General features: G+C 69.4%; 48 protein-coding genes, 1 tRNA gene and 1 pseudogene (2 of these 50 running past the window's edge). 23 read left to right on the forward strand and 27 right to left on the reverse strand.

Annotated features, from left to right (window positions below; translation table 11 throughout):
* Positions 1 to 191, forward strand: partial view of a 4-hydroxythreonine-4-phosphate dehydrogenase PdxA gene (gene pdxA / locus ACOFKS_RS05440; RefSeq protein ID WP_419808228.1) — the 3' end only. The gene continues 796 nt to the left of window position 1, outside the view; the window shows 191 of its 987 coding nt (coding positions 797–987); the start codon falls outside the window, past its left edge; its stop codon occupies positions 189 to 191.
* Positions 163 to 1,020 (forward strand): 16S rRNA (adenine(1518)-N(6)/adenine(1519)-N(6))-dimethyltransferase RsmA, encoded by an 858-nt coding sequence (gene rsmA / locus ACOFKS_RS05445; RefSeq protein ID WP_419808229.1) that lies wholly within the window; start codon positions 163 to 165, stop codon positions 1,018 to 1,020. Before pdxA ends, rsmA begins: the two co-directional genes overlap by 29 nt.
* A 3-nt stretch (positions 1,021 to 1,023) precedes the next feature.
* Here the strand turns inward: rsmA and ACOFKS_RS05450 are convergent, their stop codons facing one another.
* The 6 genes from ACOFKS_RS05450 to ACOFKS_RS05475 form a co-directional block, all read right to left on the reverse strand.
* Complete coding sequence (locus tag ACOFKS_RS05450) at positions 1,024 to 1,527, reverse strand: tetratricopeptide repeat protein (RefSeq protein ID WP_419808230.1); 504 nt, start codon at positions 1,525 to 1,527, stop codon at positions 1,024 to 1,026.
* Between the two features lie 37 nt (positions 1,528 to 1,564).
* The gene (locus tag ACOFKS_RS05455) at positions 1,565 to 2,728 is read right to left on the reverse strand and encodes an RsmB/NOP family class I SAM-dependent RNA methyltransferase (RefSeq protein WP_419808231.1); all 1,164 of its coding nucleotides are present in this window, start codon (positions 2,726 to 2,728) and stop codon (positions 1,565 to 1,567) included.
* A gap of 333 nt (positions 2,729 to 3,061) precedes the next feature.
* Entirely contained in the window at positions 3,062 to 4,501 is a 1,440-nt protein-coding gene (locus tag ACOFKS_RS05460; protein WP_419808232.1) for a hypothetical protein, read from the reverse strand.
* Positions 4,501 to 5,631, reverse strand: a complete 1,131-nt coding sequence (locus tag ACOFKS_RS05465) for an ATP-binding domain-containing protein (RefSeq protein WP_419808233.1) — start codon at positions 5,629 to 5,631, stop codon at positions 4,501 to 4,503. Before ACOFKS_RS05465 ends, ACOFKS_RS05460 begins: the two co-directional genes overlap by 1 nt.
* A complete protein-coding gene (locus ACOFKS_RS05470) occupies positions 5,628 to 6,911 on the reverse strand; it encodes a protein kinase domain-containing protein (RefSeq protein ID WP_419808234.1) in 1,284 nt (427 codons plus the stop codon). Before ACOFKS_RS05470 ends, ACOFKS_RS05465 begins: the two co-directional genes overlap by 4 nt.
* 76 nt (positions 6,912 to 6,987) lie before the next feature.
* A tRNA-Tyr gene (locus ACOFKS_RS05475) sits at positions 6,988 to 7,073 on the reverse strand.
* Between the two features lie 133 nt (positions 7,074 to 7,206).
* On the opposite strand from ACOFKS_RS05475, the gene ACOFKS_RS05480 reads away from it, so the two are divergent.
* The 5 genes and pseudogenes from ACOFKS_RS05480 (at position 7,207) to ACOFKS_RS05500 (ending at position 12,245) form a co-directional block, all read left to right on the forward strand.
* Positions 7,207 to 8,835, forward strand: a complete 1,629-nt coding sequence (locus ACOFKS_RS05480) for a M20/M25/M40 family metallo-hydrolase (RefSeq protein WP_419808235.1) — start codon at positions 7,207 to 7,209, stop codon at positions 8,833 to 8,835.
* 36 nt (positions 8,836 to 8,871) lie between these two features.
* Entirely contained in the window at positions 8,872 to 9,618 is a 747-nt protein-coding gene (gene rlmB, locus ACOFKS_RS05485; protein ID WP_419808236.1) for a 23S rRNA (guanosine(2251)-2'-O)-methyltransferase RlmB, read from the forward strand.
* 7 nt (positions 9,619 to 9,625) lie between these two features.
* Positions 9,626 to 10,990, forward strand: coding sequence for an alpha/beta fold hydrolase (locus tag ACOFKS_RS05490; RefSeq protein ID WP_419808237.1), 1,365 nt, complete (start codon positions 9,626 to 9,628; stop codon positions 10,988 to 10,990).
* Positions 10,991 to 11,968: 978 nt separating this feature from the next.
* Positions 11,969 to 12,070 (forward strand): annotated as a pseudogene (locus ACOFKS_RS05495) (PEPxxWA-CTERM sorting domain-containing protein); the annotation flags it as partial.
* A gap of 10 nt (positions 12,071 to 12,080) precedes the next feature.
* Positions 12,081 to 12,245: a hypothetical protein gene (locus ACOFKS_RS05500; RefSeq protein ID WP_419808238.1), complete on the forward strand. Its 165-nt coding sequence runs from the start codon at positions 12,081 to 12,083 to the stop codon at positions 12,243 to 12,245.
* Between the two features lie 185 nt (positions 12,246 to 12,430).
* Here the strand turns inward: ACOFKS_RS05500 and ACOFKS_RS05505 are convergent, their stop codons facing one another.
* Together ACOFKS_RS05505 and ACOFKS_RS05510 are read right to left on the reverse strand one after the other, a co-directional pair.
* Positions 12,431 to 12,931 carry a DUF1993 domain-containing protein gene (locus ACOFKS_RS05505; RefSeq protein ID WP_419808239.1) on the reverse strand — a complete coding sequence of 167 codons (501 nt, stop codon included), beginning with the start codon at positions 12,929 to 12,931 and terminating at the stop codon, positions 12,431 to 12,433.
* Positions 12,932 to 12,981: 50 nt separating this feature from the next.
* Positions 12,982 to 13,299, reverse strand: coding sequence for a 2Fe-2S iron-sulfur cluster-binding protein (locus ACOFKS_RS05510; protein ID WP_419808240.1), 318 nt, complete (start codon positions 13,297 to 13,299; stop codon positions 12,982 to 12,984).
* Positions 13,300 to 13,383: 84 nt separating this feature from the next.
* Here ACOFKS_RS05510 and ACOFKS_RS05515 point away from each other — a divergent pair, with 84 nt between their 5' ends.
* On the forward strand, positions 13,384 to 13,974 hold the full coding sequence (locus tag ACOFKS_RS05515) for a DNA-3-methyladenine glycosylase family protein (protein WP_419808714.1): 591 nt from the start codon (positions 13,384 to 13,386) through the stop codon (positions 13,972 to 13,974).
* A gap of 40 nt (positions 13,975 to 14,014) precedes the next feature.
* Entirely contained in the window at positions 14,015 to 15,307 is a 1,293-nt protein-coding gene (locus tag ACOFKS_RS05520; protein WP_419808241.1) for an Nramp family divalent metal transporter, read from the forward strand.
* 103 nt (positions 15,308 to 15,410) lie between these two features.
* On the opposite strand, the gene ACOFKS_RS05525 is transcribed toward ACOFKS_RS05520, so the two are convergent.
* Positions 15,411 to 16,958 (reverse strand): acyl-CoA synthetase, encoded by a 1,548-nt coding sequence (locus ACOFKS_RS05525; protein ID WP_419808242.1) that lies wholly within the window; start codon positions 16,956 to 16,958, stop codon positions 15,411 to 15,413.
* 64 nt (positions 16,959 to 17,022) lie between these two features.
* On the opposite strand from ACOFKS_RS05525, the gene ACOFKS_RS05530 reads away from it, so the two are divergent.
* The 4 genes from ACOFKS_RS05530 to ACOFKS_RS05545 all read left to right on the forward strand — a co-directional run bounded on the left by ACOFKS_RS05530 (position 17,023) and on the right by ACOFKS_RS05545 (position 23,492).
* On the forward strand, positions 17,023 to 17,583 hold the full coding sequence (locus tag ACOFKS_RS05530; protein ID WP_419808243.1) for a TetR/AcrR family transcriptional regulator: 561 nt from the start codon (positions 17,023 to 17,025) through the stop codon (positions 17,581 to 17,583).
* Positions 17,580 to 18,542: an NADPH:quinone oxidoreductase family protein gene (locus tag ACOFKS_RS05535; protein ID WP_419808244.1), complete on the forward strand. Its 963-nt coding sequence runs from the start codon at positions 17,580 to 17,582 to the stop codon at positions 18,540 to 18,542. Before ACOFKS_RS05530 ends, ACOFKS_RS05535 begins: the two co-directional genes overlap by 4 nt.
* 12 nt (positions 18,543 to 18,554) lie before the next feature.
* A complete protein-coding gene (locus ACOFKS_RS05540; protein ID WP_419808245.1) occupies positions 18,555 to 20,174 on the forward strand; it encodes a choline dehydrogenase in 1,620 nt (539 codons plus the stop codon).
* 234 nt (positions 20,175 to 20,408) lie between these two features.
* The gene (locus tag ACOFKS_RS05545; protein ID WP_419808246.1) at positions 20,409 to 23,492 is read left to right on the forward strand and encodes a TonB-dependent receptor domain-containing protein; all 3,084 of its coding nucleotides are present in this window, start codon (positions 20,409 to 20,411) and stop codon (positions 23,490 to 23,492) included.
* A gap of 186 nt (positions 23,493 to 23,678) precedes the next feature.
* Here ACOFKS_RS05545 and cyoD read toward each other — a convergent pair whose 3' ends face one another.
* From cyoD to cyoA, 4 genes are read right to left on the reverse strand one after another with little or no spacing between them, the layout of a single operon-like run.
* Positions 23,679 to 24,059 carry a cytochrome o ubiquinol oxidase subunit IV gene (gene cyoD / locus ACOFKS_RS05550; RefSeq protein ID WP_419808247.1) on the reverse strand — a complete coding sequence of 127 codons (381 nt, stop codon included), beginning with the start codon at positions 24,057 to 24,059 and terminating at the stop codon, positions 23,679 to 23,681.
* Positions 24,056 to 24,688, reverse strand: a complete 633-nt coding sequence (locus tag ACOFKS_RS05555) for a cytochrome (ubi)quinol oxidase subunit III (protein ID WP_419808248.1) — start codon at positions 24,686 to 24,688, stop codon at positions 24,056 to 24,058. The genes cyoD and ACOFKS_RS05555 overlap by 4 nt, the downstream gene beginning before the upstream one ends.
* Positions 24,685 to 26,682, reverse strand: coding sequence for a cytochrome o ubiquinol oxidase subunit I (cyoB, locus tag ACOFKS_RS05560; RefSeq protein WP_419808249.1), 1,998 nt, complete (start codon positions 26,680 to 26,682; stop codon positions 24,685 to 24,687). Before cyoB ends, ACOFKS_RS05555 begins: the two co-directional genes overlap by 4 nt.
* 1 nt (position 26,683) lies before the next feature.
* Positions 26,684 to 27,547, reverse strand: coding sequence for a ubiquinol oxidase subunit II (cyoA, locus tag ACOFKS_RS05565; protein WP_419808250.1), 864 nt, complete (start codon positions 27,545 to 27,547; stop codon positions 26,684 to 26,686).
* 117 nt (positions 27,548 to 27,664) lie between these two features.
* Between cyoA and ACOFKS_RS05570 the strand changes: the two genes are divergently transcribed.
* A complete protein-coding gene (locus ACOFKS_RS05570; protein WP_419808251.1) occupies positions 27,665 to 28,498 on the forward strand; it encodes an HpcH/HpaI aldolase/citrate lyase family protein in 834 nt (277 codons plus the stop codon).
* 42 nt (positions 28,499 to 28,540) lie between these two features.
* On the opposite strand, the gene ACOFKS_RS05575 is transcribed toward ACOFKS_RS05570, so the two are convergent.
* The 3 genes from ACOFKS_RS05575 to ACOFKS_RS05585 form a co-directional block, all read right to left on the reverse strand.
* Complete coding sequence (locus ACOFKS_RS05575; protein WP_419808252.1) at positions 28,541 to 29,323, reverse strand: SDR family NAD(P)-dependent oxidoreductase; 783 nt, start codon at positions 29,321 to 29,323, stop codon at positions 28,541 to 28,543.
* Positions 29,324 to 29,436: 113 nt separating this feature from the next.
* Complete coding sequence (locus tag ACOFKS_RS05580; RefSeq protein WP_419808253.1) at positions 29,437 to 30,624, reverse strand: zinc-dependent alcohol dehydrogenase; 1,188 nt, start codon at positions 30,622 to 30,624, stop codon at positions 29,437 to 29,439.
* Entirely contained in the window at positions 30,621 to 31,202 is a 582-nt protein-coding gene (locus tag ACOFKS_RS05585; protein ID WP_419808254.1) for an SRPBCC family protein, read from the reverse strand. The genes ACOFKS_RS05580 and ACOFKS_RS05585 overlap by 4 nt, the downstream gene beginning before the upstream one ends.
* Positions 31,203 to 31,347: 145 nt before the next feature.
* Between ACOFKS_RS05585 and ACOFKS_RS05590 the strand changes: the two genes are divergently transcribed.
* Positions 31,348 to 32,199 (forward strand): glucose 1-dehydrogenase, encoded by an 852-nt coding sequence (locus ACOFKS_RS05590; protein WP_419808255.1) that lies wholly within the window; start codon positions 31,348 to 31,350, stop codon positions 32,197 to 32,199.
* Positions 32,200 to 32,209: 10 nt separating this feature from the next.
* Entirely contained in the window at positions 32,210 to 32,365 is a 156-nt protein-coding gene (locus tag ACOFKS_RS05595; protein WP_419808256.1) for a hypothetical protein, read from the forward strand.
* 69 nt (positions 32,366 to 32,434) lie between these two features.
* Here ACOFKS_RS05595 and ACOFKS_RS05600 read toward each other — a convergent pair whose 3' ends face one another.
* The 10 genes from ACOFKS_RS05600 to ACOFKS_RS05645 form a co-directional block, all read right to left on the reverse strand.
* Positions 32,435 to 32,845, reverse strand: coding sequence for a glycine zipper 2TM domain-containing protein (locus tag ACOFKS_RS05600; protein WP_419808257.1), 411 nt, complete (start codon positions 32,843 to 32,845; stop codon positions 32,435 to 32,437).
* Between the two features lie 703 nt (positions 32,846 to 33,548).
* Positions 33,549 to 35,129, reverse strand: coding sequence for an alpha-amylase family glycosyl hydrolase (locus ACOFKS_RS05605; protein WP_419808258.1), 1,581 nt, complete (start codon positions 35,127 to 35,129; stop codon positions 33,549 to 33,551).
* A complete protein-coding gene (locus ACOFKS_RS05610; RefSeq protein WP_419808259.1) occupies positions 35,126 to 38,299 on the reverse strand; it encodes a PAS domain S-box protein in 3,174 nt (1,057 codons plus the stop codon). Before ACOFKS_RS05610 ends, ACOFKS_RS05605 begins: the two co-directional genes overlap by 4 nt.
* Before the next feature lie 43 nt (positions 38,300 to 38,342).
* Entirely contained in the window at positions 38,343 to 39,314 is a 972-nt protein-coding gene (locus ACOFKS_RS05615) for an SDR family oxidoreductase (RefSeq protein ID WP_419808260.1), read from the reverse strand.
* A 10-nt stretch (positions 39,315 to 39,324) separates the two neighbouring features.
* Positions 39,325 to 39,741, reverse strand: a complete 417-nt coding sequence (locus ACOFKS_RS05620; protein WP_419808261.1) for a cupin domain-containing protein — start codon at positions 39,739 to 39,741, stop codon at positions 39,325 to 39,327.
* A 131-nt stretch (positions 39,742 to 39,872) separates the two neighbouring features.
* Positions 39,873 to 41,402, reverse strand: coding sequence for a sulfate adenylyltransferase subunit 1 (locus ACOFKS_RS05625; protein ID WP_419808262.1), 1,530 nt, complete (start codon positions 41,400 to 41,402; stop codon positions 39,873 to 39,875).
* Positions 41,402 to 42,295 carry a sulfate adenylyltransferase subunit CysD gene (cysD, locus tag ACOFKS_RS05630; RefSeq protein WP_419808263.1) on the reverse strand — a complete coding sequence of 298 codons (894 nt, stop codon included), beginning with the start codon at positions 42,293 to 42,295 and terminating at the stop codon, positions 41,402 to 41,404. The genes ACOFKS_RS05625 and cysD overlap by 1 nt, the downstream gene beginning before the upstream one ends.
* Positions 42,292 to 42,951, reverse strand: a complete 660-nt coding sequence (locus ACOFKS_RS05635; protein ID WP_419808264.1) for a phosphoadenylyl-sulfate reductase — start codon at positions 42,949 to 42,951, stop codon at positions 42,292 to 42,294. Before ACOFKS_RS05635 ends, cysD begins: the two co-directional genes overlap by 4 nt.
* An 81-nt stretch (positions 42,952 to 43,032) precedes the next feature.
* The gene (locus ACOFKS_RS05640) at positions 43,033 to 45,444 is read right to left on the reverse strand and encodes a TonB-dependent receptor (protein WP_419808265.1); all 2,412 of its coding nucleotides are present in this window, start codon (positions 45,442 to 45,444) and stop codon (positions 43,033 to 43,035) included.
* A 221-nt stretch (positions 45,445 to 45,665) separates the two neighbouring features.
* Positions 45,666 to 46,793: a zinc-binding dehydrogenase gene (locus ACOFKS_RS05645; protein ID WP_419808266.1), complete on the reverse strand. Its 1,128-nt coding sequence runs from the start codon at positions 46,791 to 46,793 to the stop codon at positions 45,666 to 45,668.
* A gap of 116 nt (positions 46,794 to 46,909) precedes the next feature.
* Between ACOFKS_RS05645 and ACOFKS_RS05650 the strand changes: the two genes are divergently transcribed.
* Positions 46,910 to 48,253, forward strand: coding sequence for a dipeptidase (locus ACOFKS_RS05650; protein WP_419808267.1), 1,344 nt, complete (start codon positions 46,910 to 46,912; stop codon positions 48,251 to 48,253).
* 125 nt (positions 48,254 to 48,378) lie between these two features.
* Here ACOFKS_RS05650 and ACOFKS_RS05655 read toward each other — a convergent pair whose 3' ends face one another.
* Entirely contained in the window at positions 48,379 to 49,047 is a 669-nt protein-coding gene (locus ACOFKS_RS05655) for a helix-turn-helix domain-containing protein (protein WP_419808268.1), read from the reverse strand.
* 86 nt (positions 49,048 to 49,133) lie between these two features.
* Here ACOFKS_RS05655 and ACOFKS_RS05660 point away from each other — a divergent pair, with 86 nt between their 5' ends.
* From ACOFKS_RS05660 to ACOFKS_RS05685, 6 genes are all read left to right on the forward strand, one after another.
* Positions 49,134 to 51,185: a serine hydrolase domain-containing protein gene (locus ACOFKS_RS05660; RefSeq protein WP_419808269.1), complete on the forward strand. Its 2,052-nt coding sequence runs from the start codon at positions 49,134 to 49,136 to the stop codon at positions 51,183 to 51,185.
* Positions 51,185 to 52,195 (forward strand): dipeptide epimerase, encoded by a 1,011-nt coding sequence (locus ACOFKS_RS05665; protein ID WP_419808270.1) that lies wholly within the window; start codon positions 51,185 to 51,187, stop codon positions 52,193 to 52,195. Before ACOFKS_RS05660 ends, ACOFKS_RS05665 begins: the two co-directional genes overlap by 1 nt.
* Positions 52,192 to 53,487: a peptide MFS transporter gene (locus ACOFKS_RS05670; RefSeq protein WP_419808271.1), complete on the forward strand. Its 1,296-nt coding sequence runs from the start codon at positions 52,192 to 52,194 to the stop codon at positions 53,485 to 53,487. The genes ACOFKS_RS05665 and ACOFKS_RS05670 overlap by 4 nt, the downstream gene beginning before the upstream one ends.
* 84 nt (positions 53,488 to 53,571) lie before the next feature.
* Positions 53,572 to 55,920, forward strand: a complete 2,349-nt coding sequence (locus ACOFKS_RS05675; protein WP_419808272.1) for a TonB-dependent receptor — start codon at positions 53,572 to 53,574, stop codon at positions 55,918 to 55,920.
* Entirely contained in the window at positions 55,920 to 56,972 is a 1,053-nt protein-coding gene (locus tag ACOFKS_RS05680; RefSeq protein WP_419808273.1) for a DUF1611 domain-containing protein, read from the forward strand. The genes ACOFKS_RS05675 and ACOFKS_RS05680 overlap by 1 nt, the downstream gene beginning before the upstream one ends.
* Positions 56,969 to 57,124, forward strand: the start of a protein-coding gene (locus tag ACOFKS_RS05685) for a hypothetical protein (protein ID WP_419808274.1). It continues 978 nt past the right edge of the window; the window shows 156 of its 1,134 coding nt (coding positions 1–156); the start codon lies at positions 56,969 to 56,971; the stop codon falls past the right edge of the window. The genes ACOFKS_RS05680 and ACOFKS_RS05685 overlap by 4 nt, the downstream gene beginning before the upstream one ends.

Below are 57,124 nucleotides of genomic sequence, written 5' to 3' on the forward strand. Positions count from 1 at the left end.
AGGCGCTGATCCCGCTCAAGACGATCCATTTCGACGAGGGGGTCAACATCACGCTCGGGCTGCCGATCGTCAGGACGTCGCCGGATCACGGCACGGCGTTCGGCATCGCGGGACAGAACGCGGCCGATCCGGGTGCGATGATCGCGGCGATCCGGATGTCGGATGAGGCGGCGGCGCGGCGTGCCGCCTGAGCTGCCGCCGTTACGCGACGTAGTGGCGCGGCACGGCTTGTCGGCGTCGAAGGCGCTGGGGCAGAACTTCCTGTTCGACCAGCAGCTGCTGGCGCGGATCGCGGCGATCCCCGGCGATCTGGCCGATGCCGAGGTGCTGGAAGTCGGGCCGGGTCCGGGCGGGCTGACACGGGCGCTGCTCGCGGCGGGCGCGAGGGTGACGGCGGTCGAGCGAGACCGGCGGTGCGGGCCGGCGCTGGCGGAGCTGGCCGAGGCGTATCCGGGCAGGTTGACGGTGATCGAGGGGGATGCGCTGGCGGTCGATCTGCCGTCACTCTTTACGGGTCGGCCGCATATCGTTTCCAACCTGCCCTATAACGTCGGGACCGCGTTGCTGGTCGGATGGCTGACGACGGCGTGGGCGTCATGGTGGGCGTCGGCGACGCTGATGTTCCAGCGCGAGGTGGCGGAGCGGATCGTCGCGGCGGCGGGGAGCGATCACTTCGGCCGGCTGGCGGTACTGGCGCAATGGCGGTCGGCGGCGCGAATCGCGATGCCGGTCCATCGTTCCGCCTTTACGCCGCCACCCAAGGTGATGTCGGCGGTGGTCCACATCGTGCCGGGCGAGGCGCCGGCCGGGGTGGATGTCCGCGATCTGGAGCGGCTGACCGGGGCGGCATTCGGACAACGGCGCAAGATGCTGCGGCAGAGCCTGAAGGGAGTGCCCGGCGCGGTTGCGGCGGCGGAGTCGGTCGGGGTGGAGCTTAGCCGGCGGGCGGAAACGGTGACGGTATCGGAATGGGTCGCGATGGCGCGGGTGATCGGCACCCCGACGGCGGCCGAGGCCTGAAGGCTACTCCCTCGCCGGGGCGGGCGGCACCACCGTCTGGGCGGCGGCGACGGGCGGTGGCCCTTTGACGATGGCGGCGGCGAGTGCGGTGGCTTCGGGGCAGCCTTGCTTGCAGAGCGTGCGGAGGCGCGTGAGGTTGGCGCGGGCCTGCGTCACGGCGCCGCGCGATACGAGCGCCTCACCCTGGCCGGCCAGCGCGACGAGGTCGTTGGGTTCGAGCTGGAGCGCCTCGCGGTACATGCGGATCGCCTTGCCGGGCAGCGCGCGGCCCTCGGCGATCTGGGCGAGCTGGATATAGGCGGCGCGATTGCGCGGGTCGACGGCGACGGCGGACTCCAGCGCATCGGTGGCGCCGTCGAGGTTGCCGGCCGCACGGGCCGCCCTCCCCTCCGCCAGCAACTGCAACGAGCGCTGGTCGATCGGCGCGGCGGGCTTTTGCCCGGCGAGCGAGGTCGACACCGACAACAGCGCGAGCGCGCCGGCGAGCGCGAGGGGCAAGGAACGCATCAACAACTCCGGGGAAAGCCGCACGCGGGACGGACTATCATGGTGCCCGGAACCGCGCGACAAAAAAGCCGTCGGTGCCGTCGCGCGCCGGATCGAGCCGCCAGCCCGGTCCACGCGCACGGCCGGCGGGGAGGTCGAGCGGTTCCGCGATCCATCCGGAGTGACGCGCGGTAAAGGCGGCGGCCTGATCCGCACCCTCCTCGTCCAGCAGCGAGCAGACGACATGGATCACCGCACCGCCGGGACGGACCAGCGCGGCGGCGATATCGAGCAGCCGCGCCTGCGTCGCGACGAGGCGGTCGAGCCGGTCGGGGGTGAGCCGCCAGCGCGCCTCCGGGTTGCGACGCCAGGTGCCGGTGCCCGAGCAGGGCGCGTCGACGAGGACGGCGTCCGCCCTGCCCCGCCAGTCCGCCAGCGCCTCCAGCTCTCGCGACGGGTCGAGCAGCAGCGGTTCGGCGATCGTCACGCCCGACTTCGCCGCGCGGGGCGCCAGCCGCGACAGGCGCCCGCGATCGGTGTCGCAGGCAAGGATGCGGCCCTCGTTCGCCATCGCGGCGGCAAGCGCCAGCGTCTTGCCGCCGGCCCCGGCGCAGAGGTCGACGACCTGTGCGCCGGGCGTCGCCTGGACCGCCAGCGTAACGATCTGGCTGCCCGCGTCCTGCACCTCGACGCGGCCGGCGAGCGGGGTGACGTCGGTGCCGGCGGGCAGGCGGAGCGCGTCGGGCAGGCCGGGGATCGCCTCCCCCGCCAGCGCCAGCGCGTCGTCGCCGGCAGTCAGCGTGTTGACGCGGACGTCGAGCGGCGCGCGGTCGATCAGCGCGTCGAGGCTCCCGCCCTCCAGTCCCGAGGCGCGCAGCCGATCGAGCAGCCAGACCGGTGCGAGGCCGGGCACGGCAGCGGTCTCGTCGACGGACAGCGCGGCCGGACCATGCGGCGAGCCGTCGAAGGTCGCGGCGAGGTCCTCCTGCGTGCAGGCGAGCGCCACCAGCGCGGCGCGCCCGTCGGCAGGGCGCTCGCCGAGCGCGCGGATCGCCGCGTACACCAACTCCCGCACGGCGCGACGGTCCTTCGATCCGGCATAGCGGCGGGTCGCGAAATAGCGGCCGATCAGCGTATCGGCGGCCGGGCCGTTGTCACGCGCGGCGGCGACGACGGCGTCGAGCAGCTCGATCGCGGCCTGGGTTCTGGCGGCGGGGGTCATCGGAAGTCCACGATCCTCTCGGTACGTTGGCGCGGAAATCGTCGGGCACGACCTCGCCACGGGCGATCTTCGCCAAGCACGCCTCGTATACCGCGTTCTCCGCCTTTCGCAGCATCTGCTCGCAGGCACGCTTCGCGTCGCCTTCGACCTCCGCCCTTTGGGGTCGTTCAAGAACCTGACCGCTGCACCGGCGCGCTCGGCTTCCGTAGCAGCTCACCCTGGCCGCGGATCGCATGCCGGGCGAGATCGCCGATCGTGTCGTGTAAATGACAGTGCGGACCTTTCGACGACGCGGCTTGTCGCGGCGCTACCCTCTCGCCAATCGTCGAGACTTCAGGTCTTCGGCTTCCTCACCCGCGATCGCGTCGCGCCGGCCTTGCTCTCCCCAGCTTGTTCCAACACCTTGATCCGCTGCGCCAGCGCATCGACCAGCGCCGCGAGTTCGACGGCGCTCGGCGCGACGGGCCGTGTCGCCTCCGCGCCCTCCAGTTCGAGGGCGCGCTGACGTCCCGCGTTGACGGCCGGACTACCGCTCGTCTCGGTACGCACCGGATCGCTGCGCAGCTGAAACGGCGCGGTCACCCCCGGCGCCAGTTCGACCTCGACCACGCGCGGGTTCATGCCGCGCAGCAGGGGCATACGATCCCCTCGCCCCGCCGGCAGCCAGCGCACCAGCTCGTCGAAACCGATGTCCGCCGCCGGCCGGGCGAACAGGTCGCTCTCTCGCAGCAGCGCCTTGGCGATCAGCCGGCCGAGGCCGCCATGCTCCGACATCACGCGCACCGGCGCCCACAGTCCCGCGAACGCGCCCGCCCACACCTGCGCCGTCGGCATCGCCGTCTCGAACCGGCGCAACAGCTCCGGCATCACCGCCGCGCCGGGCTCGACCAGGCTGGCGCCGAACCCCAGGATCGCGTCGATCGCGGCGGACTTCGGGCCGACGCGCAGGCGTTCGCCGAGGCGATCGAGCCCTTCGACGCGCTCGCGTTGCGGCCCCGACGCACATGCCAGCAGGTCCGGCAGATCGAATGCATCGGTAACCCGCTGCACCGCCGCCGCCGCGCGGTCGCTGGCCGAAATCTCTTCCGACCAGCCGAGCTCGAACACCTCCCGGAAAACGCCCAGCGTTCGCGCCTCCGCCGGTTCGCGCCCGGCCCAGCCCTCTCCGGCGAGGACGTGCCACAGGCTGGCGAGCCGCGCCGCCGGGATCGGTCGCTGGCGCGCGCGCAGACGATCGGACAAGGCGTCGTGCCGCTTTGCAAGGTCACCGAAATCGTGGAAGTTGCCCCACACCGCCCTGGCCCGCGCGGCGGCGAAGCTGGCGCTGCTCGCCGCCGAGGCGCCGCTCAGCATCTTGAGGTTGAGCTGCATCCGCGCCTGCGCCACGCATTCCGCCATGATCGCGCCGACCCAAGGTCCGGTGCGACCGTCGAGCGCGGGCCGCGCCGGCGCGTTCATCAGTTCGCCGAATTGCGCGGCGCTCCAGACGCGGCACCACTGCGTGATCGGGGCCAGCCCGCTCAGATAGGCGGAGAGCCACGCATAGGTATCGGGGACGTCCTCGTCGCGGATGACCAGGAATTCCGGGAACGGATCGTCATTGTCGCTGCCCCAGTACCCGACGAGCACCTGCTGCGGCTTGAGCGGCACCTCGGTCACGGCGAACAGCGATCGCCCCGTCGCGCCCCGCGCCGTGCGCCTGCCGATCAGCGCGTCCGCCAGGCTGTCGCGATCGACGGTCGTGACGAACGGTCTGCGCGCCGGATCTTCCATCAAAAGAGGTTCTCGATCGGCGGCAGCCGGTTGGCCGGCACCTCCAGATGCCCCGGCAACAGCGCGCTGTGGTATAGCTTCACTTCCGTCTTCGCCCGCGTCGCGGCGGTAAAGGCCAGCTCGCGCTTGTCGCGCAGCGACTCCGCGTCGAGGATGTGCACCGCGCGCGCTTCCGATCCCTTGGCGGAGTGGATGGTCATGACGCGGATCATGGTCTCGGGCCCGAACGGTTGATAATTCTCCTGATGCTGCACCATCGCGCGTTCGACAAGATCGCTCTCGCCCTCCAGCGCCGCCCAGAACCCGTCGCGCACCGCGCGCGTCCACGTCATCACCATGATCGGTTCGTCGACGATGTAACGTAGCTGGGCGCGAATGTTGTCGATGCAGCGGCGATACTGGTCGTCCAGGTCGACGCACGCCACCGTCTCGACGGAGGACTGTCGCGTCGTTTCGTCGTAGTTGCAGCCCTGGATCATCGGCTGATCGCCCTGCTGCGGCGGCAGGATGCGGTCGGCATAATCGCAGATGGCGCGGCCGATCCGATAGTGCCTGGAAAGCCGGACCGTTTCGGATGCGATTCCCTCCATCGTCCGCAGTCCCTCGCTGTGGTTGAAGATGGTTTGGCGCGCATCCCCGGCGGCGTTCATGTGCTCGGTCAGCCCGCGCAGCAGCTGGAGTTCATCTGTCCGGAAATCCTGCACCTCGTCGACGATTACCGCGTCATAGATACGGCCGATCCGATCGCGCTGGATCAGCGCCTGCACCGCTGCGATGTGCGCCAGCCGCGTCTCCTCGAAATCGTCGGACTGGGCGGGCAGGGTCGCACCCCGTTCGCTCAGAAAGCGCTTCGCCCAGCCCATGAAGGTCTGGATCTCGTCGCCCTTGATCTGGTCGGCGCGGCCGATGTTCGGGCTCGACTTCAGGAACTCGGTCAACGCGCGGGTAAAAGTCAGGAACAACAGGCGCGGTCCCAGCGAGCGCACATAGTTGGCACGCAACATCAGGATGTTCGTCTTGCCGGAACCGGGTGGCCCGACGATCAGCAGGTCGCGCTCGGACCGCGCCTGCGTCACCTGCCGCTGATCGGAGTCCAACTGGCTCGGATCGACCCACCACGTCCCGCTCATGCAACCTCTCCGTTCGAATTGCCCGGCGCGATCTCGTCGAGCGCGAGCATGATCTGGTCCTGTAATTGCGCGACGATCAGGGATGGCGGCACCGTCGGTCCGCGCTCGGTGATGTCGAGCGCCACGCGCGCCGCCGGCGGATCGCCCAGCACCACGCGCAGCACGCCCGCCGCGTCGTCCGCCACCAGCCGCACGGGCAGCGCCACCGGTATCGCGGCGAAGCGCAGCTCCCACCCGGCCGCGTCGGGCATCTCCGGCAGTTCGAACGCGCCGAACGTTCCCCGTTCCGCGAGCGCGGCGTCCGCGAGCCAGTCCCGGATGGTGGTGCGCCATTGCATCGTCGACGGCGCGGCGCGTCGTTCCTCCGCCGCCCTGAGCGCCGCCAGCCGCCGGCGCACCTGCCCGACATCGTCCTCCCCACGCGCGAAATCGGCGACGGACACCGCCGCCAGGCGTGCCTCGGGGTTCTTGGTCAGTGCCGCGCGGCACAGCGAGTTCAGGCGCGCGGGGACCCCCGCCCCGAACACCTCCGGCTCCTTGTTCAGCACCGCCCGGTACAGGCGCGCCTTGTTGAGCGAGTCCGCTTCGTCCGCGAACAGCGGCCGCTTCACGATCATGTCGTGGAGCACGGCGCCGATCTGATAGACGTTGAGCGCCTCGAACCCGACCGCGCCCGGCGGCTCTTCGCGCGCCAGATATTCGGGCGGGCTGTATTGCGCCGTGGCGACGAAGCGCGCCTTGCCGTCCTGATCCGTCCCGGCGCCCTCGCCCAGCCCGATCGCACGCAATACGCCGAGGTCCAGCAGCTTCAGCTCGCTAAAGTTGCGCGAGACGCCGATGTTGGCGGGCTTGATGTCGCGATGGACCAGCCCGAGCGCGTCCAGGAACGTGACCGCGTCGGCGAGCTGCGCGATCAGCGGCGCGACCCGCGCGTCGGGCACCTCGGCGATGACCTCGCTGAGATCGGGCCACGGCAGGAAATCCATCAACAGATACCAGGTGCCGTGATCGGGCACCGGTGCGGTCTCGATCGTGCGGATCAGATGGGGGTGATCCCTGCCCTCCAGCGTCCGCTGGAGTTTCAGCCGCTCCTCCTCGATCAGCGCGTTGTCGCCCGCGAAGAAGCGCGGGTCGTAAATCTTGAGCGCCACCTGCCCATGCGTCGGATGCTGCAGCTCGAACACCGCGCCCGATGCGCCGGCGTTGACATAGCGTGGCGCGGGCCACCCCATGTCGGCGGCGAGCGCGGTGGCGATCTTCTGTAGCGGTCCGACGTCCATCGCGCAGCGCTAGCGGCCGCGCTATGATCCGGCATCCGGGGTTGCCGCCGTTTCGGATGAAGCATCGCGTGAGCGGTGGTGGACAGGGCTGGATTCGAACCAGCGTACGCTTGCACGGGCAGATTTACAGTCTGCTGCCTTTAACCACTCGGCCACCTGTCCAGATCGCCAGTCGCACCCGCCTTGCCGGAGCGAAGCGGCCCCATGCCGTGGCGGTTCCGGCGTGTCAACGAAGGAGGTTGCCCGCTCGCCCGCGCCCGCATAGCAAGCGCGGCATACCGACAAAGGAATTCCGATGCGTCGCCTGCTGCTCGCCGCCACCGCCGTCATGGCCCTCGCCACCGTGGCGGAAGCACAGGGAGGCCGCGCGCAGAACGGAAGCGCGCAGGACCGGGGCGCGCTCAACCGTATCATCGACGAGGGCGCGAACCACAGCCAGGTGATGGTCACCGCGCAGTACATGGCCGACGTGATCGGCCCGCGCCTCACCAATTCGCCGCAGATGCGGACGGCGGAGGCATGGACGCAGGCGAAGTTCCGCGAATGGGGGCTGACCAACGTCCACAAGGAGGCGTTCGCCTTCGGACGCGGCTGGTCGATCGAACGCTCGTCGGTGCGGATGGTCAGCCCGCGCCCGATCCAGCTCACCGCCATCCCGATCGCCTGGACACCAAGCACCAACGGCACGATCAGCGCGCCCGTGATCGTCGCGCCGATGACGCGCGAGCGCGACTTCGCGAAGTGGCGCGGACAGCTGGCGGGCAAGATCGTGATGGTCACGCTGCCCGGCACCGGCGACGAGCCTGCCAAACCTGCCTTCCGTCGCCTGTCGGGCGAGGAGCTGGCGGCGCTCGACCAGTATCAGCAGCCGCGCAACGACCCCGCCGCCGCCGACCGTCGGCTGGCGCGGCTCGACTTCGCCAAGAAGCTGGACGCCTTCCTCAAGGCGGAGGGCGCGGTCGCCTATGCCAGCATGTCGGGCCGCGACGGCAAGCTGGTGTCGGGCGAGGGCTATCTGTTCGGCGCGGGCGACACCCCGGCGCTGCCCGGCGTCCAGATCGCGGCGGAGGACTATCGCCGCCTTGCGCGGCTGGCGAAGGTCGGCCCTGCCCCGACGCTGGAGATCGCCAGCGACGTCCGCTTCCACGACGCGGACCAGAACGCCTACAACGTCTTCGCCGAAATCCGCGGCAGCGATCCGTCCGCGGGCTACGTCATGGCTGGCGCGCATCTGGACAGCTGGGTCGCGGGCGACGGCGCCGCCGACAACGGTGCCGGCTCGGCGATGATCATGGAGGCCGCGCGCATCCTGGCGGCCACCGGCCAGCGCCCGCGCCGCACCATCCGCTTCGCGCTGTGGGCGGGCGAGGAACAGGGGCTGCTCGGATCGCTCGCGTTCGTCGAGAGCCACCTCGCCACGCGCGGCGGCGACGCGAGCGCCACGGGGATGAAGCGCTTCTACGGCTGGGCGAACCGCTGGCCGATCACGCTCAAGCCCGAGCATGCGCAGCTCGCCGCCTATTTCAACATCGACAACGGTTCCGGCAAGCTGCGTGGCCTGTACGCGGAGAACAACCCGGCGGTGGTGCCGATCTTCCGCGACTGGCTGGCCCCGCTGGCCTCGATGGGCGCGACGGCGGTGGTGATCCGCCCGACCGGCGGCACCGACCACGTCTTCATGCAGGCGATCGGCGTCCCCGGCTTCCAGTTCGTCCAGGACCCGCTGGATTACGACAGCCGCATCCATCACAGCTCGATCGACACCTTCGATCACCTCAAGGCGGACGACATGCGCCAGGGCTCGATCGTGCTCGCGAGCGTGCTGCTCCAGGCCGCCAACGCCGCGCAGGCGCTGCCGCGCCCGCCGGTGCCGACCAAGCCGGTGGTGACCGACCCCTATGCGTATGCCAACGATGACGATTGAGGCGGCGGACACGATGACCGTACGGGACCTATGCCGATGAAGCGCCGCGGCCATCGCCCGTCGCTGGGCACCAAGGACCGCCCCCGCTTCTGGGGCCGTCACGCCGTCACCGCCGCGCTCGCCAATCCGGAGCGGACGGTGCGCAAGCTGTGGGGCACACGCGAGGCGCTGGTCGGGCTGGACCTGCCGAGCACGCTGCCCGTCACCTTCGCCGACGCCGCCGATCTCGGCCGCCTCGTCCCCGCCGACGCGCCGCATCAGGGCATAGTCGCGGAGGTCGAGCCGCTGGAGGAGATCTGGCTCGGCGACCTGATCGAACAGGGCCGCGACGATGCGCGCCCGCTGATCGTGCTCGACCAGGTCACCGACCCGCACAATGTCGGCGCGATCCTGCGCTCCGCCGCCGCGTTCGACGCGCTCGGCATCGTCACGCAGGACCGCCACGCGCCGCCGGAGTCGGGCACCGTGGCCCGCGCCGCGTCGGGGGCGCTGGAGAGCGTGCCCTGGGTCCGCGTCGTCAACCTCGCCCGCGCGCTGGAGGAGATCGCCGAGGCCGGCTTCTGGCGCGTCGGCCTGACCGGCGAAGCGCCGCGGACGCTGGCGGAGACGATCGGCCGGCAGCGGATCGCGCTGGTGCTCGGCGCCGAGGGCGAGGGCATGCGTCAGAATACCGAGGCGCATTGCGACGAGTTGGCGAAGCTGCCGATCTCCGATCGTATCGAGAGCCTCAACGTCTCCAACGCCGCCGCCATCGCGCTCTACGCGCTCGCTGCCCGCCCGTGATCGCGGCGTGGGCGTGATCGCCCCGCCGGTCGCGCTCGCCCATGCGGGCGTCGACCGGCTGACCCTCCTCGCCCACGCCTATGCGCTCACCCCGCGGCAGGCGACGTTGACGCGGGGACTGACGACCACCGGGTCGCTACGCAGCGCGGTGCGGGCGACCGGGCTGTCGTATCACGCTGCGCGCAACGCGCTGGCGGAGCTGAAGGCGAAGTTCGGCATCGCCGGCACGCCGATGCTGATCGGGCACCTCTGCGCGGTGCTGGCCGGACCGGACCCGGCGCACCGTCCGCACCATGACCTGTTCGACCTGACCGAGCGCCAGTATCGCATCGCCGCCGCGCTGGGCGTCGCCAAGGACCGGGCGGAGATCGCCCGCGGGTTGGGCATTTCGCCGGCGGTGATCGACGCCGAGCTGAAGCAGATCTACCTCGTGCTCGGCGTCAACGAGGCGGGTGAGGTGGTCCGGCTGGTGTCGGCGGCGACCGGCGACGAAGAGGTCGACGTCGCGCATGCGCTGCCCGACGCGCGGCTGGACCTGCCCGAAGGGCGTACGGTCAGCTATTCCGACTACGGGCCGCCCGGTGGTCGCCCGGTGCTCATCCTCCACAGCACGATCTGCGCCCGCGCGCCGCCGACCCGGCTGGTGGAGGCGTTGCAGGCGCGCGGCTTTCGCCCGCTCGCGATCGACCGGCCCGGTTTCGACCGCACCAGTCCGGCCGAAGCGGGGTCCGGCTACGTCCAGGCGGCGTCGGATGCGCTGGCGGTCGCGTCGGCGCTGGGAATCGTGCGGCTGGACGTGATCGCGCGCGGCTCGGGCCATGCCGCCGTGGTGCTCGCGCTGGCGCAGCCGGCGCTGGTCGGCCGCATGGTGCTGGTCAATCCGACTCCCCACATTGCCTGCACCCAGGTCGACAACGGGCCGCTCGGCGCGGTCAAGCGCCGCTTTTCGCGCCAGCCGCAGATGGTGGAGGCGATGATCCGCGCACTCGCCGGATTCGCCACCCCCACGCGGATGCGCGACGGCATGATCCGCTCCTTTCGCCACAGCCCGCCCGACCGCGCGCTGATCGAACGCGACCCGCGCTGCGTCGCCGATTACCTGCGCGCCACCCGCGGTTTCGCACGCGGCCGGATCGCGGGCTATGTCGCGGAGCAGGTCGCCTGGGCGTCGGGCTTCGATGTCGGTGCGATGCCCGGTAGAAGCGACTGGCGCATCGTCCAGGGCCGCCATTACCTCCTCCATGAGCCCGACGCCGCGATCGAGTATTGGCGCGAACGCCTGCCCGACACGCCGGTGCGCTGGGTCGAGGATGCGGGGCAGCTGCTCGCCTATTCCCATGCCGGGACGGTGGTCGACGCGCTGATCGACTGACCACCATACAATCCGGGATGGTCGCCCGGCAGCTCCCCACGGATAGCGGCACCGGGATCGCGTCGCGACGGATGCGCGGCAAGCGGGGGAACGACATTGAAACGGACATTGACCGGCCTGGCGCTCGCTACCGCCTTTACCGCCACGACGGCCGCAGCGCAGTCCACCAGCGAGAGCGATCACGGCTCCGCGATCTATCAGAGCAAGCGCAACTGCCCGGCCGTCGCCACCACGGTATGCGACGGCCGCACCGCCGATCAGCGCACCGTGCAATCGGCGGAGACGGGCGGCAGCGGCCAGTCGGCGACCAGCATCTTCACCGCCACCGGCACCGGCGTCGGCTCGTCATCCTACGCCGCCGTCCGCTTCGGCGACTTCGGCTTTCCGGAGATCAAGGCGAGCGTCACTTCGGTCGGCAACGTCCGCCTCGGCAACAACATCTATGCCTATCAGAGCTATACCTACACCGGCGCCGACGAGTTCGACCTGCTGCTCGCCGCCAATTTCCACATCGTCGACTCGTCGACCGATAACAGCACCGGCAACTATCCCGGCGGCACGAGCGCGAGCGCGGGCTTCGCGATCTGGGATGCCGACGACTTCTATTCCTACAGCAGCCCGGACTACGCGGGCGACGACGGGTTCGCCGCGCCGGTCGGCCTGTGGGGCCAGCAATATCTGTTCGGCGCCGCCGCCTGCGGCAGTTTCGGCGGCGATCCCGCGCCGCGTGCGACCAGCAGCAACGGCCATGCCCTGTCGGGCGGCAGCGCGAACATCGCCATCGGCCAGACCAACTGCGGCGAGGAAACGCTGACGCTTTATCGCGGCGACCGGTTCGTCATCGCCAGCTACGCGCAGCTGATCGCCAACCGCGATGCGTTCGCCGACGCCACCGGCACCTTCCGCATCGGACTGGACCCGGCCGGCGGCGCCGCCAACATCGCCGCGTTTCGCGATGGCGTGGTGCTGGGCGCGCCGGGGGTGCCGGAGCCGGCGACCTGGGCACTGATGATCGTCGGTTTCGGGCTGGTCGGATCGGCCGCGCGACGGCGACCGCGCAACGTCGCCGCGCTGACCTGAGCGCAGGGACGTGCGGACGGCGATCATGCTGTCGCTCGGCACGGCGGGCGCCGTCGCGGCGATGATCGCAGGGTCTTCAGGTCCGGTCGTCTGGGGGGTGGCGATCGTCGGTTTCGGTCTGATCGGCGGCGTCCTGCGCCGGGCGCGAGTGGGGGAACCTCGCACCGGCGCCTGAGCGCCGCCGGCCGGGCCGGGAGGGAGGGCCGTCGGTTCCGCACCGGCGGCCTTCTCCGTCACGATCATGCTCGAAACGGCCGATGGTCGTTGGGTCGTTTCCCGATCCCGTCATCGCCCGCGCCGGTCACCGCACGGGGTGATCTTCCGCGAGGACGTACCGAGAGGATCGCGAAGTTCCGCGGGTCAGAGCCCGCCGCCGAACAGGTCGACCTTGCCGATCGGCACGCCCTTGGCGCGCATGATCGCATAGGCGATCGACAGGTGGAAATAGACGTTGGTGGTCGCGAACCCCGTCAGCCACCGGGCGGCGGGCAAGGTCGGCGCCGTGCCGTTGCCGAGCGGGATGGTCAGCGGCTCCTCTTCGCGCCCGTCGAATTGCTCCGAGGTCAGCGCGGCGAGATAGGCGCGCGACTCCGCGATCGCGGTCCGGAATCCGGCGAGATCGAGCGTGTCGTCGATCTCGACCGGCGGCTCCAGCCCGGCGACCCGCGCGGGCCAGGTCCGGGTGAAGTTGGCGATCACACGCAGCTGGTATCGCAGCGGCGCCATGTCCTCGATCAGCCGCCAGTCGAGCATCGCCTCCGCCTCGCCGCCGGCATGCGCCGCGCCCCGGTCGAGCAGATGCGCGGCGGTGGCGAGTTGCCGGTCGTACATGCCGATGAAAGTGAACAGATCGACGCTCATGCCATGATTCTCCCCCGCAGCCCCTGCGCCGTCCGGCAGGGGCACGCTCCTCAATCCTCGGCTGCGATCGTGACCTTCAACCCGTCCAGCTCCGGCCCGAACAGGATTTGGCACGACAGCCGCGACGTCGCGTCGCGGTCGCTGGTCGAATCGAGCAGGTCGTTCTCGTCCTCGCTCATCGGCTTCAGCCGCGCGTAATCGTCGGGATCGACATGGACGTGGCAGGTCGCACAGCTGCAACAACCGCCGCACAGCGCCAGCAGTTCGTCGATTCCGGCGTCGCGGATGTTTTCCATCACCGACAGGCCGCTCTCGCCGTCCAGTTCGCGTTCTTCCCCCTCGCGCGTGGCGACGATAAGCTTGGGCATGACATTCTCCGCAAATACCGCGTCCGCCCATGCCGCGCGCCCATCGGCCGATCAAGCGTGAACGCCGATCAGATCAGGGCCGGGATGGATGCGCTCGCCGCGATCGAGCCGGCGTTCGCGACGGCGCTGGTGCGCGTCGGCTATCCCGGACCCCGGCTGCGCGAGCGCGGCTTCGCGACCTTGCTCCGCACCATCCTCGGCCAGCAGGTCAGCGTCGCGTCGGCCGATGCCGTGTGGCGCCGGCTTGATGCGGAGCTTGGCGACGCCAGCGATCCGGTGCGCGTCGCCGCCGCCACCGACGAACAACTCCGCGCCGCCGGCCTGTCGCGGCAGAAGGCCGGCTACGCGCGCAGCCTCGCCGACGAGGTGACCAGCGGCCGCCTGCCGCTCGCCGAGTTGCCGGAGGACGACGAGGAAGCGATCGCCGCACTGGTCCGGGTCAAGGGCATCGGCCGCTGGTCGGCGGAGGTCTATCTGCTGTTCGCGGAGGGCCGTTCCGACATCTGGCCCGCGGGCGACCTGGCGGTGCAGATCGAGGTCGGCCGCCTGCTCGGCCACGACACCCGCCCGACCGAGCAGCACGTCCGCGACCTGGCGGAGGCCTGGCGCCCGCATCGCGGCGCAGCGGCGATCTTCGCGTGGCACCATTACAACAGCGACATGAGCGTGATCTGAGTTGCTTGTGAGCGACACAGCAATCGGCCAAGGCGCCGACATGCCACCCGCCACGCCCATGGGCCGTTCGCTGTCCGACAGCTACCGCACCGTCGCCGTCCCCGCCGGCCGGCGCGGCTTGGGCAAGTTGCAAGCCTATATCGGGCCCGGTTTCCTGGTTGCGGTCGGCTATATGGACCCAGGCAACTGGGCGACCGACATCGCCGGCGGCTCGGCATTCGGCTACACGCTGCTGTCGGTCGTATTGCTGTCGAACCTGATGGCGATCGTGTTGCAGGCGCTGTCGGTTCGTCTCGGCGTCGGCGCCGGACTCGACCTCGCTCAGGCGTGCCGCGCCAGCTACTCGCGTCCGGTGACGCTCGGCCTGTGGGTGCTGGCGGAGGTCGCGATCATCGCCTGCGACCTGGCGGAGGTGCTGGGCACCGCCATCGCGCTGAAGCTGCTGTTCGGGCTGCCGCTCGCGTGGGGCGTGGTCATCACCGCGCTCGACGTGTTCCTGATCCTGGCGCTGCAACGCTTCGGCTTCCGCACGCTGGAGGCGGTCATCATCGGGTTGCTGGCGATCATCGGTGCCTGCTTCGTGTTCGAGCTGGTCCATGCCCAGCCGTCGTTGAACGCGGTGCTCGGTGGCCTCGTCCCCTCGCCGGAGATCGTCACCGATCCGGCCAAGCTCTACCTCGCGATCGGCATCCTCGGCGCGACGGTGATGCCGCACAACCTCTACCTCCATTCCTCGATCGTCCAGACCCGCGCCTTCGACGACAAGCGCGAGGCGATCCGCTGGGCGACGGTGGACTCGACGGTGGCGCTCGGCCTCGCCTTCTTCATCAATGCCGCGATCCTGATCCTCGCGGCGGCGACCTTCCACCTCGGCGGGCGCACCGACGTGGCGGAGATCGACGAAGCGTATCGCCTGCTCTCGCCCATGCTCGGCGTCGGCGCCGCGAGCATCGTGTTCGCGGTCGCCTTGCTGGCGTCGGGCCAGAACTCGACGGTGACCGGAACGCTCGCCGGTCAGATCGTGATGGAGGGCTTCCTCGATCTCAAGCTGCCGGTCTGGCTGCGACGGATGATAACCCGTCTGCTCGCGATCGTGCCGGCGGTGATCGTGGTCGGCGCGTCGGGCGACGCGGGCGCGACGCGACTGCTGGTGCTCAGCCAGGTGGTGCTGAGCCTGCAACTGCCGTTCGCCGTCATTCCGTTGGTCGCGTTCACGGGCAGCCGCCGCGTGATGGGCGACTATGTCGCGCCGGTCTGGCTCCGCTTGCTGGCCTGGCTGATCGCGGCAGTGATCGTCGGGCTCAACCTGACGCTGCTGTGGGGGATGGTGTAGCGCAGGCGGGGAGAGCGCACGCTGCGCGCCACCCGGCCAAGCTCGGCCGGCGGGCGACACCGTCGCCCGACCGACGACGCGGCTTTGCCGCGACGCCTCCCGCTCAGCGGAGCCGGTCGGGTGCTTGCGCCGCCCAATATTCGTCGCGAAGCAGTCGCTTGTAGAGCTTGCCCGTCTCGTGACGCGGCAGCGCCTCGCGAAAGTCGATCCGGCGCGGCACCTTGACGTGGCTCAGATGCTCGCGCGCAAAGGCGCCGAGCCGTTCGGCCAGCGCGGGCCCCGCCTCGGCCATGTCGCGCGGCTGGACGATCGCGACGACCTCTTCCCCCATCTCGTCATGCGGCGCGCCGATCACCGCCACATCGATCACGTCGGGATGCGTCACGAGCAGGTTCTCGATCTCGGCCGGATAGATGTTCACCCCGCCCGAGATGATCGTGAAGCTCTTGCGATCGGTGAGATAGAGATACCCCTCCTCGTCCACCCAGCCGACATCGCCCAACGTCGTCCACCCCTGCCCGTTCGCGGCCGCCGCCGTCTTGTCCGGATCGTTATGGTACTGGAACGCGCCGCCGCCCGCGAAATAAACGGTGCCCTCCGTCCGCGCCAACACCTCCTTGCCCTCGTCGTCGCAGATCCTGGTCTGCGCGGTCAGGTTGCGCCCGACCGAACCGGGATGCGCCAGCCACTCGGCGGACGAGATCGCGCAGAACCCGTTGCCTTCGGTCCCTGCGTAATACTCCCCGACGATCGGTCCCCACCAGTCGATCATCGCCCGCTTGACCGGTTGCGGACACGGCGCCGCCGCGTGCCACACATTCCGCAACGACGAGACGTCGTATCGCGCGCGCGCCGTCTCGGGCAGCTTGAGCAAACGCACGAAATGCGTCGGCACCCACTGCGCGTGCGTAACCCGATACCGCTCGATCACGGCGAGCGCCGCCTCGGGATCGAAGCGCTCCATCACCACGACCGTGCCGCCGAGCTGCTGCACCGCCATCGACCAGCGCAACGGCGCGGCGTGATAGAGCGGCGCCGGCGACAGATAGACCATGTCGGGCGTGAACCCGTACAGTGCCTTGCCCAACGTCACGAGCGTGGACACGTTCTCGCCGAACGCCTCCTCGGGCAGCGGGTGGCGAACGCCCTTGGGGACGCCGGTGGTGCCCGACGAATACAACATGATCTGCCCCGGCGACGGGTCCGCGATCGGCCCGGCCGGCTGCGCGTCCCGCCCGGCCTCGTAGCCGTCGAACCCGGCGACGACACCATCGACCATCAGCGCGGCTACGTCGGGGACCAGCGGCCGCAGCGCCGCCGCGACCTCACGCACGCCGTAGCTCGCGATCAGCAGGCGGCAGTCGCCATCGCGGACGATATACTCGGCCTCGCGCGCGGTGAGCTTCGACGAGATGCAGGTGCAATAGACGCCGGTCCGCTCCGCCGCCCACATCACCTCAAGATAGCGCGCCGAATTGTCCATCAGCACCGCGATCCCGTCGCCGCGCCCCAGCCCCAGCGACCGGATCAGCCGCGCGCCCCGGTCGGCGCGGTCGTTCAGCTCGGCATAGGTGACCGTCTCGCCCGATCCCGCCATGATATAGGCGGGCTTGTCCGGCATGGTCGCGGCGTGCCCGACGGGGTGCAGCATGGCCTCTCCTCGGGCGCCTTTACCTTGGCACCTCTTCTCCGTAACATTCGTTATGGCCGTCGGAGTGTCAAGCATCGCCAACATCGCGCGGGCACCGGACCTGACGCCGCTCGTCTGGCTGGAGGCGGGGCAAACGCTGTTGCGGCGCGGCGGCCTGCGCGCGCTCAAGCTGCGCCCGCTCGCCGACGAACTGGGCGTCTCGACCGGCAGCTTCTATCACCATTTCACAGACTTCGACGCCTATCAGGGCCGGCTCGCCGACTATTGGGCGGCGGGGCAGGTCCACGAGCTGCTCGACGCGATCGCGCGGGCGGAGCCGGACCCGGTCGGACGCATCCGGCGACTGGCGCAGGTGGTGCGGCGGCGCGGACTGTCGCGACTGTCGATCGCGATGCGCGCCTGGGCCGACAGCGACCCGCGCGCCGCCCGTGCCGTCGAGCGCCACGATGCGGTGATGCTCGGCTTCCTGACCGACTGCCTGATCGAAGCGGGCGTCGAGCAGGCCGAGGCGGCGGTGCGCGGCTATGCGCTGATGACGCTGGGACTCGCCAAGGTCCATGCCCCGCATCTGTCGCCGCCGGTGCTGATGGAGGCGCTGATCGGCATCCTGTGCGTGCCGCGATGAGGGCGCTCGTCGTACGATCGCTGAGCGACGACCTGTCGGGCACCGGCGTCGCGGACGTGCCGATGCCGGTGCGGCGACCCGGCGAGCTGCTGGTCCGGGTGCGCGCGGCGTCGCTCAACTATCCCGACCTGCTGATGACGCGCGGCGCCTACCAGCTGAAGCCGCCTCTGCCCTTCACGCTCGGTATGGAAATGGCCGGCGAGGTGATCGAGGGCGACGGCGAGTTCGTGCCGGGCGACCGGGTGGTGGCGGGCACGCGGATCGGCAGCTTCGCCGAATATGTGACGGTCGGGACGACCGCCGCGCGGCGCGTGCCGGAGGGCCTTACCTTCGGCGAGGCGGCGGCGGTGGGTGCGGCCTACCTCACCGCCTACGTCGCGCTGGTGACGTTGGGGGGTATGCGAGAGGACGACTGGGTGCTGGTGCATGGCGCCAGCGGCGGCGTCGGGCTGGCGGCGGTGGACCTGGCCGGAACGCTCGGCGCACGAGTGATCGCCACGTCGCGCTCCCCGGCGAAACTCGCCGCGATCGCTGCCGCTTATCCGGTCGAGGCGACGTTGCCCGCGCCCGGTTTCCGCGAGGCGGTCAAGGCGCTGACCGGCGGCGGCGCGAGGCTGATCTACGATCCGGTCGGCGGCGACGTCTTCGACGAGTCCACCCGCTGCATCGCCTTCGGCGGGCGGTTGCTGGTGGTCGGCTTCACCTCCGGCCGCATCGCGACGATCCCGGCCAACATCCCGCTCATCAAGGGCTTTTCGGTCGTCGGCGTCCGCGCGGGCGAGTTCGGGCGTCGGGACCCCGCCGCCGGCCGCGCCGCCGCCGATGCGGTGTGGCAACTCGCCGCCGAGCGCCGCATCCGACCGCATGTCCACGCCACCTACCCGCTCTCCGACTGGCGCGGCGCGTTCGACGCGATGGCGGCGGCGACGCACATCGGCAAACTCGTCATCGTACCCTGAAGGACCGCGCGCGTGGACGCTTACGACTATATCATCATCGGCGCCGGGTCGGCCGGCTGCTGTCTCGCCGCACGGCTGACCGAGGACGCCGACACGCGCGTGCTGCTGCTGGAAGCGGGCGGCCGCAACGACAACGTGCTGGTGCGGATGCCGGCGGGCGTCGGCCAGTTGATCAAGGAAAAGAACGCGCACAATTGGGGCTTCTGGACCGAGCCCGAGCCGAACCTGGACGACCGCAAGCTGTGGTGGCCACGCGGCAAGGGACTGGGCGGGTCGTCGGCGATCAACGGCATGGTCTACATGCGCGGCCATCCGCTCGACTATGACGAGTGGCGGCAAATGGGACTGACGGGCTGGGGCTGGGACGACGTCCTGCCCTATTTCAAGCGGCTGGAGCGACACCACGCCGGCGGCGATCTGCACGGCGGTGAGGGCCCGCTCCACATCTCGAAGGGTGAGAGCGCCAGCCCGTTCTACGGCGCGCTGACCGAGGCCGGACGGCAGGCGGGCTATCCGGTGACCGACGATTTCAACGGCGCGGACTTCGAGGGCTTCGGCCCCTACGATCTCACCGTCTCGAACGGACGCCGCTGGAGCGCGGCGGAAGCATATCTGCGGCCGGTGCTCGGCAGGCAGAACCTCCAGATCGTCACCGACGCGCGCACCACGCGGATCCGGGTGGAGGACGGCCGTGCCACGGGCGTGGACTATGTCGTCGGCAAACGCCGCACGCCCCGGTCGGCGAACGCGGCGGGCGAGGTGCTATTGTGCGCGGGTGCGGTGCAGAGCCCGCAGATCCTGCAACTGTCCGGCATCGGCGATCCCGAACGGCTGCGCGCCGCCGGTGTCGCGGTCGTCCACCCGTTGCCCGGTGTCGGCGAGAATTTGCAGGACCATCTCGATGTCATCATGAACTGGCGCAGCCAGGGGCTGGAGAGCGCATTCTCCGTGACCCGCGGGCTGAAGCAGCTCGGCGTCGGCCTGCGCTACATGCTGCGCGGCACCGGGCCGGGGCGGCAACAGTTCCTCGAATCGGGCGCGTTCATTCCCTCGCGCCCCGGCCTGTCGCGGCCCGACATCCAGATTCACGGTGTGCTCGCGATCATGCGCGATCACGGCAAGGCGCAGGTGACGGAGGACGGCTTCTCGCTCCACCTCTGCCAGCTGCGCCCGGAGAGCCGCGGCCGCATCGGACTGCATTCGGACGATCCCTTCGCCGACCCGAAGATCGAGGCGAACTATCTCGCCACGCCTGAGGACCGGCGCGTGATGCGTGAAGCGGTGAGGATCGGCCGCCGTGTGGTCGCGCAGGCGGCGTTAACCCTCTATCGCGGGGCGGAACTCGCACCCGGCGATTCGGTCGACAGCGACGAAGAGGTCGACGCCTGGGTGCGCGCGACCGCCGAAACCATCTATCACCCGGTCGGCACCTGCCGGATGGGCGCGAAGGACGATGCGCGGGCGGTGGTCGATGGCGACCTGCGGGTGCGCGGACTGGCGGGGCTGCGCGTCATCGATGCCTCGGTGATGCCGAACCTGGTCAGCTCCAACACCAACGCACCGACGATCATGATCGCGGAAAAGGCGGCGGATCTGATTCGCGAGAGCAGGCGGACGCGCGAGGCGGCGTAATAGGTCCTGGCTATCGCTGCGGGATCCGCCATCGGATCGGCCAAGCACCGAACGGCACGTCCGACGGCTCGGTCCGGCGGCACCGACTGCGCCTTTGTTGCAACAGCGTGTGACAAAACGCCCGCGACCGGTCTTTACAGTTTTGTTGCGTCGCGACATCAGCGCGCCACGAGCACCGGGGGGGCCCTGTGCAGATACGATGACCGGCAGACGCCGGCACAGGAGATTCATACCATGTCGTCCATCCGCCTCAGCACCCTGCTGTCCACCGCGCCGCTCGCGATCGCGCTGGCTGGCGTCAGCCCGGCGTTCGCGCAGACCGCCGCCACGCCGCAGACGCCCGCCGCGCAGGACATCCAGGTCCAGGAAGAGACGGCGAGCGCCCAGGGCCAGAGCGATCAGGGCGCGGACGGCGACGTCGTCGTCACCGGCTCGCTGCTGCGCCGCACCTCGACCGAAACGCCTTCGCCCGTCACCGTGCTGACGTCGGAGAACCTGTCGCGCGCGGGCATCACCACCGCCGCCGACGCGATCCGCTCGATCTCCGCCGACAGCGCCGGCTCGATCGGCACCGGCTTCCAGACCGGCTTCTCCGCCGGCGGCTCGGCCGTGTCGCTGCGTGGCCTCGGCGTGTCGTCGACGCTGGTGCTGGTCGACGGGCTGCGCTCGACCAATTTCCCGATCAACGACGACGGCCACAATGCCTATGTCGACCTAAACTCGATCCCGTTCAGCCTGATCGACCGCATCGAGGTGCTGAAGGACGGTGCGTCCTCCACCTACGGTGCCGACGCGATCGGCGGCGTGGTCAACCTCATCCTCAAGAAGACGTTCGTCGGCGTCGCGGGTCAGGTCGAGGGCGGGATCGCCGAGCGCGGCGACGCCTCGCGTTATCGCGCCAACCTGACCGCCGGTATCGGCGATTACGAGGCGAACGGCTGGAACGTCTATATCAACGGCGAATATCAGCGCGACGGCCGCGTTTCGAACAACAGCCGCGGATTCCCGTACAACACGCAGGACCTGCGCGCGATCGGCGGCAACGACAACAACACCGCCGACAGCGGCCTGACCGTCAACACCCCAACCGCCTATGTCGTCCGCACCACGCAGACCGACCTCAACAACCCGCTGACCGGCGGTACAGCGCCGATCGCGGATGGCACTTATGTCGATGCGACCGGCAAGACACAGCCGTACAGCAACTATTCGACCCTGGGCCTGTCGAACTGTGCGCGTCCGACCTACACGGTAACCACCGGCGGCGCGCGCGGCGTCGGTTGCCCGTATGACCTGACCGACCTGTACCGCCAGATCCAGCCGCTGCAGGAACGTTACTCGTTTAACGGACGTGTCAGCGTCCGGATCAACGACGAGATCGAAGCGTATGCGACCGGCAGCTTCAGCCGCAGCTACGTCTCGATCACCAGCGCCTTCCCCTCCGGGGTGCGCCAGACGCAGCCGTTCGGCGGCTCGCCGCTGGTCGCATCGAGCAATCCGGGCATCGTCCTGCCGGTCTATGTCTGCGCCGCCGGCATCAACTGTGCGACCGCGGCGGATCGCCAGCTCAATCCGAACAATCCCTATGCCGCTGCCAACGCGCTGACGCCCAATCAGGGCGCCGCGCGCATCTATTACCTGTTCGGCGACATCGCTGGCGGCAGCGAGCGGACCAATGACGTCTATCGCGGCACGGCGGGCCTGACCGGCCGCTTCGGCGACAAGGTGAACTGGCGGGTCGAGGGCGTGTATGCGCGCGACAATCTGGAGATCACGCAGCACGGCCTGCTCAACATCGTCGCGCTGCGCCAGGTCATCAACACCGGCGCCTACAACTTCGTCAATCCGGCCGCGAACACGCAGGCGGTGCGCGACTTCCTGGCGCCCGACAAGACCACGCCGTCGCACTCGGAACTGTACTCGATCGACGCCTCGATCGCGGCCGAGCTGGCCCAACTCGCCGGCGGCCCGCTGCAGCTCGCGGTCGGCGGTCAGGCACGGCGTGAGAAGCTGGAGAACAACAACCAGAACGCCGCACTCGACACCTATGCGCTGACGACCTCGTCGGCGTTCGGCGCACACACCGTCGTGGCCGGCTATGCGGAGCTCGACGCGCCGCTGTTGACCTCGCTCGACCTCAACCTGTCGGGCCGGTACGACCACTACTCCGAAGGCTATGGCCGCTTCTCGCCTAAGATCGGCGTCAAGTTCACGCCGATCCGCCAGTTCGCGATCCGCGGCACCTATTCGCAGGGCTTCCGCGCGCCGACCTTTGCGGAAGCGGGTCCGCGCAGCCAGTATGCGGGCTTCGTTACGATCACTCCGCCGGCCGGCTTCGTCACACAGCATGGCGGCGCGGCCGCGGGCAACCCGTACAACTTCCAGTATTCGGTCGGCCGCGGCTTCGCGGGCAATCCGAACCTGGAGCCGGAGCGCTCGCGTTCGTTCACGCTGGGCGGCATCTTCCAGCCGGTGCGCTGGTTCAGCGCGACGGTCGACTATTACAACGTCAAGAAGACCAACCTGATCGCCAACGGTCCGCTGGCGGGTGCCGCGATCAACGCCTACTACTCGGTGGCGGGCAACGCCTATCCGTCGGCGGCGGCCGCGTCGGCGGCAGGTTGTGCCGCCGTCGCGGCAGTCGGCGCGGGTTATTCGTGCAACCTGATCGACGGCGTCGATCCGTTGTTCCCCAACGCCCTGCCGCGCGTGCTCATCGTCAACGCGCCGTTCGTCAACGTGAACTCGGACACGACGGAGGGGCTCGACTTCTCCGCCACGCTCAACGCGCCGATCTTCGGCGGCGCGAAGTTCACCAGCCGCGTCGAAGCGACCTACATCATCCGGTACGACCGCGACACGGCGAACGGCGTTCAGCGCTTCGCCGGCTCATTCGGACCCTATGACCTTTCATCGGGCAACGGCACGCCGCGCGTCCGCGGCAACTGGCAGAACACGCTCGACTTCGGCTCCTACGCGATCAGCGCGACGACCTATTATGTCGGGCGGATCAAGGAGGTCGCGACCGACCAGGGCAACCTGTCGACCGCGTGCACCGCGAACCTGTACAAGGTCGCGGCGTCGGCGCCGGGCTACAATGCCTTCTGCTACGTCAACAGCTTCATCAACGTCGACCTGAACCAGACCTTCCGTGTCAACGACAAGTTCTCGTTCACGTTCAACGTCCTGAACCTGCTCGACGCACGGGCGCCGGTCGCCCCGGCTGCCTATGCCAGCGCACCGAACTTCCTGACGACCTGGCACTATGCCGGGCTGATCGGGCGTCAGTTCCGCGCGGGCGCCGCGTTCCGCTTCTGAGCCACCGGAGAGGGTGAGACGAAGGCGGCGGTCCCCCACAAGGGGCCGCCGTTTTCGTTTTCGGATGCTGCGGCCTTGCAAAGCGCCGCGGGCAAAACCCGCGTCGTGACGTCGGACGGATCGGCTCTGCCGCCCGCCGGCCGAGCTTGCGCCTCTCGCGCTCAACTCCGTTGAAGCGCGTGGGCGCTAGCGCTGCATCCTCTGCATCGCCGCCGGGCTCATCAGCTGGTGGCTGACATGCGCCATGATCCAGACGCTGCCGATCAGCACCAGCCCGACGATCAACGTCCCGAACGCCAGCGCGAAGACGTTGTTGGTGTTGTCCGGCCCGGTCGTGATATGGAGGAAGAAGACCAGGTGGACGCCCATCTGGCCCACCGCCAGCGCCATCAGCGCCATCGGAATGCCGGGCGCCCAGACCATGCCCAGCCCCGCCGCCACCGCGAACGACGCCCCCGTCAGCGCGGTCGCCAGCGCCAACCCGATCAGATAGCCGCGCACCGCCTTGCCGATGTCGGGTGCGTCCTTGGGGTCCTGGCCCGGCGCCGTATCGCCCCGCTCGCTCATACGCCCGATCCCAGCAGATAGACGGTGGTGAACAGCGCCACCCAGATGATGTCGAGCGCATGCCAGAACAGCATGAAGCACTGGACGCGCCGGACGATGTCGTCGCGGAAGCCTTTGGTCCACACCTGCGCCATCATCGTCGTCAGCCAGGTCAGGCCGAGGGCGACGTGCAGCCCGTGGCAACCGACCAGCGCGAAGAAGCTGGACAGGAAGGCGCTGCGCCCCGGCCCATTGCCTTCCCCGATCAAATGCGCGAACTCGTAGACCTCGCCGCACAGGAAGAGCGTGCCGAGCGCGCCCGCCACCGCCATGCCGACCTGGAACCACAACCGGTTCTTCGCCAGCATCGCCACGCTCGCCATGCCGGCGGCGAAGGAGGACAACAGCAGCGCCGCCGTCTCCCACGCGACCAGCGGCAGGTCGAACACCTCGCGGCCCGAGGGCCCCCCCGCGGTCGCCGTCACCAGCACCGCATAAGCGGCGAAGAAGCCCGAGAAGAGGATGAAGTCGGAGAGCAGGAAGATCCAGAAGCCATAGGCGACAACGATGTGCTTGGGCGCGGGACCGCGCTCGCTGATCGGCACCTCACCACGACCGAGCGCGTGGGGGTCTGCGGCGGACGCGCTCATACCGGGTCTAGCCCCAGCAGCTTCGCCTTGCCGACGCGGCGCTGATCGTCGCCGCGCTGCGCCTCCTCGGCGGAGACCTCCTCCTCATGCTCGTCGCGCCACGCGAAGACGATGAAGGTGGCCCAGGCGCCAAGCAGACCGGCGATCACCAGCCACCAGATGTGCCAGACCAGCGCGAAGCCCATCAGCGTCGTGAAGAAGGCGGTGACGAAGCCGGTCGGCGAGTTGCGCGGCAAGTGGAATGCCTCATAGTCGGGCCGCTGGCTCAAACGCCGCTCCTCGCGCGCGCGCGATTTCACGCCCCAATAGGCTTCCTCGCCCTCGACGTGAGGAAGGGCGGCGAAGTTGAACGCGGGCGGCGGTGAGCTGGTCGACCATTCCAGCGTGCGGCCGTCCCACGGATCGCCGCTGTCGTCGCGCAGCGCGTCACGATCACGGATGGAGACGTAGATCTGCATCAGCTGGCACCCGATCGCGCCCGCGATCACCAGCGCGCCGAACGCCGCGATCAGCAGCGGCGGCTGCCATGCCGGCACGTTATAGTGTTGCAGCCGGCGGGTCATTCCCTCCAGCCCGAGCAGATAGAGCGGCATGAACGCGAGATAGAAGCCGATCGTCCACAGCGCGAACGCCGCCCGCCCCCACCCCTCGTGCAGGCGAAAGCCGAACGCCTTGGGGAACCAGTAGATATAGCCCGCGAACGCGCCGAACAGCACCGCTGGAATGACGATGTTGTGGAAATGCGCGACGAGGAACAGCGAGTTGTGGAGCTGGAAGTCCGCCGGCGGCACCGCCAGCAGCACGCCTGTCATGCCGCCGATCACGAACGAGCACATGAAGGCGATGGCGTAGAGCATCGGCGTCGCGAAGCGGATGCGCCCGCCGAACATCGTGAACAGCCAGTTGAAGACCTTCACCCCCGTCGGCACCGCGATAATCATCGTCATCACGCCGAAGAAGCCGTTGACGTCCGCGCCCGCGCCCATCGTGAAGAAGTGGTGGAGCCAGACCATGAAGCTCAACAGGCAGATCGCCATGGTCGCGACGATCATCGATCGATAGCCGAACAGCGGCTTGCCCGAAAAGGTCGACACCACCTCCGAAAAAATACCGAACGCGGGCAGCACCAGGATGTAGACCTCCGGATGTCCCCACGCCCAGACGAGGTTGACGAACATCATCTGATTGCCGCCGGCCTCGTTGGTGAAGAAGTGAAAGCCGGCGTACCGGTCCAGCGTCAGCATCGCGAGCACGGCGGTGAGCAGCGGAAATGCGGCGACGATCAGCAGGTTGGTGGCGAGCGACGTCCAGCAGAACATCGGCATGCGGGTATAGCCCATGCCCGGCGCGCGCGTCTTCAGGATGGTGGTGACGAGGTTGACGCCGGTCAGCAGCGTGCCGACGCCCGATATCTGCAACGACCAGAGGTAATAGTCGACGCCGACCCCCGGCGAGAAGCGCAGCTCCGACAGCGGCGGATAGGCGATCCAGCCGGTCTTCGCGAACTCGCCCACCACCAGGCTGATGTTGAGCAGCAGCGCGCCCGAGGCGGTCAGCCAGAAGCTAACGTTGTTGAGCGTGGGAAACGCGACGTCGCGGATGCCGAGCTGAAGCGGCACGGCGAAATTCATCAGCCCGACCATGAACGGCATGGCGACGAAGAAGATCATGATCGTCCCGTGCGCGGAGAAGACCTGGTCGTAATGTTCGGGCGGCAGGAAGCCGCCATGGTTCAGCGCCATCGCCTGTTGCGCGCGCATCATCAGCGCGTCGGCGAACCCGCGCACCAGCATCACCAGCGCGAACAGGCAGTACATGATGCCGATGCGCTTGTGATCGGCCGACGTGATCCACTCACGCCACAGATACGGCCAGTGGCCCGCGCGCCAGACCCAGACCAGCACGGCGAGGATCAGGCCGCCGAATACCCCGAAGGCGACCAGCGGGATGGGATTGTCGAAGGGGATCGCGTCCCAGCCCAGCTTGCCGAACATGCTAATCCTCCCGCCCGGCGTGACGCACCTGCTCGTGGACCGGCGCTCCGGCCTGACGCACGACCGCGTCGTAGAGACCGGGCTGGACCGCGCGGAAGCTGGTGGGCGCCATCGCCTCCGCGCGGGCGGCGAGCGTCAGGAAGGCGCGGCCGTCGAGCACCGGGCCGGCGCCGCGCGTCGTCGCCGCCCATTGCGCGAACTGCTGCGGCGGCACGGCGTCGACCGCGAACCCCATGTCGGCGAACCCGGCGCCGCTGTAGTGCGCGGACAGCCCACGATAGCGACCGGGCTTGTCCGCCTGCAGGTGGAGCTTCGCGTCCATCCCGCTCATCGCATAGATCTGGCTGCCGAGCTGGGGCACGAAGAAGCTGTTCATCACCGTCGCCGAGGTGATGCGGAAGGCCACCGGGCGCCCCGCCGGGATGACCAGCCGGTTGATCGTCGCCACCCCTTGGTCGGGGTAGATGAACAGCCATTTCCAGTCGAGCGAGACGACCTGCACCTGCAATGCCGGCTGGCGCGAGGCGAGCGGGCGCGACGGCTCCAGCTGATGGCTGCCGACCCAGCCGATCCCGGCGAGGAAGATGACGGCCAGCAGCGGGATCGACCAGACGAGCAGCTCCAGCTGCCCCGAATACGCCCAGTCGGGCCGATACCGGGCGCGCGTGTTGCCCGCGCGAAACCACCACGCAAAGGCGAGCGTGGCGATGATGGTCGGAACGATGATCGCCAGCATGATCGCCAGCGAGTTGAGCAGGATCGTCTTCTCGCCTGCCGCGACCGGCCCGGCAGGGTCGAGCACGCCTTGTCCGCACGCCGCGAGCGGGAGGAGGAGCAGGACTGTGAGGCGACGGGCGCTCGGCACGATTGTCGTTTAGCGCAGCTTGGCTCCGGCGACCATGATCCAAGGTTATCGCAGCGCTATTTGCTCCATCGCAAGCCGGGGTGACGATCCGCCTCGAAGCGGTGCTAGAGCGATTCGATGACCCGTCTCCGCTCCGTCCTGTATATGCCCGCGTCCAACACCCGCGCGATCGCCAAGGCGCGGGCGCTGCCATGCGACGCGGTGATGTTGGACCTGGAGGACGCGGTCGCGCCCGAGGCGAAGTTGGAGGCACGCGCGGCGGCGGTGGCGGCGGTGCGAGAGGGCGGTTTCGGCAGCCGTGCGGTGGCGGTGCGGGTCAACGGACACGACACGCCTTGGGGCGCCAACGACCTCGCCGCGCTGGCCGACGTCCCGGTCGCGGCGGTGGTGTTGCCCAAGGTGAACGGGCCTGCCGATCTGGTGGCGGCGCGCGCGGTGCTGCCGGGACCGGCGCTGTGGGCGATGGTGGAGACGTGCGCCGGGGTGCTCGCGCTACCGGCGATCGCCGCGGCGGCGCACGCGGTCGGCTTGGAGGTCCTGATCGCAGGCACCAACGATCTCGCCAAGGACATGCGGTGTCGGCCCGATGCGATGAGGATGCCGCTGCTACCGGCGCTTTCGCAGGTCGTGATCGCGGCGCGAGCGAGCGGGATCGCGGCGCTCGACGGCGTGTTCAACGGGCTCGGCGATGTCGACGGGCTGACCACCGCGTGCCGGCAGGGGGCGATGCTCGGCTTCGACGGCAAGACGTTGATCCATCCGGACCAGATCGACATCGCCAACGCTGCGTTCTCGCCGACGGCGGCAGAGATCGCCTGGGCGAGGACGGTCGCCGAGGCCTTCGCCGATCCCATCACCGCCGGCAAAGGCGCGATACGTTTGGATGGCGCCATGGTGGAGTTGCTCCACCTCGCGGAGGCGGAGCGGATATTGTCGCTTGTCGACGAATAGACCGAGAGGGGCGCGTTCCGGCAGGACGCGCCCCGCGCCGGTTTACTCCTTGGCCGTGCCCGGCTCCGCCATGTGGCGGTGCTGTTCGGCGAGGACGGCGTTGGGGGTGACATTGGCTATCGCGGACTGAACCTTGTTCTTCCAGCCCGACACGACCGACGCCTTGCCGCCCATCACCGCGTCCCAGCCGTCCTTGGCGACATCGGCCGGATCGCTCTTGTTCGGATCGGTGCCGACCGAGGTGTCCATCATGTCGCCGCGCTCGAAGAACTCGGTCTCGACCGGACCGGGCATCAGGTTGGTCAGCGTGACCCCGTCGGCGTCCTTGATCTCGTTCTGGATCGCCGCGACGAAGCTGTCCACGAACGCCTTGGAGCCGTTGTAGACCGCCTGAAACGAGCCCGGAATGTATCCGGCGATCGATCCGGTGACGAGCACCTTGCCGTCGTTACGGGCCACCATCGGCGTCAGCACCCGCTGCAATAAATAGGTCGTGCCGGTGATGTTGGTATCGACGACGTGGCGCCATTCCGCCGCATCCTGATCGAGGAACGCGCGGCCCAGGCCGTGACCGGCATTTGCGCAAAGCAGGTCGATCTGGCGCCCGGCGGCCACATCGAGCAGCCGGTCGACGCCCTCGAATGTGGACAGGTCGACCTCGAGAGTCTCGACGCTGCCGCCATTCGCGCTGATCTCGGATTCGGCATTGGCGAAGCTGGTGTCGGCGGCGACGAGCAGGTCGTAGCCGTCCTGCGCGGCGAGCTTGGCGAGTTCCAGGCCGATGCCGGACGATGCGCCGGTGACGATTGCGAACTTGTTGGCCATGTCTTGCTTCCTTCTGCTCCCCTCCCGTTATGCGGGAAGGGTCGGGGGGAGGCTTGTCGGAGGAAGCATGAGAGGAACATCCCCTCCCCTGTCCCCCCGCAAACGGGAGTGGATCAGGCGGCCGCAGCCATGCCGGGCTTCAGAACGACCTTGGTGTATTCGTTCTGGTGATCCTTGAACATCTTGTAGCCGTGCGGCGCGTCGTCGAGCGGCATGCGGTGAGAGATCAGGAACTCGGTGTCGATCTTGCCTTCCATGATCGCATTCAACAGCGCGGGCATATAATGCTGGACGTGGGTCTGCCCGGTCTTGAGCGTCAGCCCCTTTTCCATGAACGCGCCGAGCGGAAACTTGTCGACGAAGCCGCCATAGACCGCCGGCATAGAGACCCGGCCGCCCTTGCGGCAGGCGATGATCGCCTGACGGATCGAGTGCGGACGATCGGTGCCGAGAAAGGTCGACGCCTTGATCTGGTCGATGACGTTGTCGACGAACAGCCCGTGCGCCTCCAGCCCGACCGCGTCGATCACCGCGTCGGGACCGATGCCGCCGGTCATCTCCATCAGCGCCTCGTAGACCGCCGACTCCTCGAAGTTGATCGTCTCCGCACCGAACCGCTTCGCCAGCTCCAGGCGGCGCGGAAAGTGATCGATCGCGATGACGCGCTCGGCGCCCATCAGAAAGGCGGACTGGACCGCGAACAGCCCGACCGGGCCGCACCCCCAGACCGCGACGGTGTCGCCCGGCTCGATCTGCGCGTATTCGGCCGCTTGCCAGCCGGTCGGCAGAATGTCGGACAGAAACAGCACCTTGTCGTCCTCGACGCCGTCGGGGATCACGATCGGGCCGACGTCGCTGAACGGGACGCGGACATATTCCGCCTGCCCACCCGCATAGCCGCCGGTCATATGGCTGTAGCCGAACAGCCCCGACATCGGCTGGCCGTATAGCTCCTGCGCGATGTCCTGATTGTCGGCGGGCAGGCCGTTGTCGCAGGCCGAATACTGATGCTTGCCGCAATGGTAGCAGCTGCCGCACGCGATCGTGAACGGAACGACGACCCGCTGCCCCTTCTTGAGCGTCGACTTCGCGCCGACCTCGACCACCTCGCCCATGAACTCATGGCCCAGGATGTCGCCGGCCTGCATCGTCGGGATGTAGCCGTCGTAAAGGTGCAGGTCCGATCCGCAGATCGCGGTGGACGTCACCTTAATGATGCAGTCGCGCGGGTTGACGATGCCCGGATCGGGAACGTTGTCGACGCGAACGTCGTGCTTACCGTGCCATGCCAGCGCCTTCACAGCCCCATCTCCTCGAACTCTTGGCGGTTCTTCGCCGGCGTCGCGATCTCGCCGGTTTCCATCAGCTGCTTGAAGCGACGCAGGTCGCGCCGCGCCTGGATGGCGGGTTCGCGCTGGAACATCTTGGCGACTATCTTGCCGACGATGCCGGCAGGAGGATCGTAGGTGATCGTCGCGGTCACCACCGTGCCGCGCGCACCGGCGTCGCGGAAATCGACGCGGCCCGAGTTGGGCACGTCGGCGCCTGGCTGCGCCTCCCAGGCGATAAAGCTGTTTTCGCTCTCGTCGGTGACGAGCGCGTCCCACTCGACGGTCCTGCCGGCTGGCGCCTTGACGACCCAATGCGACGTCTTGTCGTCGCGCACGTCGATCGAGACGACGTTCTCCATGAAACCGGGCAGGTTCGCGAAGTCGCGGAAATAGGCGTACACCTCCGCCACGGGCCGGTTGATCGTCACCGCGCGACCGATGACCGTGCCCTCGGCAGCATCGCCGAGCCATGACTTCGCCTCGGCGGCGGGGTCCTTTTTGGAGGCGGCGACAGGTGCGTCGTCGCCGCGGGGTTCGGCCTCGGCCATAGGGTCAGCATCTCCGGATATTCTTCGCTCCAACCGGCGCACGGGACGCTTGTTCCGCCTAAGAAGCGCGTTGTTGCCGCAGGTTAACGCGTTCGGAACCGGGGTCGCCGTCAACGGTTCGCCTCCTCGATAACGAGGAACCGAGATGAGCGCATTGTTCAGCCAACTACACGAAGACGGCCTGCCCGGGCACGAGTCCACGCTCGAGCCCAAGCCGGAATGGCGGCCACGCTTTCCGGGGTCGGGGCGACTGGCCGGCAAGGTGGCGGTGGTTACCGGCGGCGACAGCGGCATCGGGCGCGCGACGGCGGTGCTGTTCGCGCGCGAAGGCGCTGACGTGGCGATCGTCTACCTCGACGAGCATGACGATGCCGCCGAGACGGCACAGGCGATCCGCGACGAAGGGCGGCAGGCGCTGACCATCGCGGGCAATGTCGGCGACAAGAGCTTCTGCGACCGCGCGATCGAGCAGGTGGTGCGCGAGCTGGGCGGCCTCCACATTCTGGTCAACAATGCCGGCGAGCAGCATCCGGACAAGGACATTGTCGACATCACGGAGGCACAGCTGCGCCGGACGTTCCAGACCAACATCTTCGGCATGTTCTTCATGACGCAGGCGGCACGACCGCATCTGACCGAGGGAGCGGCGATCGTGAACTGCACCAGCGTCACGTCATATGCGGGCGAGCCGGAGCTGCTGGACTATTCATCGACCAAGGGCGCGATCACGGCGTTCACGCGCTCCCTGTCGGAGCAGCTGGTGGACAAGCGCATCCGCGTCAATGCGGTGGCGCCGGGGCCGATCTGGACCCCGCTCAACCCGAGCGGCGGCGCGAGTGCGGAGAAGCTGGCGACGTTCGGGCAAAAGACGCCGATGGGTCGAGCGGGCCAGCCCAACGAGGTCGCGCCGGCGTTCCTGTTCCTGGCGTGCGACGATGCGAGCTATATGTCGGGGCAGGTCCTGCACCCCAATGGCGGACAGGTGGTCAATGGTTGAGGAGAGCATGATGGACGACGACGCGATCAAGCCGACGACGGAAACGGAAAAGCCGAACCTGTCGACCGAGCATCAGCAACAGGGAGACGCGCGGCGGCCGTCCGATCTGCTCGACAAGGGACAGGAGGACGGCGAGACGATCCCGCGCAAATCTTCGCTGACCTGAGTTATGATTACCGGCCGCCCCGGCCGCCCCGGCCTAACGCCAGGGCGGTCTTCACTTCATCCCGGCGCCTTAGCGGCAGCGGACGTTGTTGCGGTCGACCGAGTTACCGACTGCGGCACCGGCGGCGGCGCCGAGCAGCACGCCCAGGATTTCCGAACGCCCAGACGTCACCGCCGCGCCCAATGCGCCGCCGGCGATCCCGCCGACGATCAGGCCCGTGGTGCCGTCCTTGCGGCGGCAGTAATAGCGGCCGTCGCGACCGGCATAGACACGGTCGTTGTTCGACAGGCGACGCTCACGATAGCGGCGGTTGTCGACATAGTAGCGGTCGGCATCATAGCCGTTGTAGCTCGGGTCGGGGCGATTGTAGTCGTAATTGCCATAGGTGCGGTAGCGACCGTCCCCGTAACCGTCACCGGTGGTCGCGCACGCACCGGTCAGCGTGGCAAGGGCGACGAGGCCCAATGTGGCGATACGCATTGCTACTCTCTCCCGTTGTGATGCCAGCGTAACGACTTACGCTTTGTGATGGTTGCATCGAGCAAGTCGGCGTCCGCTCGACTGATCCGCTGGCGCCGGGAGGTACCGCAATCCAACGCATGGTACGTAGCTGCGACGTCAAACGGGTAGCGGGTCGTTACCGCTCTCCACCCACACCTTGAGTGCTGCCACCCTCGTCGCTGACCAGACTCGGCGAAGGGCCGGTGGCGGGGCGCAGCGCTTCACGCTCTGCCGGGGTCATCGGCGCGTCGATATCAGGGCGAAACGCTTCGGGCGCACGGTGCATCGCGCCGAGATCCGCGCCGGCGGCGAGGTCGGGAGCGTCATGGCCCTCCATACCGGTGGGTGCGGGCTGCTCGTGCGGGGTCGGGCCGTTGTCGCCAAGCGATCGAGCGGGTGGCTGGGGAGCTGGGTTGGACTGGCCCAGCGCAGGTCGGCCGGGCTGACGACGCCCGAGTGCGACGGCGCCGACGGCAAGTGCTGCGACACCACCGGCGAAGGCACCAAGCGCGAGCAGGACATTGCGTGGACCGGCAGCGGGACTCGGAGCGGGCTTACGACGGCGGGTCGACATACGTGGTGTTCCGGGGATTGTGGGAGGACGTGGCGATGAACGGACGGGGCGTAGGGCTGTTCCGTTGCATGGCTGCGCCCACGGCGAGATGACGCGTGTGCGTGCCCTCTAGATCACGGAGACGACGCCCTCGCCGGAGCGGAGCACGCGACCGTCGCCGTGGTCTGCGAGAGTGGACAGCAGCGGCTCGCCCGACGCAGGCATCGCGCGCGCGCTGCTGCTCAGGTTGAGGGCGACCAGCAGGCGTTCGTCGCCGTGGCGGCGTTCGTAGGCGAGGACGTCTTCGTCGGCGTCGACCAGCGTCAGGCTACCCTCGTTCAAGGCGGGACGGGCGCGGCGCAGCGCGAGAAGTGCGCGGTAAAGTGTCAGCATCGACGTCGGATCGGCGCTCTGCGCGGCGACGTTGCGGGTGGACCAGTCCTTGTTGAGAGGCAGCCAAGGGTCGATCGCGGTGGTGAACCCGGCGTGGGGTGACCCGTTCCATGGCATCGGGGTGCGCGAGGGGTCGCGGCCCAACCCCTTGTTCGGCTGACGTATCTCGCGCGGATCGTGGATGCCCTCGGGCGGTATATCGACGCGGCCGATGCCGATTTCGTCGCCTTGGTAGAGCGTCGGGGTGCCACGCAAGGTGAGGAGCAGCATCGCCGCGACCCGCGCCTGCACCTCGCCCAGTCGGCCGGCGATGCGCGCCGCGTCGTGGCTGCCCATCACCCAATTGGGCCAGCCGTGGGCCGGGATAGAAGCTTCGTAGTCCGCGATGACGCGGCGTAACTCACTCGCGTTCCACGGGTTTTCTATCAACGCGAAGTTGAACGGCAGGTGGACCTCCGGCACAGTAGGTGACCCGTACCATCTCGCCAGCCGGTCGTTGGGCAGGAAGATCTCGCCGACCAAGAGGCGTTCCCGGCCGGTGTCGGCGCCATAGCCGTCCGCGATCCGGCGCAGGTCGGCGGCGATCGCATGGGCTTCGGGCTGATCGGTGGAGTGAAGCTGGTGGACGCGGTCGCGGTCGTTGTCACCCGGCCGCCAGTCCGCGTTGACCGGGTTGTCGGGCAGACCGTCGGCCTTCACGATGTGCCACAGCACGTCGATCCTGAACCCGTCGACGCCCCGATCCAGCCAGAAGCGGACCGCGTCGAACATCGCATCGCGGAGTCCGGCGGTCCGCCAGTTGAGATCGGGCTGCTGCGCCAGAAAGGCGTGGAGATAATATTGCCGCGTCGCCTCGTCCCACGTCCAGGCCGAGCCGCCGAAGTCGCTGATCCAGTTGTTCGGCGGTCCTCCGCCGGGCGCCGGATCGCGCCAGATGTACCAGTCGCGCTTCGGCGCGTCGCGTGACGACCGGCTGTCTGCGAACCACGGATGTTGGTCGGAGCTATGGTTGGGGACGAAGTCGAGCAACAGCCGCAAGCCGGCGGCGTGGACCTTCGCGATCAGCCGGTCGAAATCGGCGAGCGTCCCGAACAGCGGCGCGACGTCGCGGTAATCGGCGACGTCATAGCCGAAATCGGCCATCGGCGAGGGGAAGATCGGCGACAGCCAGATCGCGTCGATGCCCAGACCCGCCAGATAGTCGACCCGCGCCTCGATGCCGGCGAGGTCGCCGACGCCGTCGCCGTCGCTGTCCTGAAACGACCGCGGATAGACCTGATAGACGACGCCGGTCTCCCACCACGGACGCCGGCTCACCCCAAGGCCCCGATCGCGCGGGCGAGTTCGTCGAGGCGAAAGGGCTTGGCGAGGCGGGGCACGTCGGCGGGCACCTCGTCGAGTGCTGCGTAGCCGGAGATGACGAGCGCTTTCAGACCGGGACGCCGCGCGCGGGCGGCACGGACGAGGTCACCGCCCTTCATGCCGGGCATCAGGTGATCGGTGACGAGGTAGTCCTGCCCGTCTAGCAGCCCGAGCGCCTCCTCGCCCGACGCGGCGACCTCCACCTCGTACCCGAGCCCGCCGAGCATCGCGGCGGTCGCATCGCGCACGGGCTGCTCGTCGTCGACCAGCAGGACGCGACCGGACCGAGACGCTTCGATCGGCACGGGCGCGGCGGCGGTCGGCACGGGCGCGGGGGCGATCGGGAGCAACAGCTCGATGCGCGTGCCCTCGCCCGGCGCGCTGTCGATCAGCATCGCACCACCAAGCTGCGAGGCGAGGCCGTGGACCATCGACAGCCCCAGCCCGGTCCCCTTGCCGACGCCCTTGGTCGAGAAGAACGGCTCGATCGCGCGCGCGGCGGTGGCCGCGTCCATGCCGGTGCCGGTGTCGGCGACGCACAAGACGATGAACGCGCCCGTCAGTCCGGTGCGCGCCAGCGTGTCCGGCTCGGCGAGGCCCGCGACCAGCCGCAACCGCCCGCCGTCGGGCATCGCGTCGCGCGCGTTGACGGCGAGGTTGAGGATCGCAAGCTCCAGCTGGTTGCGGTCGACCAGCGCGGGCGGCAGGCCGGGCGCGACTTCGGCGTGCACCTCCACCTGCGGGCCGATGGTGCTGGCGACCAGCCCCGCCATGCCGCCGATCAGCCCCTCCAGATCGACCGGCCCCGGCTGCAACGGCTGACGCCGCGCAAAGGCGAGCAGGCGCTGGACGAGCAGCCGCGCCCGCTCCGCCGATTCGAGCGCGCTGCGGATCAACCGCGCCTGCCGCTCGTCGTCGCCCGCCCGCCGGGCGAGCAGGTCGAGGTTGCCGATGATCGGCGTCAGCAGGTTGTTGAAGTCGTGCGCGACGCCGCCGGTGAGCTGACCCAGCGACTCGACCTTCTGCACCTGCCGTAGCTCGTCCTGCGCCTGTTCCAGCTCCGCGCGCCGTTCGGTTTCCGCGGTCACGTCGCGGCCGATGACATAGGCCTCGCCGTCGCCGGGCGCGACACTCCAGGCGAAGCGGCGCCAGCTGCCATCGGCATGGCGGAGGCGGGCGTGGAACTCGCTGATCGGCTGCGCGGCGGCGCGGCGGATCGCGGCGTTGGCCCCGGCGCGCTCGTCGGGATGGATGAAGCCGCCGAGCGCACGGCCGACCACCTCGTCGGGCGTATAGCCCATCCCGGCGATCGCCGGATTGACTGCGCGCACCCGGCGGCGTCCGTCGACGACGACGAACAGGTCGCGCGACAGCCGCCACATCCGGTCGCGCTCGGCGGTGCGGTCGGCGACCTGCGATTCCAGCGTCTGGTTGAGGCGGGTCAGCGCCTCCTGCGCCTCACGGCGTTCGGTGACGTCCCGCATCGTGCCGACCGCGCGGATCGCGATCCCCGCCGCATCGCGCATCACCAGCCCGTGCGACGCGACCCACCGCACCGCACCGTCCGGGTTGACGATACGATACTCGACCGCGAAATCCCCGCCCTCCCGCACCAGGCGGGCGACGCCGGCGTCGATCCGGTCGCGGTCGTCGGGATGGGTCATCGCCAGTTGCGCAGCCTGTGTCAGCGGCTCGTCATGGGACGCGCCCATGATCTCCGCCGTCCGGCGCGACCAGCGGCCGCGGCCGGTCCGCAGGTTCCGCTCCCAGGTGCCGATCCGCGCGCCCTCCATCGCGAGCCGCAGCTGGCGCTCGCTCTCACGCAGCGCCGCCTCCGCGCGCACGCGTTCGACATGGGCCCAGGAGCGTTCGGACACCTCGCGCACCAGCGTCAGCTCGGCCGGCGTCCAGCGGCGCGGGACGGCGGCGTGGACCGCCATCAACCCCGCCAGCCGCTCCGCCTTGACGAACGGAAAGCAGATCGTCGCATGTATCCCGATGTCCCGGTGCACGCCGGCATCGGCAGGGTCGGCGCGATGATCCGTCACGACCCAGGGTTCGCCGGCGCGCAGCCGCGCGACCGCCGCCGCGCCGAGATCCGACAGGCGGTAGCTGCCGACCAGCGACGACAGCGGCGGCAGGTGCCAGGCACCGCGAGTGTGGAAGCGATCGCCGTCGGCCTCCACATCGGCATAGGCGCACCCCTCGGCACCCAGATGCTCGGCCAGCATCCGCGTCGTGATCGCCAGCACCGCGTCCGCATCGGTCAGCGCGGCGGTGGCGCGGTTGAGGCGATCGAGGAACTGGAGCAGCGCCTCGCTCTCGCGCACCGCCGACTCCGCTTCCCGCCGCGCGGTGATGTCCAGCGTGACGGCGAGGACGCCATAGGGACTGCCGTCGGGGCGGCGGATCACGGCGACCGAATTGCTGACCCAGACCGACCCGTCTTCGGGGCGGATAAAGCGCTTCTCGATCGCATAGGGTACGCCGTCGCGCACCGCGGCCTCGAACAGCGGCAGGTTGCGCGGCAGGTCGTCGGGATGCGTGATCGCCTGCATCGTCAGGCCCATCAGCGTCTCGCGCGGGCGGCCGACGATGGCGCAGAAGCGGTCGTTGACCAGCGTGAAGCGGCCGCTCATGTCGACCTGCGCCAACCCGGCGCTGGTCTGATCGATCAGCGCCGACAGCTGCTGCTCGCGGGCGCGGACCTGTTGCTCGGCGATCCGGGCGTCGGTGATATCGTGCGCAACGCCGACGTAACCCCCGTCCGCCCCGGCGCCGTCGACACGCGGACGCGACACCGACCGCAGCCAGCGCCACTCGCCGTCGTGGCGGCGAAAGCGCGCCTCGATGGTGAAGGTCGTTCCCGCCGCCACGCCCGCGACCGACTCCTGCCGCACCCGCGCCGCGTCGTCGGGATGGAGGACGTCGCGCCAGTCGGCGGCGAGCGCGTCCGCATATGACAGCCCGCTGAACTCCAGATAGGCCCGGTTGACGAAGCCGCGCGTGCCGTCGCCGCGCGTGGTCCACATCGGCACCGGCGCGGCGTCGGCGATCAGCGCGAACTCTCGCGCGGCGGCGGCGTCGAGCGGCTCGGCTGGGCTGGGGGGCTCGGGGTGCGCCACGTCGCGCGGCATGGCGAGCGGGGGCGGTACTGTCCAGCCCGCCTCAGGCGTCTCGCCGCCGCGCGAGCACGAACAGCCCCGCCGCGATGCCGGCCACCGCCGCGCCGCCGATCGCCAGCGTGGCGGTGCGACGCTGGTCCGGGCGGATGCGGTCGCCCGAGGGGCCGGGCGCACCCTGCCCCGCCGCGAACAGCACACCGTCGGTGGCCGGCGCGGGCGCGGCGTGGGCGAACCAGCTGTCCATGAAGCCGTTCATCGCCGCCGCACCGAGGTTGGGCACGAAGAACTGCGCCAGCTTCATCGCCAGCGCCGGCGCGCCGACCACCGTCGTGTCGCGCGGATGGTCGGCGAGGCGGACCACCGCCTTGGCCACCGTCTCGGGCGTCAGCGCGCCGACCGGCAGCCCCAGCGCACCGCCCGCATGGTTGCCGGCATGGTCGATGCCCGGCGTGTCGACGAAGGTCGGGTAGACGTCGCAGATGTGGATACGCGCGATCTTGCTCATTTCGCCGCGCAGCGCCTGCGAAAAGCCGCGTAGCCCGAACTTGCTCGCCGCATAGGCCGCCGCCCACGGCGTCGCGACGAAGCCGCCGACCGAGATCATGTTGACCCAGATGCCGTGCCCCTGCGCGAGGAAGATCGGCAGCAGCGCGTGCGCCTCCGTCATGTGCCCGACCAGGTTGGCGTCGATCACGCGCTTGTGATCTGCCATCGGCACGTCGACGAAGCGGCCGACGACGCCCACACCGACGTCGGAGAACCACAGGTCGATGCCGCCGAGCACGCCGTTCGCCTCCTGCACGAGGCGCGCGACCGCATCCGCATCGGTAACGTCGCAGGTGACGACATGCGCCTGCCCACCGGCGGCACGGCAGCGGGCGGCGGTGTCCTCCAGCCCCTCCACGCCGCGGGCAGCGAGCACCAGCCGCGCGCCCTTGGCGGCAAAGGCGATCGCGGTCGCCGCGCCGATGCCGCTGGAGGCACCGGAGACGACGATGCGTTTGACCTGGCTCATCGGAAAAGCCTCATCCGGTGACGGCGTCCTTGACCGCCTCGGCCGCCTTGGCCAGCCAGCCCTTCTCGGCCTCTTCCGCATCCGCCTTGGTGCGCGCGGCAATGCCGTGCGGCTCGGCGGGTGGGGCGTAGACGGAGAACAGCTTCAGCGGCTCGCTACCCTTGTTGACGATGTTGTGCTCGGCCCCTTGCGGGATGACGATCATGTGGTTGGCCGACACGGTCGACTTCGCGCCGTCGACGATCGCCTGGCCGGTGCCGGCGACGAAGAAGGTGGTCTGATCGGCGCGGTGCTTCTCCATCCCGATCTCCTCGCCGGGCTGCAGGCTCATCAGCACCACCTGCACGCGCTTGTCGAGGAACACCTCCTTCTGAAAGAAGTCGTTCTCGCCCGCGAGCTTGACCATGTCCTTGTTGAAGAAACTCATCCGCGTGCCTCCTGGGGTTCGGGAGGCATAACGGTGGTGGGGGCAAGTGTTTCCTCCGCTCCCGTTACCTCGGTGTTCGCCGCCGCAGAACAAGCGGGACCCCGGCTCAGAGCCGGGGTGACGGATGGAGGCTAGATCACCCAATCCTGCGGTGCGGTCAGCGTGTCGTCGGGACGGAACGGCGTGCCGATCGCGGTCGGCGCGCCGATCGCCAGCACCGGCGTCGCGCCCGCGCGTTCCAGCAGGCGGACCAGCGCGCCCAGCGCCGCCTCGTCGCCGCGCGGCAGCTTGAGGTCGGCGAGCGTCACGTCGTCGATCAGCGCCGGGCGGCGACCGGCCGCGTCCAGTTCCTCCATCAGCGCGCGTGCGGTCGGCGCGCGGGCCTCCGTATCGGCCTCGACGCGATAGGCGGTGGCGACCGCGGGGTCGGCGCCGCCGGTGGCGCGGACCAGCCCGGCGGCGACGGTCGCCTGCGTCGCGGGATCGATCAGGATGAAGCCGCCGAGCGCGGTGTTGCGGTCGAACGGCGCGACCGCCAGCGCGGCGTCGAAACCGACCGTGACGGTGGCGATGTCGTTCGCCGCGATGACGCGGGCGGGGCCGTGCGCGCCCGTCTCCGGCTCGAACACGTCGCGGACGCTGGCGACGCGCGCGCCGACGGTGCGGTGGCCGAGCTTGAGCAGATAGCGCGCGCCCGGCACCAGTGCCTGTTCGCCGAACCACACGAGATCGGCGGTGACCTTGTCGGCGGCGACGATCGCCGAGCCCTCCGCGACGAGCACGTCGCCGCGCGCGCAATCGACCTCTTCGGCAAGACGGACGCTGACCGCCTGACCGCTGCCGGCGCTGTCGCCGGCGAGGAACGAGGCGAGGTGTGCGCGCTGGCCGCCGGGAAGCACGCGCACGGCGTCGCCGGCGCGCGCGGTGCCGCTGGCGACCGTGCCCTGCAACCAGCGGCCGCGCTGGCCGACGCGCAGCACCGACTGGACCGGCATGACGAAGCCGTCGTCGCCGTCGCGGCGGACGTCCGCCTCCTCCAGCACGTCGAGCAAGGTCGGGCCGGCATACCAGCCGGTCCGCGCGCTGCGCTCGACGACGTTGTCGCCATGCTTGGCGGCGAGCGGGATCGCCTCGAATTGCTCGATGCCGATGGTGGCGGCGAAGGCGCGGTAATCGGCGACGATCGCGGCGAAGCGGTCGGCGGAGAACCCGACCAGGTCGAGCTTGTTGACCGCGAGCACGACGTGGGTCAGCCCCAGCAGCCGCACGACGCGGCTGTGGCGGCGCGTCTGGCGGGTGATGCCCTGCGTCGCGTCGATCAGGATGATCGCGAGGTCGGCGTTGGACGCGCCGGTCACCATGTTACGCGTATATTGCTCGTGGCCGGGCGTATCGACGACGATGAACTTGCGCGCGGGCGTCGCGAAATAGCGATAGGCGACGTCGATCGTGATGCCCTGCTCGCGCTCCGCCTCCAGCCCGTCGAACAGCCCGGCGAAGTCGTCGTCGACCGGCCGCTGGTCCGCATACAGCCCCGCGGCGTCGTGGATCAGCCGGCCGAGCAGCGTCGACTTGCCGTCATCGACCGATCCGCAGGCGAGGACGCGCAGCATCGGCCGCGAGGTAGCGGCGACGAGCGCGGGTGCGAGCAGCGTCGCCATCAGAAATACCCCTGCGCCTTCTTGCGCTCCATGCTGGCGGACTGATCGTGATCGACGGCGCGGCCAGCGCGTTCGGATTCGGTCGCGCTCAGCGTCTCCGCGATGACCTTGTCGAGCGTGTCGGCGCGGCTGTCGCTGGCGCCGGTGAGCGGATAGCAGCCGAGCGTACGGAAGCGGACGGAGCGCGTCTGCGGCACCTCGCCGGGCAACAGCGGCATCCGGGCGTCGTCGACGACGATCAGCATGCCGTTGCGCTCGACGACCGGGCGCTCGGCGGCGAGATACAGCGGCACGATCGGAATGTGCTCGCGCGCGATGTAGGACCAGATGTCCGCCTCGGTCCAGTTGGACAGCGGGAAGACGCGCAGCGACTCGCCCGGCCGCAGCCGCGTGTTGTAGAGGTCCCACAGCTCGGGCCGCTGGCGGCGCGGGTCCCAGCGGTGGCCGGCGGCGCGGACGCTCATCACGCGCTCCTTGGCGCGCGCGCGCTCCTCGTCGCGCCGCGCGCCGCCGAACGCCGCGTCCCACCCGCCCGCGTCGAGCGCGTTCTTCAGCCCCTGCGTCAGCATCGCGTCGACATAGGCGGGGACCGGCACGTCGAACGGGTTGACCGTCTTCGCCGCTTCGCCCTCGTGGTGTACGATCAGGTCGAGGTCGAGCCGCGCCGCCTCCAGGTCGCGATGGCGGATCAGGTCTTGGAAGTCCCAGCCCGACGCGATGTGGAGGCACGGGAACGGGATGCGGCCGGGCGCGAACGCCTTAAGCGCGAGGTGGAGCAGGACGGCGGAATCCTTGCCGACCGAATAGAGCAGCACCGGGTTCTCCAGCTCCGCGACGACCTCGCGGAAGATGAAGATGCTTTCGGCTTCGAGCTGGTCGAGATGGTCGCTCATGCGGGAGCCTTCACATGCAGGCCGCACTCGCGGACGTCGCCTTGCTCCCACCACCAGCGCCCGGCGCGCTCGTCCTCGCCCGGCTTGATCGCGCGGGTGCAGGGCTCGCAGCCGATCGAGGGATAGCCGCGTGCGTGCAGCGGGCTGATCGGCACGTCGTGCGCCGCGCAATAGTCCGCGACCGCCTCACGCGACCAGGCGGCGAGCGGCGACGCCTTCCACAACAGGTGCGACTCGTCCCACGCCAGGTCCGCCGGCGGCGCTGCGCCGCGTGCGCCGCGCAGCCCGGTGACCCAGCCCGTCGCGCCGGCCAGCGCGCGGCGCAACGGCTCGACCTTGCGAATGTCGCAGCAGGCGAGGCGCGCCGCCTTGCTGTCGTACATGCCGAACTCGCCGTCGGCCGCGACCAGCGCGGTGAGCGCGGCGGGCTGCGGCGCATAGGCGGCGACCGTCAGGCCGTAGCGCGCCTCGGTCGCCGTCCACAGCGCGTGGGTGGCGGCGAACAGGCGGCCGGTGTCGAGCGTGACGATCTCCACCGGCAGCGCGGCGGTGGCGATCGCGTGGGTGATCGCCTGATCCTCCAGCCCGAAGCTGGTGGTGAACACCCAGCGGCCGGGCGTGGACGCGATCAGTCGCTGGATGTCGTCGGCAAGCATGACGCGGAGATAGGATGGTGCTGCGGCGCGGCGAACCGAGGAATGCTATGCGCGGGGGAAGGTGAGCTACGCTCTCCCTTCTCAGAACGACGCCGACAGCGTCACGCCATAGGTCCGGGGATCGCCCGGCTGACCGACTATCAGCCCAGTGCTGCCCGACTGCGTCGCCAGCACCTCGTAATAGTCCTGATCGAAGGCATTGCGGAGCCAGCCATAGACGTTCCACCGCCCCTGCTTGGCACCCAACCGGAAGTTCGCCAGCGAATAGCCGTCGATATAGGTATAGGCGGACGGCGACGGATTGGCGGAAAAGCGCGAGCGGTAGCTGCCGTCATAGCCGACATACAGCTGTCCGCTGCCCACCGGCAGGTTGTATTCCGCGCCCCACGACAGCGCGTATTTCGACACGCCCGGCAGCACCTGACCCGAGATGTCGCAGGCGAGCGGGCTCAGCCCCGGCGTCCCCGCCGCCGCGGGCGTCGCGCCGTTCAGCGCCGGGTTGCCGCCCGACAATTCGGGCGGGCACGGCGCGTTGCGGAAGCGGACGTATTTCGCATCGGTGTAGGCGGCGTTAAAATAGGCGTTGACGTTGGCGGTCGGCCGAAACGCGCTGTCGAGTTCGACCCCCGCCGTGCGAATGCGTCCGGCATTGGCGAGGTAGCCGCGGATCACCGTCAGCTGGCCGTTGTTCACCGTCGCCTGATAATCGTCGATGCCGGTGTAGAAGACCGCCAGATTGGCGGTGACGCGACGGTCGAGGAACTGCGTCTTTAGCCCGAGTTCGAGATGGTCGACCTTTTCCGGCCGCACCGTCTGCGCCGACAGGTCGACGCCGCTGTTGGCGGCATTGAGCGGCAGCCCCGACAGGTTGATGCCGCCCGACTTGTAGCTGCGCGCATAGGTCGCATAGCCATGGACGTCGTCGCTGATGTCGTAGGCGACGGTCAGGTCGCCCGACAGGTTCCAGTTGTCGAACGCCGGCGCATAGCTTTGCGGGGCGAGCACGCCGAGCTGGTCGGCGGTCAGCGCGGTGTTCGTGCCGTTGGTGACGGTAGAGACATAGCTGCCCTGCTTCTTGTCGTAATTGAGCCGCAGGCCGGGCGAAATCGTCAGCCGCTCGCTGCCATGCCACGTCAGCTTGCCGAACGCGGCCGCCGAGGTGTTGGTGAAGCCGATCGTGTTGCGGCTGGTGAGGCCGTTCAGCGTCGCCGGATCGCGACCGCCCGCGCTGGTCGGGTTGAGCAGGGACGCGCTCGCCGCCGGCCCCTGCACCTGTAGCCCCTGCGTATCGATCGTCTGGCGGAAGTAGAACAGCCCCGCGACGTAATCGACCGTGCGCTCGCCGTTGGACGACAGGCGCAACTCCTGGCTGACCTGCCGCTGCTGCGACGGGTTGGCGGAGACGGTGGTGATCGGCAGCCCGATGAAGTCGCGGTCGTTCGACGGGTCCCAGTTCCAGAACCGCCACGCACTGACCGACGTCACCGTCGCCCCGCCCAGATCCCAGTTGGCGAGCAGCGCCGCGCCGCCCAGCTCCTGCTTCGCGCGCAGGTCGGTATCGACGTCGGTCACCCGGTCGAACGCATTGGTCGATGGCACCGCATAGCCCTGCGCCGCCGCCAGCGCGGCATATTGCCGGTTGAGCGGGCGCTGCGTCGCGCCGGTGCGGACATAATATTGCACGCAGCAATTGGGGTTCTGGCGGTTGTAATCGCCCGACAGCGTCAGGTCGACGTTCGGCGCCGCCTGCCACAGCAGCCGGCCGCGAAAGGACTGGTTATCCTGCGCGTTCTGCCACTCGCGCTGGCGGGTATTGTAGACCGTGCCGCGCCGTGTCGTGACCGAGGTCGACAGCCGGATCGCCAGCTTGTCGTCGATCAGCGGCCCGGACACCGACGCCTTGCCCTGGAAGAAATCGTAGTTGCCGATCGTCAGCTCCGCGCGCGCCTCCGGCTCGAACGACGGCGCGCGGGTGTAGATGTTGATCGCGCCCGCCGTGGTGTTCTTGCCGTACAGCGTGCCCTGCGGGCCGCGCAGCACCTCGATCCGGTCGGTGTCGGTGAAGTCGAAGGTCGCGGACGCGATGCGGCTGTAATAGACCTGGTCGACATAGATGCCGACGCCCTGTTCGATGCCGTCGTTGGTCAGTCCGAACGGCGCGCCGAGGCCGCGGATGTTGGCCGCCGAATTGCGCGGGTTGGTGGAATAGAACTGGAGCGTCGGCTGGATCTGGGTCAGCCGGGTGACGTTGTAGGTGCCCGTTGCCGCCAGCGCCGCGCCGCCGACGACGGAGATCGCGATCGGCACGCGCTGCGCCGATTCGTTGCGGCGGCGCGCGGTGACGACGACGTCGCCGCCGGGATTGGCGAGGACCGGGCCGGTGGCCTCGGGAAGCTGCTCCTGCGTTTGCCCTTGAGGACCGGCGGTCTGGTCGGGCGGGGTCGCTGTGCCCGCGATCTGGCCGGCGAGAACGAGCGCGAGCGTCAACGACATGGAAATCCCCCGACTGAATGGAGCCTAACATCCAGTGTTCCAGTGGGCGTTCAATGTCGCTTCGTATTGGCGGCGGTGAAGTTCTGCTTTGGAGGGCAGGGGCACTACACCGACCCAATTACGTCACCCCGGCCCGGAGCCGGAATCCCGCTGCCTTCTTCGGCGTGGAAGAAGCGGGACCCCGGATCAAGTTCCGGGGTGACGGAGATGTAGACGGAGACTTAGAGCGTCGGATCGATCAGGAATTTCTCGCCCGTCGCCTTGCGCTGATAGGCACGCACCGTGTCCGAATCGAGCGCTTCGGCCAGGCTGATCGTCTTAGTATAACGGCTCGCGAAAGTGGTGGTCAGCTCGTCCGCGACGCGCTGACGCAGGCGGGCGCCGGTGTCGCGCCCGGCCTTGACCAGGAACGGCGTCAGCAGCCAGCCGCCGAGCGCCCAGGAAAAGCCGACCCACCGGTCCAGCACCGTCGGCGACAGGTCCAGCCCGCCATAGATATAGACCTGCTTGAACGTGTCGGAGCCATAGCGCGAATAGGTCGCGGCGTTGCGGCTGGCGGCGGTCTCCATCGCCTGAAGGATGCGCGCCGCCTGATTGCCGCCGCCGATCGCGTCGAAGGCGAGCGTCGCGCCCGTTTCCGCGATGGCGTCGGTCAGGCGATCCTGGAAGTCGGGCGTGGAGCTGTCGACGATGTGGGTCGCACCCTGCTCGCGCAGGATCGCGGCCTGCGCCTCGCTGCGGACGACGCAGATCAGCGGCACGCCGTCCATCAGGCAGATGCGGTTGAGCATCTGGCCGAGGTTGGACGCGGCGGCGGTGTGGACGATCGCCTTGTGCCCCTCCGCCTTCATCGTCTCGACGAAGGCGAGCGCGGTCAGCGGGTTGACGAACATCGACGCGCCGTCCGCCGCGCTGGCGCCTTCGGGCAGCGGCATGACGTCGGCGGCGCGCAGCTTGCGGAGGCGGGTATACATGCCGCCGCCCATCATGCCGACGCGCTTGCCGATCATCGCCTCCGCGCCGGGGCCGGCCGCGATCACGGTGCCGCCGCCCTCGTTGCCGACCGGCATCGATTCGTCGAGGCGGCTCTTCACGCCCGCCATCGCGCGCGGCGGGATCGCGGCGGACAGCGTCGGCCGGTCGGCGGTGCCGCCGGTCTCCAGCGTCGCCATGTCGGCCGGGCCGAGCAGCAGGCCGAGGTCGGACGGGTTGATCGGCGTCGCCTCCACCCTGACGACGATCTCGCCGTCGCCCGGCGCGGCGACGGGGACGTCCACCAAGGCCAGTTCCAGGCGGCCGGCGCCGGTCGCGGTGGACCGCAGCTCCAGCGTGGTCAGGTCGTCGCTCATGCTTCTCTCCTCTTATGGTTTTGACCGCTGATAAAGGTTGCGACGTGAAACGCGAGGGGGTTGGTTGACCGTTGCGCCCGCCCGCTTCACACCCGCGCCCAAACAGGGAGAAGAAGATGCGGCAGGCGATCGGGCGGCGGGCGATCGGGCGGTACGCGATCGGCGGGGGCGGACTGGCCCTGGCGTTCGCGTCGGTGGCGTCGGCGCAGGACGGGGCGCCACGGCGCGCGGCCCCGGATTATGCGGTGCGCGTGGCGCGGGTGCTCAAGGCGACGCCGCTGATCGACGGGCACAACGACTGGCCCGAGGCGCTGCGCGAACAGGAGGGCGAGCGTCGCTGGACGGTGGACCTGCGCCAGGGGCTGGGCGCGCGGGCGGAGCCGTACAACACCGACATCGCGCGGCTGCGGACGGGCGGGGTCGGCGGACAGTTCTGGTCGGTGTGGGTCGACGCGAGCCTGCCCGGACCCGAGCAGGTCAAGCAGACGCTGGAGCAGATCGACCTCGTCCGCGCCTTCGTCGCGCGCTATCCCGATACCTTCGCGATGGCGCGCACTGCCGCCGACGTGCGGCGAATCCACAAGAACGGCCGGATCGCGTCGCTGATCGGGGTGGAGGGCGGCGGCCAGATCGACGGCAGCCTGTCGGTGCTGCGCCAGTATCACGAGCTGGGCGCGGGTTACCTGACGCTGACGCATGTGCTCACCCTGCCCTGGGCCGACTCGGCGACCGACAACCCGCAGCATGACGGGCTGACCCCGTTCGGCGAGACGGTGGTGCGCGAGCTTAACCGGCTGGGGATGCTGGTCGACCTCAGCCATGTCAGCGAGGCGACGATGCTGGACGCGCTGCGCGTCACCCGTGCGCCGGTGATCTTCTCGCATTCCGGCGCGCGCGCAGTCGACGACCACCCGCGCAACGTGTCGGACGCGGTGCTGAAGCTGGTGGCGGCGAACGGCGGGATCGTGATGGTCAATTTCGCCGAGAACTACGTCTCCAACGCCTATCGCACCTGGTCGAACGATCGCGGCGCGGAGCGGACGCGCCTGAACGCGCCGCCCTATGGCGGCTTATATGTCGGCCAGCCCGACAAGGCCGCCGCCGCGCTGGCGGAGTGGGTGCGCGCGCACCCCGCGCCGCGCGTGACGCTGGGTGAGGTCGCCGATCATATCGAGCATATCGCGAAGGTGGCGGGCGTCGATCACGTCGGCATCGGCAGCGACTTCGACGGCGTCGGCAACGCCCTGCCGGAGGGGCTGAGCGGGGTCGACACCTATCCGGCGCTGCTCGCCGAGCTGATGCGGCGCGGGTGGAGCGACGCCGAAGTCGCGAAGCTGGCGGGCGGCAACATGCTGCGCGTGATGGTGCGCGCGGAAGCCGTGGCGGACGGGTTGAAGGACGAGGCGCCGAACAACGCGGAGCTGCCGGTCGCCACGCCGGCGGCGCCGCGCGCGGGGTAAAGGGCCGGACGACGTCACGTTGCCCCGTTCGTGCTGAGCGAAGTCGAAGCACAGGCGAGTCTCATGCCCTTCGACTTCGCTCAGGGCGAACGGCGAGAGGTGGATCAGCGTAACGGCGTCATGTTCTAAAGCGCGGGCATCGCCGCCGAACGCAATCGCTGTTCCTCGTGGATGTCGAGCAGCGAGCGCATCAGCTCGTCGTCGCCGCTCGCCATCACGCCCAGGATCTCCGCCTCGTCGCAGCCGTCGGCGACCAAATAGGCGTGGCCCATCGTCGAATCGATGTACATCGACTGGCCGGTGTCGAGCGTGACGGGGTCGTAGAACTCGGTGTGGACCACCACCCGGCCGCTCACGACGAAGAAATATTCCTCACCGGCGTGGCGCACCAGCGGCCCGAACTGATCCAGCGTGCGGGCGCGGACCTTGGCGAGCACCGGGATCATACGCTTCCGCCGCAGCTCGGTGCAAAGATACAGATAGTCGTAGTTCGGCGTCTCGACCCGCACCGAATGCGCAAGGTCGCCGATGCTGCGCCGCGCGGTGACCGGCGCCTCGCCTTCGTCGCCGTCCTCCGCGAACAGTTCGCTCATCCGCATCCCCAATCGGCGGCTGAGTTGCTGGAGCTTGTCGTAGGTCAGCGTCAGCCGATCGTGCTCGACCTTGGACAGCGTCGAGACGGGGATGCCGCTGCGCGCGCTCATCTCCTTGAGCGTCCAGCCGTTGCGCGCCCGCAGACCACGCAACAGCAGGCCCAGCGTCGGCGCGGCACTGGAAGACACTGGGGACGGCACTGGCAAGCTCCCGGTTGACCGCGTTTCCAATTGGGATAACAGTGTCCCAATCCGATAACGATACTTCACGAGTCTATCGGGCGGCGATGACGGGGGCAATGACCTCCGCGGCACAGGGAAAGCGGCTGATGCGGTTCTGGACCTCCTTCGCACTCGGGCTGGCGGCGCTCGCTGGGGCCGCGGCCCCCGCCCGGCAGGTCGCGCCGCTGACCCCGACCGTGGTCAACCAGACCGCCGCGCCCGCGCCGACCCCGGTGGTGGCACCGCAGCAGGCGGGCGACCACGCGCTGACCGCGCCCGACCTCAACGCCTGGCTCGACGGCTACATGCCGTACGCCCTCCACGCCGGCGACATCGCAGGCGCGGTCGTGGTGGTGGTCAAGGACGGACAGGTCCTGTCGGCGCGCGGCTATGGCTGGGCCGACATCGCCCGCCATCGGCCGGTCGATCCCTATCGTACCCTGTTCCGCCCCGGCTCCGTGTCGAAACTGGTCACCTGGACCGCGGTGATGCAGCAGGTGGAGGCGGGCAAGATCGACCTCGACGCGGACGTCAACGGCTATCTCGATTTCCGCATCCCCGCCTATGACGGCAAGCCGATCACGATGCGCCAGATCATGACGCACACCGCCGGCTTCGAGGAGCAGGCCAAGTACCTCATCACCAACGATTCGGCGCACATCCTGTCGCTGGAGGCGTTCCTGAAGCGCTGGACGCCGCATCGCATCTATGCGCCCGGCACCACGCCGGCCTATTCCAACTGGGCGACGACGCTGGCGGGCTATATCGTCCAGCGCGTGTCGGGGATGCCGTTCGACGACTATGTCGAACAGCGCATCTTCGCGCCGCTAGGGATGCGCTATTCGACGTTCCGCCAGCCGCTGCCCACAGCACTCGCGCCGTATATGGCGGTCGGCTATCCGCGCGCGTCGGAAAAGGCCGAGCCGTTCGAGAACGTGACCCCCTTCCCCGCCGGATCGCTGTCGTCGTCGGGCGTCGACATGGCGCGCTTCATGATCGCGCATCTGCAGAACGGACGCGGCATCCTGAAGCCCGAGACCGCGGCGATGATGCACGACAGCCCGCTGGATCGGGTGAACCCCGTCTCGCTGGTGCCGCCGCTCAACCGTATGGAGCTTGGCTTCTTCGAGACCAACATCAACGGTCGCGAGGTGATCGGCCATCTGGGCGACCTGTCGAACTTCCACACCTCGTTCCACATGTTCACCGCCGACGGCGTCGGGCTGTACGTGTCGTTCAACAGCGCCGGCAAGGAGGGCTCCGCCCACACCGTCCGCAACGCGCTGTTCTTCGATTTCGCCGACCGCTATTTCCCCTCGACCGAACGCGACGGGCGGGTCGATGCGAAGACCGCCGCCGCGCACGCGCAGGCGATGACCGGGCTGTGGCAGAACAGCCGCCGCAGCGCGTCCAGCTTTCTGGCGCTGGTCTCGTTCCTCGGCGAGACGGCCGTCACCACCGGCAAGGACGGCGAGCTCGTCATCGACAGCCTGAAGGGACCCGGCGGCGGCGTGCGGCATTGGGTCGAGATCGCGCCGTGGCTGTGGCGGGCGACCGACGGGCACGATCGGCTCGCGGCACAGGTCGTAAACGGCCGCGTCGTGCGCTGGAGCTTCGACGGCATCTCGCCGTTCATGATGTTCGATCGCGTGCCCGCCGGTGTCGCGTCGAGCTGGCTCAAGCCGTTGCTCTACCTCTCGATCGCGGTGATGCTGTTGACCTTCCTCTACTGGCCGGCGGGTGCCTTCATCCGGCGTCGCTACAAGGCGCCGCTCGCGGTCGAAGGACCCGCGCGCCGGGCGTATCGCGCGACCCGCGTCATGGCGGGGCTGGAGGTGCTGCTGGTCGTCGCGTGGCTGGGCATGGTGACGTGGCTGTTCGGGGACCTCAGCAACCTGTCGGACGCGACGGACCTGCCGGTGATGCTGATCCAGATCGCCACCGCGATCATCACCGTCGGCACGGTCGCGATCGCGGCCTGGAACGTCCGGCTGACCTGGCGCGACGGGCGGCGCTGGACACGCAAGCTGTGGAGCGTGCTGGTGCTGCTGGCGGCGCTGGTCGGGCTGTATTTCGCGATCACGTTCAATCTGATGGCGATGACGGTCCACTACTGATGGCGCCTCTGCGTATGGACGTCGCGGCCGAGACGTTGCGGCTCGCGGAGCCGTTCCGCATCGCGGGGCACGTGTTTGAGACCGCGGAGGTGCTGACCGTCGCGCTCGACGATGGCACGCATCGCGGGCTCGGCGAGGGTGGCGGGGTCTATTATCTGAGCGACGACCTCGCGCACATGCAGGGCGAGCTGGCGCGGGTGCGCGACGCCATCGAGGCGGGGCCGACGCGCGAGGAACTGCGCGTCATCCTGCCGCCGGGCGGTGCGCGCAACGCGGTCGATGCGGCGCTGTGGGACCTGGAGGCGAAGCGTGCCGGACAAGCGGTGTGGCGGCTCGCCGGCGTGCCCGAGCCGCGGCCGATCGTCACCACCTTCACCGTCGGCGCCGGCGACCCCGCCGCGATGGCGGCGAAGGCGGCGAGCTACACCGGCGCGCGGTCGATCAAGGTCAAGCTGACCGGCGACCTCGATCTGGACCTCGACCGCATTGCAGCGGTGCGCGCGGCGCGGCCGGACGTGTGGCTGGGCGTCGACGGCAATCAGGGGTTCACGCGCGCCGATCTGCCGCGCCTGATCGACGGACTGGTCGCGGCGGGCGTGGCGCTGCTCGAACAGCCGCTGCCGCGCGGGCGGGAAGCGGAACTTGAGGGCCTCGGCTCGCCGATCCCGATCGCGGGCGACGAGAGCCAGCTGTCGCTCGCCGACGTGGCGGGCGCGGTCGGGCGGTTCGACGTCGTCAACATCAAGCTCGACAAGTGCGGCGGGCTGACCGAGGGGCTGCTGATGGCGGCCGAGGCGCGCGCGCGTGGCCTGGGCGTGATGGTCGGCACGATGGTGGGGACCAGCCTCGCGACCGCGCCGGGCTTCGTGCTGGGGCAGGTCGCCGATCTGGTCGACCTCGACGGCCCGACCTTCCTCGCCGCCGACCGCAGCCCGAGCGTCACCTATCGCGACGGCCTGCTCTTCGCCGGGCCGGAGGTGTGGGGCGCGCCCGAGCCCGTCCTCGCATGACGATGCCTGCGGGCGCGCAGCCCAGCTGGTTCGGGCAGCCGCGCGGGCTGACGGTGCTGTTCCTCACCAACATGTGGGAGCAGTTCTCCTATTACGGCATGCGCGCGATCCTGGTCTATTACATGACCAAGGAGCTGCTGTTCTCTCAGGAGCGGTCGTCGCTGATCTATGGCGCCTATACCGCCACCGCCTATTTCACGCCGATCGTCGGCGGGCTGATCGCCGACCGCTATCTGGGCAAGCGGCGCGCGATCGTGATCGGCGGGTCGATCATGGCGGCCGGGCATTTCATGATGACCTTCGAACCGCTGTTCTTCCCGGCGCTCGCCACCATCGCACTCGGCAACGGGCTGTTCCTGCCGAGCCTGCCGAGCCAGATCGACGACCTGTACGAGCCGGGCGATCCGCGCGTCGGCTGGGCGTACAACGTCTATTATGTCGGCGTGAACGTCGGCGGCTTCCTGGCGCCGCTGATCTGCGGCGCGCTGGGCGAGGCCTATGGCTGGCATTGGGGGTTCGGCGCGGCGGGGATCGGCATGTGCGCCGGCCTGGGATTCTATCTGTGGGGACAGCGCTATCTGCCCGCCGCCGTGCGCCATCCGCGCGTCGAGCGCGGCACGCCGCCGCGCGGGCGGTTCGACCGGCGCACGATCACCCTCCTGGTCGGCATCTTCGCCGCCGTGGCGGTCTTTCGCGGCGCCTACGAGCAGATCGGCAACACCGTCGCGCTGTGGGCGGACACCGGCGTCGACAAGCAGGTCGGCGCGCGCGCGATCCCGATGAGCTGGTTCATTTCGCTCAACCCGCTGTTCGTGATGGCGATGACCCCGTTCCTGCTCGCCTGGTGGCGTCGCCGCGCCGAGGCAGGGCGGCCGGAGGCGCCGGCGCGGCGGATGGCGACCGGCGCGCTGATCGTCGGCGCCTCGTTCCTGCTGCTGGCCGTGCTCGCGGCGACGCATGGCGACCGGCCGACCGCATGGCCGTGGTTCGTGCTGTTCTTCGCGGTGCTGACGCTGGGCGAGCTGTTCATCCTGCCGACCGGGCTGGGGCTGTTCGCGCGCGCGGCACCGGCGGGCATGGGCGCGACGACGGTGGCCGCCTGGTATCTGGCGACCTTCGCCGGCAGCCTGTTCGCCGGCGTGGTCGGCACGCTGTGGTCGAGTATGGACCACGCCGTCTTCTTCACGCTGCTGGCGGTGATCGCGGCGGCGGCGGCGGCCGGTCTGCGCGGGTGTGATGCCCTGGAGCAACAGGTTCGCCACACGCGAAATTCCGGCGCGCAATCGGCTTGACGAGTTTTCCGATTGGGACAACAGTGTTCCGAATAGGCGGGTGTCGACGATGATCGGCTAACAGCCATTAAGGGAGACAAATCGATGCGCACGACCCTCGCCACCCTGCTGGCCTCCACGACGCTGGTGATCGCCGCCCCCGCGCTGGCGCAGACCAACGCCGCGTCGCAGCCCGCGACCGACGTCCAGCCGGGCACCGGCGCAGAGGCGATCACCGGCCAGTCGCAGGACGTCATCGTCACCGCGCAGCGGCGCGAGCAGACGCTGCTGGAGGTGCCGCAGTCGATCTCGGTGGTGAGTGGCGAGGCGCTGGAGCGGCTGCAGGCGAAGAGCTTTCTCGATTATGCGGCGCAGATTCCCGGCCTCAACGTGACGCAGGACAATCCCGGTCAGGCGCGCCTGATACTGCGCGGCATCAACACCGGTTCGGTCGGCTCGACCGTCGCGGTCTATGTCGACGACACGCCGTTCGGACAGAGCGGCAGCCTGGCCAACGGCGCGATCCTGGCGGGTGATTTCGACACGTTCGACGTGGCACGGATCGAGGTGCTGCGCGGGCCGCAGGGCACGCTGTACGGCTCCAACTCGCTCGGCGGCGTGCTGAAATACGTCACCAACGCGCCGTCCACCGAGCGGATCGAGGTGCGCGCGCAGGCGGGCGTCGAGACGGCGAAGCGCGGCGAGACGGGCTACCTCGCCAACGCGCTGTTCAACCTGCCGCTCGGCGACAATCTGGCGTTGCGCGCGAGCGGGTTCTTCCACCGCACGCCGGGCTATCTACAGCGCACCGGGCTGCCGGGCACCAACATCGACCGCGCGGACAGCTATGGCGGCCGCGCCTCGCTGCTGTTCAAGCCGACCGACCGCTTCTCGGTCCGGCTGACCGCGATCATCCAGAACATCGAGGTCGATTCACAGTCGCAGTTCGATGCCGATCCGGCGACGTTGCGCGCGGTCAACGCGATCACCGGCGCATCCACGGGCAAGACGCAGACCCGCTACGAACGCTATCCCGAGTTCCACAACATCGACTATCGCCTGTACAACGGCACGATCGACTGGGACGTCGGCTTCGCGACGCTGACCTCGGTCAGCAGCTATGCGACGCAGAAACAGGACCAGATCACCGACATCAGCACCAACGGCGCGCAGGGGCTGGCGGCGGCGATCTATGGCGCCCAGAGCGCGTCGGGCGTCGGCATCGGCTTCGGCAACAACGCCGGGCTGAAGAAGGTGACGCAGGAAGTCCGGCTGGTGACGCCCAGCTCCACCTTCTTCGACCTGGTGGTGGGCGGATACTACACGCGCGAGACGACCTCGCTCGATCAGGATTACCTGCCCTTCTCGTTCGGGACGCTCGCGTTCATCCCGACCGCCGCCACGTTCGGACCGTTCACCTTCTCGCGCTTCGTCTTCGCCAATATCGACGCGCATTACCGCGAGCTGGCGGGCTATGCGAACGGCACCTTCCACTTCGGCCCGCGCTTCGACCTGACTTTGGGCGGGCGGTATAGCGACAACAAGCAGGACAGCCGCCAGCAGGTGATCCAGCTCGGCATGGGGACGCCGGTCAGCGGCCGGTCGCAGGAGGGCGTGTTCACCTGGTCGGTGGCACCGCGCTTCGAGATCAGCGACCGCGCGGCGGTCTATGCCCGCGTCGCCAAGGGCTATCGCCCCGGCGGCCCCAACTTCATCCCGGCCGGCGCCCCCGCCGGCTTTCCGGCCGAGTTCCGGTCGGACACGCTCATCAGCTACGAGGCGGGATTAAAGGCGGAGACCGCCGACCGCACCTTCGGCATCGACCTGGCGGGCTTCTATGTCGACTGGAAGGACATCCTGATCCTGTCGACCGCCAACTCGTCCGCCGGCCCGGTCGGCGTCAACGCGAACGGCCGCCGCGCGCGCACCTATGGCGGCGAGGCGACCGCGACGATGCGGCCGACGCCGGGCTTCGAGGTGTCGGCGAACATCGCCTATACCCGCGCCAACCTGCGCGACGACACCACCGCCAATGGCGGGCTGAACCTGGCGGGGGGCCTGGCCGGCGACGACCTGCCCTTCGTCCCGCGCTGGTCGGGGAACGTCTCGGCGGACTATCGCTGGGCGGTCGGTGACAGCACCGCGTTCATCGGCGGCGACGTCCACCTGCAGGACGACCAGAAGGCCGGCTTCGACGCCGATTACCGCGCCGCGTTCGGACGCCAGATCACGCTCGACGGCTATGCGACGGTGAACCTGCGCGCGGGCGCCGACATCGGCAACTTCACGATCCAGGTCTATGCGCGCAACCTGTCCGACAGTCAGGGCCTCATCAACGCCGCCGGTTATCCGACCGCGGTGCCGGCCGGGATCGGCGGCAACAACATCCCGCTGCTCCGCGCCACCTCGATCCGCCCCCGCACGCTCGGCGCGACGGTCGGCGTCCGCTTCTAATGGACGCAGCGGTGCTGGTGCGTGCCGACACGGCGGTGGCGTCCACGCAATTGCCGTCGCCCTATCTGCTGTTCATGGGCGACGTGGTCGAGCCGGGGTTCGCCAAGACCGCGCTCGGCCTGCGCGATTGGGCGGGCGAGCGCTGCGTCGGCGAACTGGCACTGCCGGGCGCGCGAGTCAGCACCGGGTTGCCGGCGATGACCCCGGCGGCGGCGGTGGCGGCGGGCGCGCGGGCGATGGTGATCGGCGTCGCCAGCCCCGGCGGGGCGATCCCGGCGAGCTGGCTGCCGGCGCTGCAAGAGGCGCTGGCGGCGGGACTGGACCTGATCTCAGGGATGCATAGTCGGCTGGGCGACATGCCCGGTCTGGCGGCGGCGGCCGAACGGCACGGGCGACGGCTGCACGACGTCCGCACGCCCCCCGCCGACCTGTCGGTCGGATCGGGCCTGAAGCGCGCGGGCAAGCGGCTGCTGACGGTCGGCACCGACTGCGCGCTGGGCAAGAAATACACCGCGCTGGCGCTGGCCCGCGCCTTCGCGGCGCGCGGGGTCGACGCGACCTTTCGCGCCACCGGCCAGACCGGGATCCTGATCGCCGGTGCCGGCGTGCCGATCGACGCGGTGGTGGCCGATTTCGTCGCGGGCGCCGCCGAACGGCTCAGCCCCGCCGCCGCGCCCGATCACTGGGACGTGATCGAGGGGCAGGGTTCGCTCTTCCACCCCTCCTATGCGGCGGTATCGCTGGGGCTGCTCCACGGCAGCCAGCCCGACGTGTTCGTCGTCTGCCACGATCCGACGCGCATCGGGATGCTAGGCGTGGAGGCGACCGCCCTGCCCTCGATCGCCGCGGTGATCGCGCAGACCGTCGCGCTGGGGCGCGTCACCAACCCCGCGATCCGGTGCGTCGGCGTCAGCCTCAACACCGGCGCGCTCGACGCGGCGGCGGCGAGCGCCGCGATCGCGGCGACCGCGGCGGAGACCGGGCTGCCGGTCGCCGATCCGATCCGCGGCGGCACGGCGTTCGACGCGCTGGTCGAAGCCTGCCTGGCGTGAGCGACGCCGCCCCGGACGCGATCCGGCCGAGCCGCTTCCAGCGGCTCGTGCTGCCCGGCCTCGCGTTCAAGGCGGTGGTGATCGGCGGCGGTTATGCCACGGGCCGCGAGATTGCCGAGTTCTTCCTGCCCGCCGGTGCCTGGGGCGGGCTC

This window comes from Sphingomonas sp., assembly GCF_965200135.1.
Lineage (GTDB): Bacteria > Pseudomonadota > Alphaproteobacteria > Sphingomonadales > Sphingomonadaceae > Sphingomonas.

Bases quoted from the DNA above. Each gene is read 5' to 3' on its own strand.
- ACOFKS_RS05510 (WP_419808240.1), bottom strand. From the start codon at position 13,299: ATGCCCAAGCTTATCGTCGCCACGCGCGAGGGGGAAGAACGCGAACTG.
- ACOFKS_RS05595 (WP_419808256.1), top strand. From the start codon at position 32,210: ATGGACGACGACGCGATCAAGCCGACGACGGAAACGGAAAAGCCGAAC.
- ACOFKS_RS05505 (WP_419808239.1), bottom strand. From the start codon at position 12,931: ATGAGCGTCGATCTGTTCACTTTCATCGGCATGTACGACCGGCAACTC.
- cyoB (WP_419808249.1), bottom strand. From the start codon at position 26,682: ATGTTCGGCAAGCTGGGCTGGGACGCGATCCCCTTCGACAATCCCATC.
- rlmB (WP_419808236.1), top strand. From the start codon at position 8,872: ATGAAGCGCCGCGGCCATCGCCCGTCGCTGGGCACCAAGGACCGCCCC.
- ACOFKS_RS05620 (WP_419808261.1), bottom strand. From the start codon at position 39,741: ATGAGTTTCTTCAACAAGGACATGGTCAAGCTCGCGGGCGAGAACGAC.
- ACOFKS_RS05650 (WP_419808267.1), top strand. From the start codon at position 46,910: ATGCGGCAGGCGATCGGGCGGCGGGCGATCGGGCGGTACGCGATCGGC.
- rsmA (WP_419808229.1), top strand. From the start codon at position 163: ATGAGGCGGCGGCGCGGCGTGCCGCCTGAGCTGCCGCCGTTACGCGAC.
- ACOFKS_RS05615 (WP_419808260.1), bottom strand. From the start codon at position 39,314: ATGAGCCAGGTCAAACGCATCGTCGTCTCCGGTGCCTCCAGCGGCATC.
- ACOFKS_RS05555 (WP_419808248.1), bottom strand. From the start codon at position 24,688: ATGAGCGCGTCCGCCGCAGACCCCCACGCGCTCGGTCGTGGTGAGGTG.
- ACOFKS_RS05545 (WP_419808246.1), top strand. From the start codon at position 20,409: ATGTCGTCCATCCGCCTCAGCACCCTGCTGTCCACCGCGCCGCTCGCG.
- ACOFKS_RS05645 (WP_419808266.1), bottom strand. From the start codon at position 46,793: ATGAGCGACGACCTGACCACGCTGGAGCTGCGGTCCACCGCGACCGGC.
- ACOFKS_RS05515 (WP_419808714.1), top strand. From the start codon at position 13,384: ATGGATGCGCTCGCCGCGATCGAGCCGGCGTTCGCGACGGCGCTGGTG.
- ACOFKS_RS05675 (WP_419808272.1), top strand. From the start codon at position 53,572: ATGCGCACGACCCTCGCCACCCTGCTGGCCTCCACGACGCTGGTGATC.
- ACOFKS_RS05455 (WP_419808231.1), bottom strand. From the start codon at position 2,728: ATGACCCCCGCCGCCAGAACCCAGGCCGCGATCGAGCTGCTCGACGCC.
- ACOFKS_RS05465 (WP_419808233.1), bottom strand. From the start codon at position 5,631: ATGAGCGGGACGTGGTGGGTCGATCCGAGCCAGTTGGACTCCGATCAG.
- cyoD (WP_419808247.1), bottom strand. From the start codon at position 24,059: ATGAGCGAGCGGGGCGATACGGCGCCGGGCCAGGACCCCAAGGACGCA.
- ACOFKS_RS05460 (WP_419808232.1), bottom strand. From the start codon at position 4,501: ATGGAAGATCCGGCGCGCAGACCGTTCGTCACGACCGTCGATCGCGAC.
- ACOFKS_RS05525 (WP_419808242.1), bottom strand. From the start codon at position 16,958: ATGCTGCACCCCGTCGGGCACGCCGCGACCATGCCGGACAAGCCCGCC.
- ACOFKS_RS05665 (WP_419808270.1), top strand. From the start codon at position 51,185: ATGGCGCCTCTGCGTATGGACGTCGCGGCCGAGACGTTGCGGCTCGCG.
- ACOFKS_RS05625 (WP_419808262.1), bottom strand. From the start codon at position 41,402: ATGGCGACGCTGCTCGCACCCGCGCTCGTCGCCGCTACCTCGCGGCCG.
- ACOFKS_RS05480 (WP_419808235.1), top strand. From the start codon at position 7,207: ATGCGTCGCCTGCTGCTCGCCGCCACCGCCGTCATGGCCCTCGCCACC.
- ACOFKS_RS05600 (WP_419808257.1), bottom strand. From the start codon at position 32,845: ATGCGTATCGCCACATTGGGCCTCGTCGCCCTTGCCACGCTGACCGGT.
- ACOFKS_RS05520 (WP_419808241.1), top strand. From the start codon at position 14,015: ATGCCACCCGCCACGCCCATGGGCCGTTCGCTGTCCGACAGCTACCGC.
- ACOFKS_RS05450 (WP_419808230.1), bottom strand. From the start codon at position 1,527: ATGCGTTCCTTGCCCCTCGCGCTCGCCGGCGCGCTCGCGCTGTTGTCG.
- ACOFKS_RS05470 (WP_419808234.1), bottom strand. From the start codon at position 6,911: ATGGACGTCGGACCGCTACAGAAGATCGCCACCGCGCTCGCCGCCGAC.
- ACOFKS_RS05585 (WP_419808254.1), bottom strand. From the start codon at position 31,202: ATGGCCGAGGCCGAACCCCGCGGCGACGACGCACCTGTCGCCGCCTCC.
- ACOFKS_RS05640 (WP_419808265.1), bottom strand. From the start codon at position 45,444: ATGTCGTTGACGCTCGCGCTCGTTCTCGCCGGCCAGATCGCGGGCACA.
- ACOFKS_RS05670 (WP_419808271.1), top strand. From the start codon at position 52,192: ATGACGATGCCTGCGGGCGCGCAGCCCAGCTGGTTCGGGCAGCCGCGC.
- ACOFKS_RS05570 (WP_419808251.1), top strand. From the start codon at position 27,665: ATGACCCGTCTCCGCTCCGTCCTGTATATGCCCGCGTCCAACACCCGC.
- ACOFKS_RS05680 (WP_419808273.1), top strand. From the start codon at position 55,920: ATGGACGCAGCGGTGCTGGTGCGTGCCGACACGGCGGTGGCGTCCACG.
- cysD (WP_419808263.1), bottom strand. From the start codon at position 42,295: ATGAGCGACCATCTCGACCAGCTCGAAGCCGAAAGCATCTTCATCTTC.
- ACOFKS_RS05660 (WP_419808269.1), top strand. From the start codon at position 49,134: ATGACGGGGGCAATGACCTCCGCGGCACAGGGAAAGCGGCTGATGCGG.
- ACOFKS_RS05635 (WP_419808264.1), bottom strand. From the start codon at position 42,951: ATGCTTGCCGACGACATCCAGCGACTGATCGCGTCCACGCCCGGCCGC.
- ACOFKS_RS05590 (WP_419808255.1), top strand. From the start codon at position 31,348: ATGAGCGCATTGTTCAGCCAACTACACGAAGACGGCCTGCCCGGGCAC.
- ACOFKS_RS05535 (WP_419808244.1), top strand. From the start codon at position 17,580: ATGAGGGCGCTCGTCGTACGATCGCTGAGCGACGACCTGTCGGGCACC.
- ACOFKS_RS05575 (WP_419808252.1), bottom strand. From the start codon at position 29,323: ATGGCCAACAAGTTCGCAATCGTCACCGGCGCATCGTCCGGCATCGGC.